This is a genomic window from Sutcliffiella cohnii (assembly GCF_002250055.1).
Taxonomy (GTDB): Bacteria; Bacillota; Bacilli; order Bacillales; family Bacillaceae_I; genus Sutcliffiella; species Sutcliffiella cohnii.
Window position 1 is genome coordinate 4832501 of the sequence record NZ_CP018866.1, and the last position, 57500, is coordinate 4890000.

Genomic DNA, 57500 nt, shown 5'->3' on the forward strand with positions numbered 1-57500 from the left:
CCGTATCGAAATCTTTGCTAATTGTATTCCAATGTGCAGAGCTAAATTCTGGATTTACTTTTGTAACTTCAATATTTGGAAATACTTCTTTTTCAAATTTTACTGCTTTTCCACCAAGTACGATGTGATCTAAAACTGTAAGTGATTCCCCGTTATAAAAATCGGATGCCCAAACACTTTGTAAGTATCCGTGAGCTGTTGCGCTTTTTAAAATATCATTTGTGTAATTTCGGTTATAGGTAATTAGTATTTTTCCGGACCCAATTGTTAATACATTAGTGTTCGTATCACTTGAAGGGAAAACACATACAACCGTATTTCCTTCAGTAGCTAAAAGGTTAGAGGAGTTTAATAATGCGTCTTGTATAGCTTCGTTTGTGCTTTTTGTATTAATCCGTTTAATAACATCTTGTAATGCTATACGGTTTTTTGGAATGTCGTTAATATAAGCATCTGCTAAATGGACGAATTCCCCATCCGCAAAACAAGCATCATAGATTGGATCTACAACTGTAGATTTATAAACATCTAAATGACCGTCATTTGGTACGTCTTTAATCTCTTCAAAATATGAATCATACAATGTATACGCATGAACAACTTCGAAAGTTTGGCCAGTCTCAGCATTTTCAAACTCAAAGTCGGTATCATCCATTTCGTCCACACCAGTGTTCACGTTACCGTTATTTCCGCAAGCTGTTAAAAATAATAGAAAAAATAAGAACAATAAGCCTTTCCATTTCATGTTAATCATTACCCCCTAGTAATAAGATTTTGTAGTTTTGTCTATCAATGATAATTATTTACAGACAAATTTAAATATTCTACAAATTTTACAAAAATCCTCTATGTCTATTAAATTTTGTATGTTAGATATGTGAACATGTTTTCCAACAACCTCATCATTCGTTATAATAGATAAAGCATGATTTACATGAGGAGTTGACATAATGTCTGTCCGAGATGAATTTGATTTTATAAAAAAAGTTCAACCTGCTACACTGCATCACTCAGGATTAATCGGGATAGGAGATGATGCAGCAATCTTTTCAGTCGATGCGCGATTTGAGCAGATTGTTTGTGTAGATACAATGGTAGAAGACAAACACTTTTTACCTACTACGATGAGTCCCTATCATATTGGATATAAAGCATTAGCTGCTAATATTAGCGATATTGCAGCAATGGGCGGAATCCCACAGTATTATTTAGTTTCTATCAGTATTCCTTCTAATTGGAAAGAAAGTGAGTTATTGGAGATATATGATGGACTGAAAAAAGCCGGAGATGAATACAAAATGGATTTGATCGGTGGAGATACGACTTCTACGCATTCTAAATTAGTTATTAGTGTAACGGCAATTGGAAAGGTAGAAGCTGGGCGAAGATTATTACGATCTAATGCTGAAGAAGGAGACGTAGTATTTGTATCGGGTACATTAGGAGATGCTCAGGGAGGATTAGATGTTCTATTGGAAGGAAATAAAGAAGTACAAGGACAAAATTCCTATTTAATACGTAGACATCAAACACCTACACCGAGGGTGACTCTTGGTCGAATCCTATCACAATTTACTCGTGTATCATTAAATGACGTAAGTGACGGACTTGTAAGCGAACTAAAGGAAATTTCAAATGCTAGTAACGTAAATATGGTTATAGATAGTGAGACAATCCCATATAGTCGTGCTCTTTTAGAATATAATAACGAAAAAGCACTAAAGTGGGCATTAACGGGTGGAGAGGATTTTGAACTAGTTGGGACTATAAGCAAAGAAAATTGGAAGCAACTTTCTGCCATTTGTGAAAAAGAAAACATACCATTATCAAATATTGGCTATGTGCAACGTGGTAAGGGTAAAGTGTATATAAGAAATAAAAACGGAGAATTAGAAGAAGTATCGGATTCAGGTTATAATCATTTTTTTAGTTAAGGAGAATGAATGAATGGTACAGGTTGCATTTACAACACATTCAACAGAACAAACAATGGGGTTAGCTCAAAGGTTAGCAGAAAAGTTAGTTGAAGGTGATGTTATATTGTTAGAAGGCGACTTAGGGGCAGGTAAAACGACGTTTACGAAAGGCCTTGCTAAAGGATTACATATTACAAGAAATGTGAACAGCCCTACTTTTACAATTATTAAAGAATATGAAGGAAGATTACCACTATACCATATGGATGTGTATCGGTTAGCAGAAAGTGATGAAGATTTAGGTTTTGATGACTATTTTTATGGGAATGGTGTAACGGTGGTAGAATGGGCACACTTAATAAAAGACTACTTACCAGCAGAAAGGTTAGAAATTAATATATACCATAAAGGTGATGACGAAAGAGAAGTAGTTTTTAAGGGAAATGGAAAACGTTATGAGAAGATTTGTGAGGAGTTAAAGAAATGAACGTACTAGCAATTGATACGTCCACTTACGTGTTGAGTGTAGCGTTAATAAAAGATGGCCTCGTTATAGGGGAACATATGACAAATACGAAAATAAATCATTCATTACGAGCGATGCCAGCAATTGAAAAGGTAATGGAAGAGTGCCAAATGAAGCCTAAAGATTTACATAGAATTGTCGTCGCTCATGGACCAGGTTCCTACACAGGTGTTCGAATTGGTGTTACGATAGCGAAAACGTTAGCCTGGAGTTTAAACATTCCACTTGTAGGGGTATCAAGCTTAAAGCTAATGGCTGCGAACGGACGTTACTTTTCGGGTCTTATTTGCCCGTTAATGGATGCGAGAAGAGGGCAAGTATATACAGGTTTGTATGAATGGGAGAACGAGAACCTAATTGAAAAACTCGAGGACGTTAACATCGATTTACAAAATTGGTTAGATCAATTAGCCGCCTTGAACAGTGAAATATTATTTATCGGAAATGATGTCCAACTTCACAAAGAGGTTATTATAGAAAAATTAGCTAAAAGGGCAATTTTTGCTACTGGTGCACAACTAAATAGCCGCCCTGGAGATTTAGCTATATTAGGTATGAACGAGGAAGTATTAGATTTACATACGTTTGTTCCTAACTATACGAGATTAGCTGAGGCAGAGGCAAAATGGCTAGAAAACAACCAAACTAAATAGGGGAATCTTGATGATGTTAACAGTGGAAATTGTAAAAATGAATGAAGAACATATTAATGGTGTATACGAAGTAGAAAAGAAAAGTTTCCCTTCTCCATGGACAAAAGAAGCATTCCATCATGAAATAATGATTAATCCATATGCCTATTATCTCGTGTTATTAGACAGAGAAAGAATAATCGGTTATTGTGGACTTTGGATTGTAATGGGAGATGCTCAAATAACAAATATTGCAATTGACCCTGATTATCGTGGAAAAAAATTAGGTGATCAACTATTAGTAAAAGCAAAAGAAGTAGCAATAGAAAAGGGTGGTTCTGTCATGTCATTAGAAGTAAGAGTATCCAATTATATTGCACAATCACTATATAAAAAACATGGCTTCCAACCTGGTGGAATTCGTAAAAACTATTATGTAGATAATAATGAAGATGCATTAGTAATGTGGGTGAATTTATGAGTGAAATGAAAAAAGACGAGTATATATTAGGAATTGAAACAAGTTGTGATGAAACGGCAGCATCCATCATTAAAAACGGAAAAGAAATTGTAGCTAATGTCGTTGCTTCACAAATTGAAAGTCATAAACGTTTTGGTGGAGTTGTACCAGAAATTGCGTCAAGACATCATGTGGAGCAAATAACCGTTGTTTTAGAAGAGACGTTAGAGCAATCAGGGGTAACGATGGAAGAAATCGATGCGATTGCAGTAACGGAAGGACCTGGATTAGTAGGAGCATTATTAATTGGTGTTAATGCGGCCAAGGCTATTTCCTTTGCACATAATAAGCCGTTAGTAGGTGTACATCACATTGCAGGTCACATATATGCGAATCAGCTAGTAACCGACCTCCAATTTCCTCTCTTAGCTTTAGTCGTTTCGGGTGGACATACGGAATTAGTATATATGGAAAAGCACGGTTCTTTTAAAGTAATCGGTGAAACGCGAGATGACGCTGTTGGTGAAGCGTATGATAAAGTAGCAAGAACATTAAATTTACCGTATCCGGGCGGCCCTCATATTGACAGACTAGCTCAAGAAGGAGAAGCAAATATTCCACTGCCAAGGGCTTGGCTAGAAGAAGGTAGTTATGATTTTAGTTTTTCAGGCTTAAAATCAGCGGTTATTAACACCCTACATAACGCTTCTCAAAAGGGTGAAAAAATTGAACCTGCTAATTTAGCTGCAAGCTTTCAAGAAAGTGTGATAGAAGTACTAGTAACAAAAACAATAAAAGCAACAAAAGAATATGGTGTAAACCAAGTCGTTTTAGCTGGTGGGGTTGCTGCGAATAAAGGTTTGCGTGCAGCACTCGAGGAAAGTTTTCGTGAATTGAAAGATGTGGAGCTAGTAATTCCGCCATTATCACTATGTACGGATAATGCAGCGATGATCGCAACAGCAGGCAGTGTGTTCTATCAATTAGGAAAACGATCTCCTTTATCTTTAAACGGTAATCCAGGGCTAGATTTAGAAAAGGCATTAGTCTAAAAATGGTTATCCACAGTTGTTACTAAAAACTGTGAGTAAGTATAGATAATCTATGGATAAATAAAAAACATTTGTTAGTAAATAATGTGGATAAGTGTGTTAATGTTTGTGGATAATGTTGATAAGTTTGTGAATACCTTAATAAATAAGAGTAGAATTGTTAATAAGTATGTGGATTGTTTACTTTTTGTGGATAGAAAATATAGAAAGGATGCGAAAATTCGCATCCTTTAGCTGTTCAGTTCTTCCCACTCTTCCATTAAAGTAAGCAGTTTATTGTTAGCTTCTTCGTTCTCTATATTTAATTGGTGTACTTTTTCGTGATTTTGGTAAATTTCAGGTTTGCATAAAAGCTTTTCATTTTCTTCTAGTTGTAACTCCAGTACTTCTATTTCTTCCTCAATTTCTTCAATACGACGTTTTCGCTGTCGCTCTTTTCTTTTTAATTCTTTTTCCTGTTCATAGCTTAATTTTTCTTGAGGTTTTTCTTTCTGTTTTTCAGTAGAAGAGTCTGTGGATAACTTATTAAGTTCTTCTATCTCAAACTTCTTTTGCACGAAGTAATCATAGTCACCTAAAAACTCTACAGCATTCTGAGAAGATAGTTCGATTACTTTTGTGGCAATCCGGTTAATAAAGTAACGGTCATGTGATACGAAAAGTATAGTGCCTGGATAATCCATTAATGCATTTTCCAATACTTGTTTGCTATCAAGGTCTAGATGGTTCGTCGGTTCGTCTAAAATAAGTACGTTTGACTTTTGCAACATCATTTTTGATAATGCAAGACGTGCTTTTTCTCCCCCACTTAAACTGTTAACAGGTTTTAAAACATCATCACCACTAAACAAGAAATTTCCTAAGACAGTTCGAATTTCTTTCTCTACTAAATGAGGATAATCATCCCATAACTCGTCCAGAACCCGTTTGTTGGAATGTAATTCTGCTTGTTGTTGGTCATAATAACTAATAGAAACATTCGCTCCAAATTGAATTTTTCCAATTTGTTTAGGGAGTTTCTCCACAAGCAATTTTAACAATGTAGTTTTCCCAACGCCATTAGGTCCAACTAACGCAACACTATCACCACGATGAAGCGAAAGGTTTATATTTTCGAAGATAGGCTTATTTTCATATGAAAATGTTAAGTTTTCTACTTTTAACACATCATTACCGCTTTGCCTATCGATTTCAAAAGAGAAGGAGGCCGATTTTTCATCGCCTTTCGGTCGCTGCATTAACTGCATTCGATCTAACTGCTTTTGTCTACTTTGTGCCCGTTTCGTTGTAGACGCTCTTGCAATATTACGTTGAACAAAATCTTTAAGCTTGGAAATTTCATCTTGTTGCTTTTCAAACATTTTCATTTCTCGTTCGTATTGTTCTGCTTTTCGTTGTAAGTATTTACTGTAGTTTCCAATGAATTTAGTGGATTCATTTCGAGATATTTCGTAAACGATAGAAACTACTTTGTCTAGGAAATAACGGTCGTGGGAAACGATTAATAGGGCACCAGGATAACTTTGTAAGTAGGATTCTAGCCACGTTAACGTCTCTATATCTAAATGGTTCGTCGGTTCGTCTAAAATAAGTAAATCTGGCTTCGTTAATAGTAACTTACCAAGAGCTAATCTTGTTTTTTGTCCACCACTCAAACTGGTAATTGGTGTGGTATAATCAAAGGTAGCAAAGTTTAGTCCGTGAAGAATGGACCGAATATCTGCTTCGTATTGGAAGCCACCTTGTTGTTTATACGATTCTTGTAGGGAATCATATTCTTTTAATAATTTGGCATACTCTTCATCTGAAGAAAAACGTGTAGGATCTGCCATTTTCTCTTCTAAGTCTCTCATTTGTCTTTCCATTTGTTTGAGATGAGAAAAAACAGAAAGAAATTCTTCCCAAATGGAGCGGCTTGAGTCTAATCCGGTATGCTGTGCAAGGTAACCGATCGTAACATTCTTCGGTTTAATAATTTCACCGCTATCATAAGAGAGTTGATTAGAAATTATTTTTAAAAGTGTTGATTTACCAGCACCGTTTCTACCAACTAGTGCGATTCTGTCTCGTGATTGTACTTCTAGCTTTATATTCGATAAAATAAGTTCAGCACCAAAATATTTATGTAGTTGATTTACTTGTAAAATAATCATTTTTTCACCTCTATATTAAACTTAGTTTATCGCTCTTCTACTAATTGTTCAAGCAAGCGATAGGGTAAAAGAATGAAATCGTTTACGTTCAATGTAATTGGAAAAAATAGAGAGTAAGTAGGATTGTAAATGGGGGAATAGGATGAGTAACGAACAACTAAAAATACCACAAGCAACTGCAAAACGATTACCTTTGTATTATCGATTTTTAAAAAATCTTTATGCATCCGGTAAACAAAGAGTTTCTTCTTCTGAGTTAAGTGAAGCGGTAAAAGTTGATTCAGCGACGATTCGCCGTGATTTTAGCTATTTTGGAGCGTTAGGGAAAAAAGGGTACGGATATAATGTTCAATATTTGTTAACTTTTTTTAGAAAAACGTTAGACCAAGATGAATTAACATATGTTAGTCTAATAGGTGTGGGGAATTTAGGAACCGCTTTCCTTCACTACAATTTTTCAAAAAATAATAACACGAAGATAACTGTTGCTTTTGATGTAGATGAAACGAAGATTGGCACAGAAATTGGAGGTGTTCCCGTACGCAATTTAGATGATTTAGAGATGGAGCTTCCTGACGATGTAACAGTTGCAATATTAACAGTACCAGCTCATGTTGCGCAACCTATTACAGATCGCCTAGTCGCTAAGGGAATTAAGGGAATATTAAACTTTACACCTGCGCGAATAAATGTACCAGACACTGTACGTATTCATCACATCGATTTAGCGGTAGAATTACAATCATTAGTATATTTTCTAAAACACTATCCAACTGAGTAAAATAGTAGTAGAATAAGTATATTTCGAGGAGGTGACAAGAATGCCATTAGGTCCAGGAAGCATTCTATTAATTGTATTTGCAGCACTATTAATATTCGGTCCGAAAAAGTTGCCAGAACTCGGGAAAGCAGCCGGAAATACGCTACGTGAGTTCAAAAAGGCTACTAAAGGTTTAGCCGATGACGATGATGATATAAAAAAAGAAGACAAGAAGTAATGTAAGGATGAACATATATGACAGATAAGGAAATGTCGGTCTATGACCATATAGGAGAACTGCGCAAGCGATTAATTATAGTAGGTTCCCTTTTTATGGCCTCCGTTATTGGTGGGTTCTTTCTTGCAGAGCCGATTATTGTCTATTTACAACATACAGAGCAAGCAAGAGATTTAACGATGAACGCTTTTCGCTTAACAGATCCTATTAAGGTATTTATGCAGTTTGCCTTTTTAATTGCGTTCATTATTACGTTTCCTGTTGCTTTTTATCAGCTTTGGTCCTTTATTAGCCCAGGCTTATATGAGAAAGAACGTAGAGTAACACTTAGCTACATTCCAATTTCTTTAATTTTATTTTTAAGTGGATTAGCATTTTCCTACTTTGTTTTGTTTCCATTTGTAGTTTCTTTTATGATGGGTCTTGCCAATCGCTTAGAAATTAATCAAGTAATTGGCATTAATGAATACTTTCAATTTCTATTTCAATTAACGGTTCCATTTGGAGTTTTATTTCAGCTACCTGTAGTCGTTATGTTTTTAACTAGATTAGGTATAGTGACACCACAATTTTTTGTGAAGTTCCGTAAAATAGCCTATTTTATACTTTTAGTAGTTGCGGCTTTTATCACTCCACCAGAATTGTTGTCACATTTAATGGTAACTGTGCCGTTATTTATTTTATACGAAATTAGTATTATCATTTCTAGAATTGCGTATCGTAAAGCTAAATTAGCCGAAACAAAAATGGAATTAGAAAATATGAATAAAGATTAAAAAAGCAATCCCTCGGGATTGCTTTTTCTAATAGGAAAAATAATATTATTTTTGCTTCTTCATCTCTTTAATTTTTCCGTGTAAAAGGTAGGCCCGGATTGCCACTCCAAAATCAAAAGTTGCAATTAACATAAAAAGAATGGTGTGAAATTGCCAAATCGTTTCACCTTTTGTTACGACGGCAAGGTAGAGAAATAAAATTCCCATAATGGAATAAAATACAACCATTCTTAATGGGGTAATGCGCATAAATTATATCCTCCGTTATCTCTTCTATAAAAACAAGTATATGAAGCTTTGCATTTGCTCTAGTTTTTCAAGTTGACGCTCAATATCTTCACGAAAAATTTGTTGCACTAGAACGACAAAGGAATTCATCGAAACATGAGCGATAATTGGGACAATTATTCGGTTCGTTTTTACATATAGGAATGCAAAAATAGCTCCCATGACAAAGTATATAAGTAGATGTTCAAATTCTTGATGAACAACTGCAAATAATAAAGAACTAACAATTAAGCCTACTGCAAAATTGTACTTCTTATATAGTACGCCGAAAATGATTTTTCGGAAGATAATTTCTTCTAAAATAGGCCCTGCAATAGCTACCGCAAAAATAATTGCCGCAGAAGAACTAATAAACTCCATAATTTGTTGAGTATTCTCACTGCCTGGTTCTATTCCGAATAATTGCTGTTGAACCATCGCTGCTATTCCTTGTCCGAAAAGAGCCACCCAAAAACCTAATATAGACCAAATAATCGTTTGGAAAATGGATGATTGTGGTCCGCGTAGATCTTTTTCCTGGAAATCCTTTCGAAGCAGCCAGAGGATAATAAGTAAGCCGAGTGTGAAGCTGATTGTCGTCCAATAACTAAAAAGTAATGTCATTCGTGCATCATAATCAAGCTCGTTCCCGATTCCTAGTTCAACGAGAAGTGGAATACCAACTAGTGCAGAAAATTGCATAATAATATAGGCGATAATTACTTTCCAATAGGTTGATGTCATCATAATCTCCTCTATCTAATTGTTCCTACGTATTGTACCATATAAACTGTTTTCTAATAAAAAGATATAGTTTATTCTCAGCTGTATTTTATCAATTAATCCATATAATTAAAAACAATGGTTAAATATTAAATGATTGTGAGATAATGGAAAAGGTGTTACGTAATGTTAGATCATTTTTGTACAAAAAGAAGTAAAAAATGTGCAAAAAATATAAACTAAATACTTGCAAAAATATCACTAATTCATTAATATATTAATTGTGTTAGCACTCGAGTGTTTAGAGTGCTAATAAAAAAATACTTACATATAATTTTGAGGAGGTCGTTTCACTTGTTAAAGCCAATCGGTGATCGCATTATTATTGAACTAGTACAGTCAGAAGAAAAAACTGCTAGTGGTATTGTATTACCAGACTCTGCAAAAGAGAAACCGCAAGAAGGTAAAGTAGTAGCTGTTGGTTCAGGTCGTGTACTAGAAAGCGGAGAGCGTGTTGCACTAGAAGTTGCATCAGGCGATAGCGTTATCTTTTCAAAATATGCTGGTACAGAAGTGAAATATGACGGTAAAGAATATTTAATTTTAAAAGAAGCAGATGTTTTAGCTGTTGTTGGTAAATAAGAAAACTATTTCATAAAAAATATGAACTATTCTGAGGAGGTCTAGGTCATGGCAAAAGAAATTAAATTTAGTGAAGAAGCACGTCGCTCTATGCTACGTGGTGTAGATAAATTAGCTGATGCTGTTAAAGTAACATTAGGACCAAAAGGACGTAACGTTGTATTAGAAAAGAAATTTGGTTCTCCACTAATTACAAATGACGGTGTTACAATTGCGAAAGAAATCGAATTAGAAGATGCTTTCGAAAATATGGGTGCAAAATTAGTAGCGGAAGTTGCTAGCAAAACGAACGAAATCGCTGGTGACGGTACAACTACTGCAACAGTACTAGCACAAGCGATGATCCGTGAAGGATTAAAGAACGTAACTGCTGGTGCGAACCCAATGGGTATCCGTAAAGGGATTGAAAAGGCTGTTGCTGTAGCAGTTGAAGAATTAAAAACAATCTCTAAGCCAATTGAAGGTAAAGAGTCTATCGCACAAGTTGCTGCTATCTCTGCTGCTGACGAAGAAGTTGGTCAACTAATCGCAGAAGCAATGGAGCGCGTAGGTAACGACGGAGTTATTACGTTAGAAGAGTCTAAAGGATTCACTACTGAACTAGAAGTAGTAGAAGGTATGCAATTCGACCGTGGATATGCATCTCCATACATGGTAACTGATTCTGACAAAATGGAAGCAGTTTTAGACAATCCATACGTCTTAATTACAGACAAAAAGATTACAAACATTCAAGAAATCTTACCTGTATTAGAGCAAGTAGTACAACAAGGTAAACCATTATTACTAATTGCTGAAGATGTGGAAGGTGAAGCGTTAGCTACATTAGTAGTAAACAAATTACGTGGTACATTCAATGCAGTAGCTGTTAAAGCTCCTGGCTTCGGTGACCGTCGTAAAGCAATGCTTCAAGACATCGCAATTCTTACAGGTGGAGAAGTTATTACAGAAGAATTAGGTTTAGACTTAAAATCTGCTAACATCGGTCAATTAGGACGTGCAGATAAGATTGTTGTAACGAAAGAAAATACAACAGTTGTTAACGGTCATGGAAACACAGACGATATCCAAGCTCGTGTTGGCCAAATCCGTGCTCAATTAGAAGAAACTACTTCTGAGTTCGACCGTGAAAAATTACAAGAGCGCCTAGCTAAATTAGCTGGTGGTGTAGCGGTAATCAAAGTTGGTGCTGCAACAGAAACAGAATTAAAAGAGCGCAAACTTCGTATCGAAGACGCATTAAATTCTACTCGTGCTGCAGTAGAAGAAGGTATCGTAGCTGGTGGTGGTACTGCACTTGTAAACATCTACAACAAAGTTGCTAATATCACAGCTGAAGGCGACGAAGCTACTGGTGTGAAAATTGTATTACGTGCAATCGAAGAGCCAGTTCGTCAAATCGCTCACAACGCAGGTCTAGAAGGATCTGTTATTGTAGAACGCCTAAAGAAAGAAGAAGTTGGAGTTGGTTTCAACGCTGCAACTGGCGAATGGGTTAACATGCTTGAAGTTGGTATCGTAGACCCAACTAAAGTTACTCGTTCTGCACTTCAAAACGCAGCAAGCGTATCTGCTATGTTCTTAACTACTGAAGCAGTAGTTGCAGACATCCCAGAAGAAAACGCTGGCGGCGGCATGCCTGACATGGGCGGCATGGGTGGAATGGGCGGCATGATGTAATAAGCCGCTTCACCCCTTGATTTATAAGGGTTTTATGTAAGATGAGAGTGTAATGCTAACATTTTGCAAACATTGAGGTAAATTAACGGAGGCTTCTCATGAGTTTACAAAAAACTTATAAGAGGCCTCTTTTTAGTTTATAAGAAAGGATAATAAAATTTCTAGATTTAACCCCTCCAACTAATTTTAATCGGTATCTTAAATGTACATTGACAACTAACTTGAAAAGGGAAATACATCTATAAAATTGGTGTTCCTACAAAGCTTTTAAATTAAAAGAATTATTTTAAAGGAGGTAATGATTAGTGGGGCATTATTTTTCAGGTGTTGATAAAGAAGGGAAAGAAATTGTTTATGCCCATTTTCATTCGTCTAATTATTTTGCTATAGATCTATATCATTTGCTTGATGCGAATGACAAAAATGGAGGCGTTAGTGGTATTTTTGATTCAGCCATATACACGCAGGAGCAATTAGAGAAAGCAAAACGAATGTATAAACAAAATCTATCTAACGAGCGCACATTATGTGAATCAGATATATGGGAAGCAAATATTACAATTTATTGAAAGGTGTTTAGACGTTGCAAGAAAAGAAGGAACTGTCAAAGTTCTATTCTGTTAAATTCACTATTAACAAATCTTCTGTAAAATTCTCTTATTACACTTCCCCCTACATTTTAATTTCTTTCCATCATTTTTAAAATTATTCATTTCCAGCCTTTTGCTACCCAATTATAAACTGTGATAAATGTAACAGTCCGCTTCTTATGAGTTGTAGTAAACTTTTAAGAAGCTTTTTATTAATTAACATTTATAAAAGGCAACTTTTTACGATAAGAGGTGAAAAAATGGCTAACGCACAATTTAATCCCAAACTAGTCAATATTTTAAAAGATATTTTACTTCGTTTACATGATGGTAAACCGCAAGAAACCGTGAAAGAGGATTTTGATAAACATCTTAACCAGGTTAGTGCTGTTGAAATATTGTTGATTGTACAGGAATTAAAAAATGGGGGCCATGGCATTACGTCGGATGATGTTGTAAAGCTATTTTCTATTTATAAACAACTATATGGTCTAGCTATTAATGAATGGCATGTTCCTGATTCCAATCACGAGGGTCACCCGGTTCAAATTTTAATAGCTGAAAATAAGGAATTTCAATCCATTTTAGATCAAATGAATGGCCAAATAGAATTACTGGAGAAAAGTTCACAATGGGTACAAGAGGAAGAAGTTATAGAGAAGTTAAAGGAAGACGTGTCTCAATTAGGACAATTGAATAGGCACTATAATCGAAAAGAAAAACTCATTTTCCCTATATTAGAGCGTTATGGGCAAATTACTCCTACAAGAATTATGTGGGAGGGAGATGATCGAATCCGCATCTTATATAAAAATGTAAAAAGAAAGATAGAGAATATACAAGCTATAGAAATAGCATCCGTTAAGCAATCTTATCAAATATTCCAAAGTAAAATGACAGACATGATGTTTGATGAAGAATCTATCCTATTACCAATCGTTCTCAACATTTTTAACGAAGATGATTGGTTAGCTATAGCGAGGGAAGGCGATACATTTGGTTATTGCTTTATAGATCCACAAAAAGAATGGGAACGAAGCGTATCAGTCGAGGATGAATGTAATAAAGAAATAGATAATGCAACAACAAAGCATATAAAAATTGGCGGTGGCTACTTAACAGTACAAGAAGCCAACAGCATCCTGAATAACTTACCAGTAGAAATAACGTTCATTGATAAAAATGGTATTTTTAAATATTTTAATGAAAGAGTAGCGTCATCTGACATGATGTTTGTACGGACACCCATTTCGATTGGTCGTAATGTTGCCAATTGTCATCCTCCTAAAAGTTTAAAAAAGGTAATGAGGCTCGTCCAAGACCTTAAATCAAAGAAACGATCTAGTGAGAGTATGTGGTTTAAAAAAAAGGATCAGTACATTCATATTACGTATAAAGGTGTTTTTGATGAGGATGGAGAATATTTGGGAATATTAGAATACGTTCAAGATATCCGACCTTTTTTCGAGTTGCCACGTGAAGCGAAAAGATAGCTTAGTAGAATGGACGAATAGGTAATATCTAAATTTATTAGAGCAGTAGGAACCTCATTTATAAATGTTAGTTAGCTATTATGCTGTTCATTTCCTTTCGATATACCGAAATCCCCTTCCTACTAGAAGGGGACTTTTTTTCCTCACTTACTACCATCAATCCAGTTTTATTAAGTGGACTGGTAAACAATAGCCTTTTCTAAAAAATATCAAGAAAAAAATGATTAACCAATAGGGACTTCTCCCCTATTGGTCCTTGGGGGAGGGCTTAGGTGATAAAAATATACGGGATAAAAGTAGTACTTAATGAACACGCCTCCTTGAAATTGCATATGAAGGGGTTGTTCTTAATATAGTGATCAAAAACACAATTAAGTAGATATTTAATTATTGAAACATTGGAAATACGTATCGAACTAGAAACCATAAAAAACCAAAAAAGATAATCACATATGCAAAATATTTAATGAAGGTAGAGATTACTCTACTTGTATCCTCCTTTTTCTCGACGTGTCGCTTGTCCACATTTACATCCTTTCTCACAATCATTTCCTCCTTGTCAGTGGTGTTTTTTTTCTTATCACCTATATATCCTTAAAAGGAGCTTTTAAAACATTAGTAAGAATGGCACATAACAATTATCCGCTTCCCTTGTTCTATTTAGAAAGTATCATTTGAGGGAATCGTTCTTCTGTTTGCACAGTACTTTAAGATTAGTTCCTAAAGATAGGTTTCATGTCGATCTTTTGTGGGCATTAAATAAGCACAGACAGACAAACATCGGCAAAAAATGATGAAGAAAGGCGTGAGCGGTTATGTTATGGACGGTATTAATTATAGTTTTTGTATTATGGTTACTTGGATTCTCGTTTGAAGTTGGAGGAGGTCTAATCCACTTACTTCTAGTTGTTGCATTAATCGTCTTTATAATTCAACTTTTAACAGGCAGAAGAGTCTAAATGTAGCAAGCGTTCCGTTTTAGGAGCCTTGCTTTATTCAGGATTATTTCTTGGAGTTATAATAAGAAAGGCTCCAAGGAATCCACACATATATATAATATAAATATTAAGGGCAGAAATAGAATTAATATCAGCTAGTATTTTCCTTAAATTACTACCATCAATCTAGTTTTATTATGTTGACTTGCTAGTTTCCTGGTAAACAATAGCCTCTTCTAAAAAATTTAATACTTCTTTATGAATAGGATATAAGCCTAATTTAGCGGATGTTTCTTCCGATTTTCTCGCTTCCCAAAACTTTTCTATTAATTCAGGGTGATCTCCAAAAGATTCTTTCGTTAAAATATCTACATCAACTACAATTAATTGCCCCTCCGCAGAACTAGGGAGTATACCATTTTGTAAACAGAGTTCCACGCGTTTAACAATATTTATCCATTTAATGATGAGTGGATCTTCCATTTTTGGTAGATTCCCAGATAATATTGTTTGTTCCTCTGTACTAAATAGGTCATTCCATAACTTCTGTTTTCTATCCTTATTGTTATTACCTTCTTCCGGAAGTAGTGGTAAGAGATGGTCCCATTTCAGTTGGCCTTCTAACTTTAAAATGTTTAATAGTGTTGTTGTATGGTAGAGGGATTGAGTTAAGCGTTCTATGTTCATTTCCAGTTGCTCTTTATGTACAGTTAGAATCTTTTCAATCGTAATGGAATGGATGATTTTCTTTATATCTTTTAGAGACATCGATGTTGTCTTTAGTAATACAATTTTTTCTAAAAGTAACATGTCCTCCTCAGAATAGTACCGTTTTCCATTATCCTTCTTTATCGTCGGTACAACTAATCCAATTTGATCGTAATAACGTAATGTACGCAAAGAAATATTGAGCTTTTTGGAAACTTCACCAGTTGAAAACAGTGTCATTTTATAGTATCCCTCCTAAAAAAGTGTTTGCAGGTGACGTAACGTAACCAATTATACTAAATCTAACATAACATATTTAGGAGGGAAAAAATGATGACGAACACAATGAAATGGTCTTGGAAAGAAGTTTTTATACTACTTATCCTTATCCTTATTCTTGTACCGTTTTTCATTGAATACTTATTGCATGACTTTTTATATACCCTTTTTCAGGAAAGCTTATACTCAGGTACGCTGACGGGGCTTATCATGGCCATCGTATTTACAGTAGCCTTATATTTCGTTGCTTTAAAACCACATGATCTTTCATGGGATGCAGTTGGAGTTAACCGTTTTCCAACTAGATACTGGAAATGGATTGCAGTTTGGACGATTAGTTTAATAGTTGTCAGTTTTTATTGTTAATGGAACTTTTACATTTCACTTGGGAGAATCACAAAACGGAGTCCATACAGAGGAATATAAATTGGTTTACTTTTACTATTGGCTTTGTATCTGCTGCAATCATTTCTCCAATATATGAGGAGATTTTTTATAGAGGATTTTTGTATAAATGGTTTCGAGGGAAATGGGGAGTAGCTGCTGGAATGTTTATTAGTTCTTTTATTTTCATGATTGTACATATCCCTACGTACAATACGCTGCCGATAAATTTTGTATCAGGTCTCGTGTTTGCGTGGACATACGAAAAAACAGGGTCAGTTTTACCGGCTATTATTATACATGGAATATTTAATGGCACAGCCGTCATTTTAACAGTACTTTCATAAAGTATGACTTTTGTATTAACCTTGTATTCTTCCTGACAACGAGTGTGATAATTTAATATCAAATTTAAAGGAACTCACTTACATGAGTTCCTTACAAATTATTATTTTTCACCAAACGCTTCCGGAATCATTTTAAACCCTTCAATTATTGTATCTTCTTCTACTTCCAGCATTAAGTATAGCTTTCCATCGACTTGTACTTGTTTTACGTAACGTAGATCTTGTGGGCTAATCGAGATATTTGCTATTTTTGTATTAATCTTAATGGACTTTGAATTGAATTTTGGTAAGACGCTACTAGCTTTTATTTCATAACTCTCATCATCAATTAATTTCTTGAAAGCTGTTTCCACTTTTTCTACATTTACATCTTCCACTCCACTAACCTTTAAAACACGTTCTACATCCTTTGTGTCTAATTTCGGTTGTTCTTCCTCTTCGTTTTCAACAATCATACGATTAATTTCTTCATACACATTGGAGAGAGTAGAAGTATTAATTTTGTCCCCAGTTACTTCTTTCACTATTTCTTCAAAGACGATTTTATCGTCTTTGGCTGTCATCGTTTCTTCGCCATTTAGCACTTCTTCAATAAATTGGTGGTCTGGTTCATGAACCTTTCCTGCTGAATATAGCACATGGTTAACATCTGCAGCATTTTCTGTGAAACAAGGAAATAAAAATCCACCAATTGGCGAGTTTAAGTTAATAATAGGGTCTACTACAAAATTGTATTTGAACTCTTTTTCTACATAGTCAAAGAGTAGTTCTTTCTTTGGCTCTTGTGTATTGTTTATACTGCACAAAATAAATGGGTGGGAATAAACTGCATCGCGAGAGTTTTCCTCTGTTTCCTCATTCGTACGTTTCATTGGCTTTCGATATTCCCCACGAATGAAAGTAACAACAATATCCTTCTCATATTGTCTGTTTAGAAGCATTTTACCGACAATTGGAAGCATTTGCTCTTTCCATGTTTCTACCTCAACGCTTAGCAACCCTTGATGCAGGATAAGCTGACTGTTATTTTCGACATCGCGTCTAAATTTTAGTTCAAATAACTTTTCGTCTAAATTACCACCTAGCATCTTTTTAAAGTTATTCATAAACAGTTCTTGTTGGTCCGGATCTAACATTTCAAAAGGTTGACTTTGGTGATGATAAATGTCGCTCGATTCTTTCATTATGTAGACATTAAAGATATCTTTAATGTTTAGTAAATCATTATCAGCTTTAAATTGTTTTCGAAAGTTTGCTACGTCTTTTTTGTTCATGATTATACCTACACTCCCTAAGTCTCCCAGACTACATATTTACTTCCATTACAAAATATCCTTTATTCTATCATACCTTGTACAAGAAAATTCAAGTTAAACTTTGTGGTTAATAAAACGAGTGAACCAACTCTATTTTCGATATTCTATTTGTACATTTTTCGGAGAGCGATTAAACTCCTTTCTAAACAATAGGTTTTCTATTTTTATTTGTAGAAATAATAGGAATGTACATACTTAAACGTGTATAGTTGATATTAGATAAATATTTTTAAGAAAAATGAATCTTTTTGGCTATGGAAACAGTATATATAATATCGGAAACAAATAGGGAGGAATGAAAATGAGTATTTTAGCACGTTTTAAAGACATTATGGCTAGCAATATTAACGCACTGTTAGATAAGGCAGAAAACCCTGAAAAGATGATTGATCAATATTTAAGAAACTTAAACCGAGATTTAGGAAAAGTAAAAGCGGAAACAGCATCAGTTATGGCGGAAGAACAACGCTCTAAAAGACTACTTGATGAGTGTATTGCAGATGCAGAGAAAATGGAAAGATACGCAATTAAAGCATTAGAAGCTGGAAATGAAGACGATGCGAGAAAGTTCCTCGAAAGAAAAACAGAAATCGCCTCTAAGCAAGCGGGGCTACAAAGTGCCTATGACTTAGCGGCATCTAACGCAACGCAAATGAGACAAATGCATGATAAATTAATGAACGATATTAAAGAGTTAGAATCCCGTCGTAGTATGTTAAAAGCAAAATGGTCTGTAGCTAAAACACAAGAACGTATGAACAAAATTGGTGCATCTGTGACAGACACGAACAATACAGCATCTGCCTTTGGACGTATGGAAGATAAAATTAATCGTGCATTAGATGAGGCAAATGCAGTGGCCGAGCTAAATGCAGCACCAAAGGATGACTTAAAAGATTTAGCTGCCAAATACGATACACAAGTAGGGGTAGAGGACGAGTTAGCGGCCTTAAAAGAAAAATTGAAGAATAGATAGGAACGGTTTTCGAACTTAGAGCTGTAGCAAGTCGCTGCAGCTTTTATACAGTTCATTTACTTATCCGTACGCATTTGAATTTTAAATGGAGTAGAGGTGAATAAAGTTGGTTATCCATTATAAATGTCCGAACTGTGGCGATGATATGGTATTTAATAGTGAAACAGGAACATTATCTTGTGGTGCGTGTGGGAGACAAGATAATATTGAAGATTTTTCGGAAGAGAACATAATTACAACATTTGAAGAGGATGAAGCGAAAGAGTATCATTGTGAAAACTGTGGAGCTGTTCTAATTACCGAAGCAGAAACAGCTGCAACAACTTGTAGCTTTTGTGGAGCAGGTGTAGTACTAGCAGACCGTGTATCCGGGACGTTAGCGCCAGCTATGGTTATTCCATTTTCAATAAGTAAAGAACAGGCAGGGGCAGCTTTTAAAAAATGGTGTAGAAACGGTTTGCTCACACCAAAAGATTTTATGACTGCAAATCGTATAAAAAATATAACTGGGATGTACGTTCCGTTTTGGATTTATGATTTAAATAGTAAAGTACAAGTGTCGGCTGTCGGCACAAAGGTGCGCACATATACGAAAGGTGAATATATTTATACAGAAACGAAATTTTATGATGTGTATCGTGATATTAATTTAGACTATTTAAAAATACCAGTAGATGCATCAACTAAAATGAATGATGAATTGATGGACAAACTCGAACCGTTTCCGTACGATCAATTAAAAGAATTTAAAACACCATATTTAGCTGGTTATATAGCAGAAAAATATAACTATGATGATAAAGAGCTTTTACCGCGAGCTAAAGATAAAATAGATGGATATATAGAGTCTTATATTAAATCTTCTGTTTCAGGATATGCGACTGTAAATTATAAAAGAAAAGATATAAACGTTAAAAAAGTGCACAGTTCGTATGTTTTATTACCTGTTTGGATGGTTTATTACGATTACAACAAGACGGAACATATATTTGCGATGAACGGACAAACGGGAAAAGTCGTTGGAAAGCCTCCAATTAGTAAAGGGAAAGTTGCAGGCTGGTTTGGTGGAGTCGCAGCCGGAACGTTTGTTAGTCTGAAAGTCGTCTCTATGTTGATGGGAGGCGGATTTTGGTGAGTAAGAAAAAAACACTTTATACTGGAATGGCAATCATAATAATTTATCTAATTAGTTTACTGGGTATTACTCACTCAGCCTATGCGATAGAACGAAAAGTATATGATTACGCCGAGCTGTTAACAGAACAGGAGATAGATTCATTAGAAGCTCTAGCTAATGAACTAGGTGCAGAGCGGGAAACGGACTTCATTATTGTGACGACTAATGAGTCAGGAATCGATGTTATGGAATACACGCAAGACTTTTACGATGAAATCGCTCCAGGGTATGACAAGCCACATGGTAACACGGCAATCTTAACAATAGATATGCAAGGAAGAGAAATCTATTTAGCTGGATTTTATAAGGCTGAAACATATTTAGATGATGCTAGATTGGATCAAATCCGTGACCAAATTACACCTACTTTATCAAGTGGAAACTTTTATCAGGCGGCTCAAGATTTTATTGTTTTATCCCATGAGTTTATGGGGCAGGAGCCTGAACAGCATTCAGAAAATGGGTATGAAAATCATAATTCTGCTCCTAGTCCTAATACGTATTACGATTCAAATTATTCAAATGGAGATAATATACTTTTCAACACATGGTTTCAAATCATTGTTTCTTTAATTGTCGGTGGTGTTGTTGTTTGTATTATGGCATTTAACATGGGTGGCCGAGTAACCGTTAATGCTCGTACTTATATGGATGCTAACACATCAAGAGTACTTCACCGTAAAGATCAATACATTCGAACAACTGTTACGAAAAGAAGAAAACCTCAGCAGAAAAGTGGGGGAGGCGGTGGTGGAGGTGGCATCACTCGTGGTGGACACTCCCATAGCGGTAGTAGAGGTGGCTTTTAAAAAATGATCGCAACATAAGAATAGAAAGAAAGGATTGGTAGTATGGTTTTCTTTAGAAATCAATTTGCAAACGTTGTGGAATGGGAAGAGTTTCGCGACGATATGATTTTTTGGAAATGGAGCAATCGAGAAATTAAAAAAGGAAGTAAGCTTATTATCCGTCCGGGTCAAGATGCAATCTTTTTGAACAATGGGAGAATTGAAGGGATTTTTAAAGATGAAGGGGATTACAATATTGAGTCAGAAATTATCCCGTTCCTTTCCACTTTAAAAGGATTTAAATTTGGCTTTAATAGCGGAATGAGGGTAGAAGTTCTATTCGTAAATACGAAAGAATTTACCGTAAAATGGGGAACACGTAATGCCATTAACATCCCTACGCTCGGAATGCCAGGTGGAATGCCAATTAGAGCAAACGGCACATTCCAATTCAAAGTAAATGACTATGTGGCTCTTATTGATAAAATAGCAGGCGTGAAAAATAAATATTTAGTAGAAGATGTAAAGATTCGGATTACTGCAATCCTTGACCAGCTTCTAATGAAATGGATTACTCGAGAAGGTAAAGATATGTTTAATCTTCAGGCTAATTCGTTTGAAATAGGTAAAGGAATTAAAGAAGATTTAGATATGCAAATTATTAATGACGGCTTAACGGTTACCGGATTTAATATTATGAGCTTTAATTATCCGAAAGAAATTCAAGATATGATCAATAAAAATGCCTCTTACGGAATGGTAGGAGATATGAAAAAGTATCAGCAAGTTTCCATGATAGATGGAATGTCGTCTGGGAAAATGAGTGGTGGTAGCAATGCAGCTTCCGATATGGCTGGAATGATGATGGGGATGAATATTGCAAAAGAGATGATGAAAAACATGGATGATCAAGATTCCGATAAAAAAGCGGCACCACAAGCTTCAAAACAATTATCCACGCCCCAAAATGACGAGGATACGAGTATCGCCCCGAAATTTTGCCCAAACTGTGGCCAAAAAAATACTGGTTCCAAGTTTTGTCCAAATTGCGGTAATAAACTAGGATAAATAGCTGTTTGATAAGCTTATAAAAAAGGAACTGTCCAATATGTCTCAAAACAGTGGAGAAACCATATCGTTTTTCTACTGTTTTTTTGTGTTGATTTTATTAATCCAGATAAAGGTTAACGAACAAAAAAAGTCCTAAAAGTCAGTTTCTACTGACCTTTAGGACAGCCCCTTTTTTAATGATTAACTACTTCCGTATGCTTTGTAGTATTAACTAACGATAAACGCCCGTCTGTTATGTTGTACACTTTATCGCAATAATCAATTAGTCTTGTGTCGTGTGTAACGACGATTGTTGTTTTTCCGTTATCTTTCGTCGCTTTTTTTAACATTTCCATTACTTCAAAAGCGCGATCAGAATCTAAAGAAGCGGTAGGTTCGTCTGCAAGTATAATACTAGGATCCGTGTACATCGCTTTTGCTATAGCAACTCGTTGGCGTTGACCTCCAGATAAGTCAGCAGGAAAGCTTTTTAATAGCTCGTGAATCCCTAATGATTCGTAAAGTTGCTCTAACCTTTCAGTAGAAAGGTTATTTTTTTTCACTTTGTCTAGCAGTTGCATTTGTTGTTCCACGTTTAAAAACGGAACTAAGTTGGACGACTGTAACACAAAGCCAATTTCTTCTAATCGTAGAGTGGCACGTTTTTTTTCTTTCAAACTACTTAAGTTTTTCCCGTTAACAATAACATCGCCGTTGCTAGGAGTTTGAAGTCCGCCAGCAATTGTTAAGAACGTACTTTTTCCTGAACCTGACGGGCCGATAATCGCAATAAGCTCTCCGCTTTTCGCTTTGAAATTAGTTGTTTTTAATGCTTCTATCTTGGATGGTCCTGATTGAAAAAACTTATTTACATTTTTTAATTCGAGTAACACCTCCATCATTTACCCTCCTATTGCTTTTAATGGATCAATTTTTACGATTGTTTGTACAGAGAATAGTGCGCCTAACACCGATACAAAAACGAGAATAGTACCGTAAATGAGCATATCAACGTAATTAAACGCTACTGGTACTGCGGCAGGTAGAAAGAAGCCGGTTGTAATCGTTAGGATGAACCCAATGACAACACCTGCTAATGCTAATAAAAATGTTTGCGCAATAACAGACACTGCTAAATATTTGCTTGAAATTCCTTGAGCCTTCATCACTCCAAAGATACTAATCTTTTGAATTGTTAACACGTAAAGAAAAATGGCTAAAATAACGGCGGAAATAATAAATAGAAAATAAATCATAAATGTTAATGTTAAGCTTTGTTCCGAGTACCCAGGCATATTTTCAATAAACGTTTTCGTCGGAATGACTTGTAGAGAGTTGTCAACCGTAACTGCCTCTATATTTTCTGTACGAATAACAAAGGCGTTAATTTTGTTTGAGTCCTCATCCATAGAAGTACCGAATCGGACGTATTGAAACGTGTCCAAACCTCCGTAAAGAACAGGAGCCGCGTTAAACTTAGCCTTATCAGTAAAACCTGTAATGATTAATGTTGCATCAACAGAAGAGAGTTGAAGAGTATCTCCTATGTTAAACCCTTCATTTTTTAAAGATTCATCAGCAATAACTTCCCCTGTCTCGCTAAAAGCTTCCCCTTCTGTAACTTCCGGCATAATAAATTCATTATCACGTATACCGAATATAGATACGTTTGCTTTATTTACTCCGGATGTAGCAATTGAGTTTAATTGACCGAGTACAGCAACCTCACTTACTCCATTTCCGTCGTAATCCTCTATTAGTAAACTCGATTGAGGTAAGTTAATATCGGATTCCTCAGTCAAAATAATACCATCTGCATTCCACTTATCCACTGCCTCTTTATTAATATTTTCAAGACCATTAGCCAACCCTGATAAAAAGAATACTAAATAAGAAACGAGTGTTAAAACTCCTACAATTAAGATGAAGCGTAGTTTATTGTTTTTTATTTCATTCCACGCTAAAAACATGTATTGTTATCCCCCTGACGGCTGAATTTGTATAACTATTGTATAGTTAATATATAATTAATATGTGGAATAAGCAACAAATAAGTTCCACCTTAAACAATAAAAAGCTCTAGTCAGTGAGACTAGAGCTTCTTATTGTTACTTAATTAATTCAGGAAGATTATTTAACCATTCTTTATCTGTAGGAGCGATGTCCCAACGAGGGCTATCGGCTTTACTTTTCTTAACTCCTAACCCACCTACGATAAATTTCAAGTTAGGGTTTTTAATTTGTAAGGTGTTAATATAAGACTGAATTAAAGGTTCGTCTTCTATACGAGATGTTGATAAGGCAACAATTTCGATTCCCTTTTCATTGATTAATTCCCCTAAACCTTCAAGTGGTGTATCTGCCCCTATATAGTAAACTGGGTAATGCTTTTCTCTCAAAAATAACGTAAATAAAATTAACCCTAGTTGGTGTTGCTCTCCGGAAGGGCAAATCGCCATTACTTTCGGCAAGCTTGGTGACGTTTCAAAAATGGAGAAGAACTTTAATGATCGTTGCATCACAATATTGCTAATCATATGCTCTTTTGCGACATGTAATTCGCCTCTTTCCCATGCAGTTCCAACCTTATACATTAACGGTACAATAATGGAGAAAAACACAGTTTTGTATGGGAATTGGGTGAAATATAGATCTAAAAGAAAATTACATTTGTCGGCATTTAAGTCTAAAACAGCTTCATATAATTCTTGAACTTGAGCTTCAAAGCCTTCTCGACGTAACGGTGTCTCAATTGGTACTACTTCACTTTGCTCTTTTTTTGCTTTAAGGAGCTTAACTGCCTGACTTACATTAAGTCCATTATCATGAACTTGCTTTTTTAACCATTTTAAATCGTTAAGGTTTTCTTCTGTGTAGACTCTATGCCCAGAATCTGTACGTTCCGGGGTAATAGCCTCGTAACGTGTTTCCCAAGCGCGAATCGTAACCGTTGGCATATCTAATATTTTTGATACAGCTTTAATATTGTACATAAGCTAACCCTTCTTTTACAGATGCTATAAATTATTTGTATTTTTACTATATCTTGTTTATGGAAAGAAAACAACCGAAGAGAAGGAGTCAGGAGTAGGTAGCTTTAACAGAAAATCTGACGGTATTCGATAAGAAAAGTAAGCCAATCTCCTCTAGTCCCTTAGCACATTGTTACTAGATAGTACGTTAACATTATTCTTGAATAATAATTCGAATGTCGCTACTAACTACATTCTTTTATTAAATAATTAGTCCAGAGTATCTATTTACCGTAAATATTAATTAGGTTTAAAAATGTCTGAATTCAAGGTTTTGCCACTGCTTATAAAATGGAAAAACAATTCTTTATACCTATATTTTTTTACAAATGTAACAAATTGTAACGATGTTGTAACAATTAACGGGTACTTTATAATGTTCTATTATTATTGTTAAATTATTTGTTTAATATAAGAAAACGTTATCAGTTCATAAGTCTTGCGTATTGAAGGGGTCGAATAGTTATAAAGCCCTACCTAAAATTTGACAAGATTCGACAATTCGTTGACGCAATTTACAACGAGTGGTAATTAATATAAGAACCATATTTTGAAAAATAATTGGAAATGAAAGGTTGATAAGCATTCCTTTAGCTTCGACTTTTCAATTTATTACGAAATACATTATCCAAAAAGTAAAGGCAGGGAGAGAAATGCTGGAATCGAAGCGTAGAGCAATAATATTTTTTACACTTTCATTTTTATTAGCTATTGCAGCGGGGTTTTTATTTTTGCAAAAGGTGAGCGCAATTAACTCCGAATTAGGGGGGATGACGGAGATATACATCGCAGCAGAAGATATTCCATCAAGATCAGTTATTCAACCACAACAGTTAACGACAACCGAGATACCTAATCGATTCGTCAATGAATCTCATATTACTAGTTTACAAGATATAGCAAATCGTGTATCAGTCGTACCACTTTCTTCTGGAGATATTATCACGAAAAATATGATGAAGCCATTCTCTTCGTTAAGAGAAGAAAACAATCGATTAGTGACAATCGTTCAATCTGAACGCATTCGCTTTGATGAGAGGTTAGAAGCACTGGATCGAATCGATATTATTGTTTCGCATAAGTTTGATGGAAACAATAAAACGACTATTTTCATGAAAGATGTGTTAGTCGCAGCAGAGCTTACGTCTGATGGAGAGTTTGTCGGTGTAGCGGTAGAAGTACAAGTAGAAGATGCACCAGAATTAATACATATGCAAAATTACGCAGATAGTATTCGTGTGTTAAAAGCGAATGTTGGTAAAGGGGAAGTGGAGGAACAGTCAGAAAAAGAGATCGTAATTGAGTCTCCACCTGAGGAAGAAGAAATAGAAGAAAAAGAAAAGGAAGAAGATAAGGCTGAAGAAAAAGAGGAAGATAAAGAATCTAATGAAGAAGATTCAAGTGTAGATAAAGAGGAAAACTCCTAATTCAAAAGGTGATGGAGGAAAAAAGTAATGAATGAAAAGATGAACATCTTACTAGTAAGTGAAGATGAGCTAATGATAAATCAACTATCTAATGTCTTTGCAGATGAGGCAGATTTGGAGTCTGTTACATTCAGGGAATTACGAACAGAATTTGATCGTTTAGAACCAGATTTAGTTTTTATTGTTCAAACAGAAGATGAAGGTGCTTGTGTTGATGCAATTGAGTATTGTATCGGGGAAAACCCAGCCTCTGTTGTTGTGTTTATCGCAACATATCAAGACTTTAACTTGTTAAGAACTGTAACGAGAGCTGGTGCGATGGATTTTTTTATCTTCCCTGACGAATGGACATTATTTAATGGTAGGGTCGATAGTATCCTTCACATGGTAAGAGAAAGAAAAAAGCAACTAATCGAAACATCGGCAACGAACCAATCTTTTAAGCGGGGAAGAGGGCAAATCTTTTCCTTTTATAGCGGAAAAGGTGGAAGTGGAAGAACGTTAATTTCTACTACATTCGCGCAAACATTAAAGTTTGAATCTACTGCGCAAGTGTTGCTTCTAGACTTAAATCTTCAATACGGAGGAGTGGAAACGTTTCTATCGATTGATTCGAACCGCTCTGTCGCACATTTAATACCGGTAATAGAAGAGTTAAACGAAGGGCATATAAGAAATGTAACGGAGAGGGAGCCTTACTCAAAGCTCGAAATTTTACTAAGTCCAAGAGATGCTGAAACTGCAGAATCGTTTACAGATGCATTTTTCTCTAAATTATTAAGAACTTGTAGAAGAAGTTACGATTTCGTCATCGTTGATTTGCCTACAGCGATGAATGAACATACGTACACAGCTTTAGAGGAGAGTGACAAAATCTTTTACGTGCTTAATTTAGATACGCCAGCTATTAGTATGTTAAAACAAGTAGAAAACTTGTTTACCAGATTGGGCATTGATATGAATGAGCGTATGCAAATCATATTAAATGAAGTAGGTAGGGACAACGAGATAAACCCTAGAGATATTAAAGAAATTATTAAGTATCCAATTCAAGCTCAATTAAGGCGCGACATTAAAGGGGTGCAAATGCACATTAATAAAAGTGAACCACTTCGTAAGGAAATGAATGAAAAAAAGATTATTCCATTTGCAAAAGATATTCGAAAATGGGTGCTTGGAATGATCGAGTAGAGGTGTTGAACAATGTCCTTATTTGACAGAAAGACACGGGGAGCTACTAAAAAGGTAAGAAACAATACTAATTATGAGAACCCTTATATTAATGAACTAGTCGAACATTACAAAACTAGGATACTTAGAGAAGCAAATTTAGAATTATTAACGAATCTTTCACAAGTAGAAATGCGAATACGAATTGAACAGCTAGTAACGCAGTTTATGAGTGAAGAGAAGGTAATTATTCCAAGACATGATAAAGAGCTCATGTTAACGAGAATTATTGATGAATCGGTTGGATATGGGCCACTCGAACCACTTTTACAGGATGATAGTATTACAGAAATTATCATTAATGGCCCGAAAGAGATTTTTGTAGAAAAGAAAGGTCAATTACAGTTAACAGATATAACATTTCGGGATGATAATCATGTTCGGCATGTTATCGATAGAATCGTAGCACCAATTGGAAGAAGAATTGATGAAAGCTCCCCAATGGTTGATGCTCGATTGCCAGACGGAAGTCGTGTTAATGCAGTAATTCCACCAATAAGTTTAAACGGACCACTTATATCGATACGTAAGTTTAGGAACGATCCTTTTACTATTCAAGACTTACTACAATTTCAATCTTTAAATAAAGAAATGGCGCAATTTTTAGATGCGATAGTAAGAGCGAAACTTAGTGTACTAATTTCTGGAGGTACAGGTAGCGGTAAAACTACGTTGTTGAATGTATTAGGAAGCTCTATTCCAGAAGGAGAACGGGTAATTACAATTGAGGATTCAGCAGAATTACGATTAAACAAACCGAATGTTATCGGTCTGGAGGCCCGTCCCGCAAACGTGGAAGGAAAAGGAGAAATAACGATTCGTCACTTAGTAAGAAACTCCTTACGGATGAGACCTGATCGAATTATCGTCGGAGAAGTTCGTGGAGCAGAGGCGTTTGATATGTTGCAAGCGATGAACACCGGTCATGAAGGATCATTAACAACCGTGCATGCGAACTCCCCATTTGATGCTCTTAGAAGAGTAGAAGGAATGGTAGTAATGGCAGGGATGGATTTGCCAACGCATATCATTAGGGAATATATTCTCGGTGCAATTGACTTTATCGTACAAGGAGAACGATTAACAGATGGTACAAGGAAATTAACTTCTGTATCAGAAGTTGTCAGATCTGATGATGGAACGATGGACATACAAGAAATTTTTAAGTTTTACCGAACAGGCATGACAGAGGATGGAAAAGTAGCGGGATACTTTGCTCCAACTGGAAAAATACCACATTGCTTAAGTAGATTGCAGAGCTTTGGAATTGCGTTAGATGATAGCATATTTGAACCATTGGAGGTGAGAGGACGTTGATTTGGGAAGCTGCATTATTTGGGTTATCGGTGTTGCTGTTTATATGGGGAGCATATTTGTTCCTCGGTTATCGAAAAGAGAAAAAAGAAGTTAAAAAGAAGTATACAGAATGGTTTCAAGAGGAAGGAACGAGAAGTAGCTTTATTTCTGCATTAGGGGACCGCTTTGATCAAACAGAAACTGGGACGCAATTAAGAGATAAATTATTAAGATCTAATGTTTCTCTATTACCTTCAGAATTTATGGCGATATTACTTTTAATCGGTTTTGCATCAGGAATTTTTATGTATAGTGTTTTCTCTTTAGGTTTTCTCGTTAGTTTAGCGGTCTCTAGCATCATTGTTACTGGAAGCTATTGGATGTTCTTTACAGTTAGAAAAAATAAATATGTAGATCGAATGAGTGACCAACTCTCAGATGTTTGTAGACTTATGGCAAATAGTACGAGAGCAGGATTAACCGTTAATCAAGCGATTGAAGTAGTGGCGAGTGAAACTCCTAACCCTGCTGGAAATGAATTTAAAAAGATGGCCCAAAATTTAAGATTAGGGGTAGACATGGAGAGGGCGCTCATTCAATTAGAAAGAAATGTACCAACGAAAGAATTCAAATTATTTATTGCGACTATTTTAATTCAAAGAAAATCTGGTGGAAACCTTTCGGCTGTGTTAGATGAAATGTCGAAAACGTTAGACGAGCGGAAAATTATAAGGCAAACAATTAAAACGATGACAGCTGAACAAAGGTTCGTTTCTTACATTCTGCCGGCATTGCCAATCCTCATGATTTTAATGATGAATATGGTAATGGAAGGATTTATTGAGCCGTTATTTACGATTCCTGGGGCTATTTTGTTTGTTTTATTTGCGATCGGAATGTTAATAGCATTCCTTTTAGTAAGATCAGTCACAAATATAAGGGTGTAGAGCAATGGATTCTTTCATTTTAATTAGCGTTATTTTAATCTGGTTATTTATTTTAATAGGAATCGTAAATATATATAAGTATTCAATAGAAAAGAGAGAATTAAAGGAATATATCGAAGAAGTTACTACCGAAGCTTTTTATTTTGGTAAAGAGAAAAAAACGTCAAGGGTGAGCAAAGTTATTGCAAGGCTTTCCAAGTATGCAGACGATTTTTCGAATTTAGGGGAAAGAATAAACTTTTTTAGTGAAACACAAGATTTAGAGGAAACGTTAAAAAAAGCAGGATACCCGCACCAATTAACTGTTGCTAGATTACAAGGTTTAAAAATTGTTTTTGTTATTATCGGTTTTTTAATGGGGGCATCGTCCGTCATTTTAGGCTTACCTTTTTCTAATATTGCATTTGTTACCTTTCCGTTTATCGGTTTTTTCTTACCGATTATTTGGATAAAGCAAAAGGCGAAAGAACGTCAATTAAAGCTAAGGCAAGACTTACCGGACTTTTTAGATACAGTAACGATTAGTTTACAAGCCGGAGCAGGGCTAGATCAAGCGATTAAAGAAACAATTAAGCATTTCCAAGGCCCTATTAGAGAAGAGTTTTCTAGGCTAATGAGTGAAATTGAACTAGGAATGCCGCGAGAGCAAGCATATAGCAATATGTTAAAGCGCAATGACAATCCAGAATTTCAAAACTTTATTAAAGCACTAGTACAAGGAACAAGATTAGGGGTACCGGTATCGACGACGTTTCATATACAAGCAGAGGAAATTAGAAAAATAAGTATTGAGCAAGTAAAAGAAAAGGCAGCGAAAGCTTCGCCGAAAGTAACGTTAATTACATCCTTTATCATTGCACCGACCGTAATGATGTTAATTTTAGGGTTAGTTGTGTTGAATTTAGTTTATGGCGATAACAGCATTTTAGATGCTCTGTAACGTAACAGATAATTGAAAGGGGTGATATGGGAAACCATAGAACAACTTTTTCAAGCATACGTAACTTTGTTAGGGATGGAAAAATGTTAAATAATAGGAGGAAAACAAAATGAAAAACATGTTTATGACAATGATGGTAAAGATGCAAGGTGTATTCCAAGAAGGGAAAGAAGTTGTAAAAAATGAACGCGGTGCTCAAACAATTGAATGGGTAGCATTAGCGGTAGTTATTCTTTTCTTAATGGCTGCGGTAGCGACAGCGATGAGTGGGCAAGGAGGCAATCTTGCGCAGTCTATTGTAAGTAAAATATCGGAGTTAATTAATAAAGTAGGTCAGTAATAAGCTAAAAGGAGGACGTTATGAAATATCTTTCCATTATTCTTCTTGCCGTTTTCATCATTGTTGGGTGTTCGAATGAACAGGCAGAAACCAACGATAACGATACTCCAATACAAGAAGAACCAATAAAAGAAGTAGTTCAGGATTCAATAGAAGAAGACCAAGAAGTAGAAGAAACTGTCGATGAAAATGAAGAGAGTCAAATTACATGGGAAGAAATTAGGGCGACTCCAGCTTTCCCTTCCTCTATAGAGGATTTAGTCCATTATCCAGTCGGTTTGTTTCCTTCTACTGCTGAAGATTTTGATTTAGAAGGACTAAAAGAACATGTTCTTCAGATGCCGAAGCTAGAGGAAAATGCAACTGAAAAGGATTTGTATGATTTTGCAAAATATATTTATAGTCTTCTTCAAGGATCAAAAGAGGACCCGAGACCAATTGTGCAATCAATTGCTATGTTAAACAGCGATAATCCAGACAAAATAGCATCTCCTGACATTCAAAAGGAACAATATAACGTTTTAATCGCGTTAGATGCTAGTGGAAGTATGGGACATTACTTAGGAAACGAGACAAGAATGGAAATTGCAAAGGCAGCAATTAAAGAATTCGCAGCTAGTTTACCAGAAGATGCGAATGTTGGATTAAGAGTATATGGACATGAAGGAACGGGTTCCAATAGTGATAAAGAGCTTTCCTGTAGCGCTAACGAGCTTCTGTACGGTTTTACACCTTATAACGAATCGGAGTTAAATTCAGTACTAGACCCGATTCATCCAGCAGGATGGACACCGTTAGCGAATGCTTTAGAACTAGCTGGTAAGGATTTAGAAGCGTTTGCGGAAGAAAATAGCCGCAACATCATATACTTCGTCAGTGACGGGATAGAAACATGTGGTGGGGACGCTGTTAAAGTAGGAGAACAATTAAAAAACTTAAATGTTGAAACAGTTGTCAATATTATTGGTTTTGCAGTTGAAAAAGATGAGAGTGCTAGTTTGAAGACAGTTGCAGATGCTGCTGGGGGAACCTATTCGGATGCTCGCAATCAGCAACAATTAAAGTCTGAGTTTGACCGTGCTTTACGAGAAGCATATGAATGGCAAAGTTGGAAAGTTAAAAGTCAGGGCGAAACACTTTACGAGAAAAATAGAAATGATATCGATATACGCTCTTGGAGAAATAGACTTTATTTGACTACCCCAGGTACGGTTAATAGATTTAATGAAAGCTTATGGCACTTAAAAAATCATAGTTACATAAGCGAAGAGCAACGAATTCGTTTAGATGAAATCATAAAAGATGTTATTGCTAATGAAGTAACGATGATGGATGAATATATGGAGTTTTTATTATCCGTTAATGAGGAAGATTTCGCGCAAAAATGGGAAGAGATAGAAAACATCTATAATTCAAACACAAACTAAGAAAACGGGTTGGTTTACCCCAACCTGTTTTTCTCTCAACTGTTTAATTGGGCTACAACTTTCCTAATTACACTCCTTGTAATCGAGTTAAACGGTTGATTTTACACTAAAAAGTAATGGGGTAATGAGCATGAGTCTACTTAAACAAGCAATTTCAATTTATATAGAAAACTTCGAAAGGATACTATTATTAGCTTTTACGATCCTTTTGCCGTTTTTATTGTTTCATGGAGCGATTTCGAACTATGTTTTTTATTTAGTGGCAGATACACCTGCACAATTCTATGGCGATTTTAGCAATTTATATTTAATGATGATTTTTTATTTGTTTGTACAAATACCGTTTATCCAGCTAACGAAAAGTGACCAAGAAGGGGAAGAGGCAGTAGTAAAGAAGTCGTACATATCCTTTCTGAAGTATAGCTCCAGTGTGTTTTTGTTCGGAGTAGTGTTTATTACCTCGGTATTGTTAGGGATGGTACTCTTCGTAATTCCAGGCATTATTATTTTATTGTTTTTCTACTTTACACCTTATGTAGCAGTTTATAATGAACGTTCTGTATGGAAATCTATGAAAACAGCTTTCCAAGTTGCAAAGAAAAACATGATGAAATTAATAAGCTTATTGCTTGTTATTGCATTAATAGAAGGAGTCTTAAGTAGTCTTTTGATGCAAGTAGTATCTTTGTTTTCTTTAAATTATTTCGTCATTTTATTTCCACAACTACTATTGAATATGATGTTGCTGCCTTTATTCGTCATCTTTACTAGTCTATGTTATGACAAATGGGCAAAAGACTTATATAGTACGAGGATACAAAACAGTAATGCCTTTGTGGGAATAGAAAGTAAATAAAAATAGTAAAGGCAATCAGGAGGAAAAACCGATGTCTTTTATAAAAAAAATTTCAAAAAAAGAAGATGGCTCTGCGACAATTGAGTTTTTAGCAATTGTACCATTAATGCTGCTAATTATGATGATTTTTTGGCAAATGCTTGTTAGTGGCTATGGGGTCATTGTAGCACAATCAGCTGCAAACGAAGCTGCAAAAGCATATGCATTGTCAGGTAATGAAGTGGACGCAAAGGATGCAGCAAAGCAAATATTAGGGACGTCAGGTAACGTGAAGTATGTTAGTGCAAGTATTCCTTCACACGGTGCTTCGAAAAATTTTACCGTTACTGTTGATACGAAAATAGACTTAGTGTTTATTCCGAAAAAAATTATGAACCCGCCACCTTCTATTACCTTTTCTCGGTCAGTAAAAGGAAGGGTGTTAGATTAAATGAAGAAAATTTTGAAAGAGGAACGTGGAAACACCATGCTCTTAACATTAGGGATGGTGTTTGTGATGGCTCTAATGTTAGTTGTTATTCTTAATTTTGCAAATGTGTTTGTTGTAAAAGAAGTTGCCTCTTCTAACGCTGAACAAGCAAGTTTAGTTGGAGCCTCCTTAGTTGTCGAAAAACTAAAGGAAGAAATCGAGAATTACGAAGATTCACTATTAGGTTTAATAGAAGAAGTTGTTGATGAAACGATAACTGAAAAAATTGAAAATCGAAAAAATGAAATTAAATACGAAACAAACTGGCTAGCGCATGAGCTAGAACTAAAAGCAATGAACGATGTGTTAGAAAAAGAGTTAAGAGACGGCAATATTGTGCTAAGAGGATATATTATAACGGCTCTAAACCGAGCAACGAATGAAATTCCTCACTTAGTACAATCGAATATCGTAGCAAACAAAGGGGAAGTAGGGGGAACAAGAATCCGTTTTAATTCGGATTATCGGTTAGAAGTAGAAACATACGTAGAATTCTCGATGATAAAGATGGAAAATTTCGTGAGTGATGATAAACAGAAAGTAAAACAATCGGGAGAAAGTCCAAGTTTTTCATTTTTAAAGGAACTGCCTTTTTATAGTTGGAGTTATACGTTTCCGTAGATAAGATAAGTAAATTTTTTCGAAGCAAAGGGGGATAAAAAATGAAACAATTAAAACGGATATTCTTTTTACTGGCCGCGATGGTTGTCTTTTTCATGTCTAATTCTGTACCTCTAGTAGCGCTTGCCAACAGTTGGACACCTGCACCGTTAACACCAGGGAATTGGGAAGTAGATCCGTGGAAGGTAGACGATTGGACTCCGCCGACGTTAAATACACCTGAGTTGAACACACCTGAATTAAATACACCTCAGTTGAGTAATCCTGAATGGCAAATACCGTTATGGAATACACAAGAGTGGAGTTTACCGCCTTGGGCAGTGGGACCTTTAAATCCAGATAATATTACACCGCCAGAATGGAACCCTTCTGACCAGTCCTCTTTAAACGAATGGGGAGTTCATCCGCTAACTGTTCAAGTGTGGGAAGCGGAAATGGGGACACCGACAAACCCTTATCCGGTACTTCAATTTCAATGGTGGTTAGAGAATCAATTAACAGATCCTAGCTTAAGTCATTTAAACTTAGGAGAGCATACAACAAACCAAACATTAGGAGAAAATTCATTAACTTCTCCGCAAGTAACAGATGGTAGAAGTTCCCCGCTAGATTCTTTAACAGGATATGACCCTTATGGGCAACAGTTTACTACTTATGATGGACTAAAGTTTACGTTAAATGATACAGCATTAGGGCTAGTCTCCTTTACGACGGGTATGTTAGAAGCTGAAATGAACGGTGTATCGCCTGGAAGAGGATTTGTTACTTCAGGAGGACTTCATAGTATATTAGTTAATTCCGTCAAAACAGTAGGTTCTGGTACAGGTAATCCTTGGGTACAAGGCACTGGAGATGTGCTAGATGGAGCGTTAAAGACTGCTCAATCTGTTGAAGGATTAAATAACGTTAGAACAGCACTTTCCGTCATTAACCAATCATGGCAAGGTTCAGCTAGTTTAGGTGATTCGAAGTTTAAAACGTTGTTTAGCAATACTTCAGGTGGAGCTGTTAGTACCTTATCCAAGTTTAATATCGCAACAGGTGTAATTGGAGCTGGTTTCTCTGGGTATGAATCATATCAAAACATAAAAGCATGGAATAATGAAACGGATTTCACAAAGAAAACAGATTTGGCTGGAAAAAGTGCAACAAGTATCGGTAATACGCTACTTTCCGGTGGTGCGGCCCTAGCATCCGTCCCTATCCCGGGTCTACAAGTAGTTGGAGGGGCACTCATTGTAACTGGTGGAGCATTAGCGATCGGAGGAATGGCACTTCAATGGGCGAATAAAACAGAAACGGGAAGAAAGATTATTGCAGGTACAGTGAATACGGCAAAGAAAATTGGTAGAGGGATAAAGAAGCTGTTTGGAAAGTAAAGTCACATTAAAAAGAGGTACGAATTAATGAAGGTTGATTTTAGTAAGTTTGATAAAAGGTTATTCGAAAAATATATGCATCGTAACGAAACAGTAGACTTTTATCATTACGGTTACAAATTTCATCATGATGACAGTACTATTTATTATTTAGCATTATTGAAAGAAAAAAAAGTAACACAAGGTGGATTAGTATTTACGCATAATAGCGAAGTGGTTCAGGACCGAGAGTTAGCGATTGAAGTTGCTAAAGATATGTTGCTCTACAACAAAGCTATTTTAGATGGAAACGATGCAATAACAGATATGAAATCTAGACCTTATCAAAAATTAAAACCACTGATTACCAGTCTACAATGGATTCGTGAGGAAGCGACCGATATAGATGTAAAGCAATCTTTCTCTAATGTAATCCATGCGTTTGAAAAAATTATAGAATCGCGTGACTTTGCCAACTCTATTTATGACGAAATGAAGGTAATTGATGATCATGTGAATAAAAAGACTGGTTTTGTAACAAATGAAATGGTTAACGAAATGAGAAGTTTAGTATTAAAGTTTAATCAAAAGATGTACGATGAAGCAAAAACACAGCTTCAATTTTGGGATGATCATGAAGTTGTTTTACGTGAAATAGATAAAAGGAAATTTCCAATGTCAAAATGGCTGGAAATTAGAAATTTAAAAAAGCAGCTCGCGTTGAAGCATACTGGTAGAGGCAAACAAATGTTGTTAGAAAGTTTAGAAGTGATGGAAAAGAACTATGACAATAACGTAATAACAGAAACACGTGGTACGTTAACCTTAGAGGAATACACGGCATTAATTCAAGAAAATGAAAGATTAGATATGGAAGAGAACGGAATAACGAAGGTTAGAAACTAAGTCTTCCAAACTATTATAGTCATTAGCTAGCTTGTTGAGAACGTTCTATGTACTTTTCTCTACAAGCTTTTTTTAGGGATATATTGTATGGGGATGGAGGAAGATATATGAGAAAAATAAGTATATTATTCCTTGCGATGTTTTTCGTTGCTTGGAATGCTTTTTTACCTGTTGCTAACGCGTGGAATCCAGGAGTATGGAAACCTGCTGAATGGAAATTAGAAGACCTTCAACAGCATGAATGGAAAGTAGACCCGCTAGAAATCCAAGAGTGGTTGCCAGAAAATTTAACGGAGCAAACAATAGTTTTATATGAGCTAACCCAATATGAGTGGTTTACGCAAAGCCCGGAATTAATGCAATGGGTGATGGAAGATCTCGAAAATCGGGAATGGATCATAGAAAACTATGATGTTGTACTAGATGAATTATCGCAATTGTCAGATTGGACTGTAGATGAAATAACAGTGATGGAGTGGCAACTTACAGAACTAAGGGACTTTTCATCGACTGTACAAGATGCGCTACAGCAAGATATTAATGAACTAGAAGGGAACAATTCTGCTAACTCTCCACCGTCTACTGAAACAGAAGCTTCGAGCCCTTCGCTAACGGACCCATCTGCCTCGCCTGAAGATGCGATTTCGAACAGTGGCCCTAATAAGTATGACATCATAAAATTCACTTCAAAAATGGTAGGCGACACAGTCAATTTTGCTGATAAATTAGCAAGACAAAACGATGCGTCGGCTTCTGATTTGTATAAATATAAAAATAATATCTTTTATTCAGGCATTAAAACGTTCACGAAAGGAAATGAAGCACTCGAAGGGGTATTTGCTGGTGTTGATACCGTAAGAACAGGGAAAAAGTTATATGAGGAGATTAATAAACTAAGGTCCTTAGGAAAAACTAGGGAAGCCGTTAGTCAGGCGGGCTCTATATCTTCAGCATCTCAATTAGTTAATACTCCTGCAACGAAGACGTTTACTCCTGCTAATGCGATCGTTTCAACGGCTCTTTTACCTTTTTCGATAATAGATACCGTTAACAATGTTCAAAAAATCCAATCAACAAGTGGAGTAGATCGGACAGATGCAATTATGTCAACCATCGGAAGTGTTGGTGATGTTATAACGGGACTGGCAGCTCCAGTAGCGATGATTCCTGGGTTACAAGGTGTAGCTGCTGGAATGGTAGTGGTCGGGACAGCGGCTAGTTTGATTAGTCTAGGTTATAAAACGTTTAGAAAAAGAAAAGAAATTGTGAAAGGTGCTAAAAACTTAGCGAAAAAAATTGGAGGATTTTTCGGTTTTGGAAAATAACGCTGAGAAAGGATTTATTAAATGACTGTAAAATTTACGAATGATTTATCAAGCGTAATACAAAAACATAAAAAAATGCTAGAAAAGTCTGAGTTGTATACGTACTATTTTTTTTACAATAGTAAAAAATATTATCAGTGTATATACTTACGCTTTAAAAAAACTACAGGTGTTGTCATTTTGGACGAAACAGGAGCGGTAGTACCAAAATCTACTGCTGTAAAAGTAGCTTACTATATAAATAGCTATAATAACTTTATTTTAGATGTTACGAGAGTAATAATACCGGAAATGCGAAAGTCTTATAAACCGATAGAAGAAAAATATGAGTTGCTAATGAAGATTACAAGCAAAACAGAGGATTCGGCCTTTCATAAATATTTTTCTATACTGGATGAAATATTGTGTCGGAGGAGAAGGTTGCCTGAGATAGTAGAAGAGTTTACTAAATTACATGATGAGGTGCTACGTACCAATCATTTAGACTTGGAAATATACCATCGTGCGCTGAATATCGGTGAGGAATTCAATGAAATTGTATTTTCAACTGCGATGCGGCTAACAGAAGCAGTTCCAATTACTAAAAAAATAAAAGAAGATAGGAAATTGTATCAGCAGGAAGATTTCTATCCTGAAGTAAAGCGGCTAGTAGCTGGTATTAATGACTTTTTATCGCCATCCTCATTAAAAGAGTTAGAAAAATCCGTACGGTTATTAGGCGAGGATGAAGTTGGAAATCACCAAATTATTTCAGCTGATGAAAAAGGTATGGAGTTAGCGAAGGAGCTTGTTGAACGAAATGGGAAAAAGGATTTTGAACGAAAAGTTATTCCCATCATTAGGAACGGAGATTAAGGGAGAAAAGGGGAAATAGTGTGATTGCAAATAGTTTAATGTTCTATGGGAAACATTTTGATCGCCTATTAGTAATATCTTTCATCATTCTTTTGCCGTTATTGTTACTTCAAACGATAATTGTAAACTACATTTATAGTATTTCTACCTTTAACGGAATTACATTATATGGCGATTTGGCAAATGCCGTTTTTACTTTGTTAATTGTTGTCATGGCACAAGGCCCATTTATTAAATATGTATTACTAGAAGAGAACGGAGAAGAACGAAAATTAAAACGATCCCTCGTCTTTTTTGCGGATCAAGCTTTTACTTTTTTCCTGTTCGGAACACTATTAACGTGGATGGTTGTAGTGGGAAGTTTGTTTCTTTTAATACCGGGCATTATTTTATTGGTATTTTATTATTTAACCCCATACTTTATTGCTTCTGAGGAATGGAAGATTGGGAGGGCGATGAAAAAATCAGCTAATTTGGCTAAAAAGAAATTTTTCTCGCTATTAGGTATTTTACTATTAATTGGATTGCTCGATTGGGGTTTAGGAGTAATAACTATATATTTATCCTCTCTATTTATTGATATTTATTTCGGTGTGTTAATTGCGAAATTAATAGTATCGGTGGCTATTTACCCTTTCGGAATTATTTTATTATCTTTAAATTTTTTGAAATGGAAAGAAGAGTGGAAGGAAGAAGGAGGATTAGGGGATGTCGACATTCGAGCTGTCTAAACGTGAGAGGAAATGGAGAAGGTTTTATTTATTCGTTATGATTATGATTTATGGATTAGTAATTCCGCTTGCGCTATCTCTGTTTTTTGTTGGTGAAAGTTTTCCGTTTATCCCGATCTTTGTTGGGATTGCTTTGCCGTTTATGAGAAACAATCATCTAAAACAAATACGTCAACAGGTATAATGGAAGGTAAAAATCGAGGTGATAGAACTTCGGTTTTTTTTATGCCTTTCTCGGTAACTCTTTTATTCTATGAAACGTCTAACCTTATGGAGAAAAGCTACTAGAATGTGCTTGGAATAATTTCACAAAGGAAGGAATACATTTCTTTGTTATACTTTTCATATGGCATGTGTAAAAAGCAGTAATTCTTTCACTCTTAAATTATGACAAATTTCTCATTTATTAAAAGGGTTTTATTGGTATTTGTAGAATATAGAGAAAGTTAGAGTTTTTTATAATTCGGTTAAATATTGTTAAGGGTAACCAATGTCTGGCTATTGTATGTATAAGGAGATTTATAATATTTGATTTAAATAGATGCTGGAGGGATAAATTGTCATGGGGACAAAACAGGCGCAAGTTCAACGTATTTTAGATAATATTGGGAAAGTAATGATTGGAAAAAAACATGTGGCAGAATTAAGTGTGGTGTCTCTATTAGCTGGTGGACACGTTTTGTTAGAAGATGTACCTGGTGTCGGGAAAACGATGATGGTTCGGTCATTAGCTAAGTCGGTAGGGGCAGATTTTAAGCGTATTCAGTTTACTCCAGATTTACTACCTTCTGATGTGACAGGTAGCTCCATATATAACCCGAAGGAATTAAAATTTGAATTCCGCCCAGGTCCACTTATGGGAAATATTATTTTAGCAGATGAAATTAATCGTACCTCTCCTAAAACACAATCAGCGCTCTTAGAAGGAATGGAAGAGGGGAGTGTAACAGTTGATGGGACAACGTTATCGCTCGGCACACCATTTTTCGTTATGGCAACGCAAAATCCAATTGAATATGAAGGTACCTATCCGTTACCAGAAGCACAGTTAGATCGATTTCTTTTAAAAATGAATATGGGTTATCCAACTCCACAAGAGGAAGTGGAAATTTTAATTAATATTGAACATCGCCAACCGATTTTGGAATTAGAGCCAGTCGTTACGTTAGATGAGTTAAGACAAATGCAACAGGAAGTAAGAAGTGTGCATGTTGACCTAACTGTTAAAGAGTATATTGTCGATATGGTCCATCGTACTCGAATGCATCAATCTGTTTACTTAGGAGCAAGCCCGCGTGCGTCCGTTGCTCTAATGAAAGCTTCGCAAAGCTATGCATATGTTCAAGGTAGGGATTTTGTCATTCCAGATGACGTGCAATATTTAGCTCGCTATGTGTTACCACACCGCATCATTTTAAAATCAGAAGCGAAATTTGAAGGTGTTACAACGGACAATGTAGTTGAAAAAGTAATAGACCGTACACCGATTCCTGTTCAAAGGTCTATGAGCTAACGATGAAAGCATATTTTCGTAAATTTAAGCGTACTTCGAAGCTAGTCGCTTTTCTGTTTTTATTAGTGGTAACGTTTATGTATGCGATGTTTCAAGGTGGATTTGTTAGTTGGTTTTTATTTTTTAGTTTTCTCCCTTTTTCAATTTACGGTCTACTTATACTCTTTTATCCTTTAAATGATTTTAAAGTGACGCGAACATTGAATCAAGAACAATACCGATCGGGCGACCGGCTAATTGGGACAGTAACGGTTACTCGAAAGTTTCCGTTTCCACTAGGATACCTCGTTATGGAGGAAGTGTTACCATCGGACCTATTATTTTGCGTGCAAACGAAAAAAGTAAAAATATTACTATTTCCGTGGTTTAAAAAGACGATAACTTTTCAATACGCATTAGATAGAATGCCACGTGGAGAGCATACATTGTCAACGATTCGCCTTAAGACTGGTGATTTTTTAGGACTTTTGGAAAAAGAAAAAGTATTCCATTTAGAAAATCATTTTCTCGTATATCCGCACTATGTAGATTTAATTTATCGTAAGCGAGAGAGCAAATTTGACCAAGGTAGTACAACTTCCAATGTAAAACTTGTTCGTGATACATCTATGACGGTAGGAGTTCGTGAATATCAGCCAGGGGATCGTTTTTCTTGGATTGATTGGAAAGCAACAGCTAAAAAGAATGACATTATGACAAAGGAATTTGAGCAACAGCAAAGTCATGATGTTCTAATCTATTTAGATCGTTCGCAAGCTTCCTCTTTTGAAAGTGCTGTTAGTTATACGGCAGCATTGACGAAAGCTATACTAAGATTCGGTTCTCAAGTTGGACTTGTCTCGATTGGTAAAGACCGCTCCATTTTTCCGTTACGCGGAGGGGAAGAGCAATTCGCACAAATTTATTTTCATCTTGCTCGTGTACAACCGAACAGTAAAATTAGCTTTGCGAAGACGATGGAAATGGAAATGGGAAAAGCTCAACCGAATGTAACGTTTTTATTTGTTACTGGAAAATTAACAAAAGGAATGGTTGATTCGATTGGGAAATTAACGTATCGCCAAATGAATATGCAAGTGTATGTTACGAAAGATGAAGGACAAAGAGTTTCAAAAGAAGAAAGCGTCTATATCGAACAACTACAAAAACGAGATGTATATGTAAAGGTTGTGAAACAAGGCGAACTTAAATCCTTATATAGTGAGGTGAGTTAAATGGCCAAAACAACTCCTTTCCAACGTAATTTGTATGCTTTTATGATGCACTTATTCGGCTTTCTCCTTTTATTAGAATGGGTGCGACCGTTATCGGAAGTGACGGATACGTCAAATGCTTACGTATTTGTTGTATTTTTAGCTGTTGCCTTTACGATTTCTTATCTACAAATTATGCCTTTAATTGGTTTTGTTATACAGACAGGGTTTATGTTTTACTTTCTTCATATCCTGTATATGAAGGAAAAGTTTTTATCCAAAGATTGGTTTTCTACTTTTTGGGCAGACCTCAAATATAATGTGAATGTTATCTTTGCTGCTGATTGGACGGCGATGAGTGGTTTCTTTCGTTCCTTACTATTGTTTATATTACTATGGCTCATTAGCTACCTATTAATTTATTGGATATTGTATCGAAAGAAAATGTTTTTATTTGTCGCTCTTTCCATTACGTACGTGGCGATCCTAGATACTTTTACGACCTACAATGGGAATGGAGCGATAATTCGTTTAATTGTAATCGGATTAATATTGGTTGGTTTTGTTCATATAGAGAGAGTTCGTGAACAAGAAGGAATTTTTAAGAATAATAAAATGATTATGGCCTGGGGGATTCCGTTTATCATTATGGTAGTCGGAGCCGCTACGATTGGCTACTTATCACCAAAGGCTGCGCCACAATGGCCGGACCCGGTCCCTTTTTTCACAGGAACAGGAGAAGGTTTCGGGCCGGGTAATGGTCAAGTTCGGAAACTTGGTTATGGAGATAATGATAGTAGATTAGGTGGCCCGTTTATCGGGGACCCTTCTGTCGTCTTTACCGCCGAAGTGGAAAAACGTCATTATTGGCGAGTGGAAACGAAGGATGTATACACTGGTAAAGGATGGGAAGTGTCTGACGGTGAATCAAATGAACTCATAAATGGCCAAAATACAGAAGTAAATTGGTTAGCTGATAATGTCGAAACAGAATCATTACAAGCAACAATTGACATGGAACTAACGTATCCTCATATTAATTATCCTATAGGTTTACAAAGCGTCATTCCATTATGGCGTGAAGAAGAGAGTGAGGAAGTAACGTTTGAGGTTAATTCGGTAACAGAAAAAATTTCAACAGATGTCTCGTTGCAATCCTATTCCTTACAATATGACTACCCGCGTTATTATATCGAAAGATTACATCGTGCAGAGCCGGGTGCTGGTTTAGAGAGTGATGAAGGATTTGTTGAAATGTATACTCAGTTACCATCTTCTTTACCAGACCGTGTTAAAGATTTGGCAGAAGAAATAACGTCTTCATTTGAAACGCGTTATGATAAAGCAAAAGCGGTAGAAAGATATTTTGCGAGAAATGGTTTTGAATATGAAACTACTAATGTTGCTGTACCGACCGGTAATCAAGATTATGTTGATCAATTTTTATTCGAAACACAGTTAGGATATTGTGATAACTTTTCCACATCGATGGTCGTTATGTTAAGGTCTGTCGGTATTCCGGCTCGTTGGGTGAAAGGTTATACACATGGAGATTTGCTAGAGCTGACAAACGATGGAACTAGAATGTATGAAGTCTCGAATAATAACGCCCATTCTTGGGTAGAAGTCTACTTTCCGGAAGTTGGTTGGGTGACGTTTGAACCGACAAGTGGTTTTGATAATCCTTATAACTTTGTTTATGAAAGTACACTGCAAAATGAAGAATCAGAAAATGGTGAAGATCTTATACCTGAAAATAATGAGACACCAGAACAAGAAAATCCACGTAATGCTGAAGATATGTTAGAAGAGGGTGGCTCTGAACAAACTGACAACGGAAGTGGAGGGACTGCCTTCCAATTCGGTATTAATCTTTCGTGGAAAACACTACTTTTCATTTTTGTAGGAATAGCATTTTATGCAGGGTTATTATTTTTCACTAGGAATAAATGGTTGCCATATTATTTTATTTTCTTATATAAAAGAAGCAAAGACGATAAAGCATTCATGAAAGCTTATAAAGTCTTGTTGCAGATTTTAAATAAAAATGGAGTTGCTCGAAAAGATGGTCAAACTTTACGTGAATACGCCAAGTTTGTAGATAACTACTTATTCACAGATGCGATGCAAACACTAACAGAACGTTATGAACGTGTTATCTATCGAGGTGACTCTTCAAGTGAAGAATGGGAGCATTCAAAAGAATTGTGGGAAAATTTAATTAAAAAAGCATCATCTTGACCATATGTAAACAGACTGATAGAATAAGGACAAATTAATATGAATACGTATATGACTTCATATATCCTCGATAATATGGTTCGAGAGTCTCTACCGGATTGCCGTTAACAATCTGACTATGAAGGCAGTGTCTTACTATTAGACTAGAATTCTGCCTTCTTTTTATTTTGCAGAAATCTAGTCTTTTTTTATTGTTTTAAGAAAAAATGTTTACAATAATGAGTGTTTGTGGAATTTTTATATCAATTGTAAGCATCTTTTCTAAACAAATGGTGAGGCTAACTGTATATAGGCTGCGTATTCTTTTATCTAGCAGAAGAGGTGAATAGGATGGAAGGCGTTCAAGAAATGATTGTTGTGCTTGATTTTGGTAGTCAATATAATCAGCTAATTACTCGTCGTATCCGTGAATTCGGTGTTTATAGTGAGTTGCATCCACATACAATTACAGCTGAAGAGATTCAAAAAATGAATCCGAAAGGGATTATATTCTCTGGTGGCCCTAACAGTGTATATGGTGAAGGGGCTTTAAGTTGTGATGAGAAGATTTTTGATTTAGGTATTCCTGTGTTAGGTATATGTTATGGAATGCAGTTAATGACAAAACACTTCGGTGGAAAAGTAGACAAAGCTAATCATCGTGAATACGGTAAAGCAAAAGTAACGGTAACTAATAAGTCCTCTTTATATGAAAATCTTCCTGAAGAGCAAGTTGTATGGATGAGTCATGGTGACTTAGTAGTAGAAACACCAGCAGGTTTTGTGACGGATGTTACAACACCAACTTGCCCTATTGCAGGAATGAGTGATGAAGCTCGCAAATTATACGGAGTGCAATTCCATCCAGAAGTACGTCATTCTGTACACGGTAACGAATTGTTAAATAATTTTGTATTTGAAGTTTGTGGATGCTCTGACAGTTGGTCGATGGAAAACTTTATTGAAATCGAGATGGAGAAAATTCGCCAACAAGTAGGGGATAAGAAAGTTCTTTGTGCACTAAGTGGTGGCGTGGATTCCTCTGTAGTAGCGGTATTAATTCATAGAGCAATCGGTGACCAATTAACTTGTATCTTTGTTGACCACGGTCTATTACGTAAAAATGAAGCTGAAGGCGTAATGAAGACATTTAGTGAAGGTTTCAATATGAATGTCATTAAGGTCGATGCAAAGGATCGCTTTATGGATAAATTAAAAGGTGTATCAGATCCAGAGCAGAAACGTAAAATTATCGGTAATGAGTTCATTTACGTATTTGATGATGAAGCGGCTAAGTTAGAAGGAATTGATTACTTAGCTCAAGGTACTCTTTATACAGATATAATTGAAAGTGGTACAGCGACAGCACAAACAATCAAGTCTCATCATAACGTTGGTGGCTTGCCAGAAGATATGCAATTTGAATTAATAGAACCATTAAATACATTATTTAAAGATGAAGTACGTGCTTTAGGAACAGAATTAGGTATCCCTGATGAAATTGTATGGCGTCAACCGTTCCCAGGTCCAGGTCTTGGTATTCGTGTATTGGGTGAGATTACGGAAGATAAGTTAGAAATTGTTCGCGAATCTGATTATATTTTACGCGAAGAAATTATAAAAGCTGGTCTGGATCGTGATATTTGGCAATACTTTACGGTATTACCTGACATCCGTAGTGTAGGAGTAATGGGTGACCAACGTACGTATGATTATACAATTGGTCTTCGTGCAGTAACATCTATTGACGGCATGACTTCTGATTGGGCTCGTATCCCTTGGGATGTGTTGGAAACTATCTCGACAAGAATAGTTAACGAAGTAAACCACATCAATCGTGTAGTATACGATATTACGAGTAAGCCACCAGCAACAATTGAATGGGAATAATAACTATAAACGAACAATACGAACATTTTTAATTAAAATGTTCGTATTTTTTATTGACATAAATTTTATCTGGGAGTAATATAAGTATGTACTAATTAATAGTTTTTCATATGTCGTATAATCTCGGGGATATGGCCCGAAAGTTTCTACCAGGCTACCGTTAATAGCTTGACTACGAGATATGGTTAAATATAAATTGCCTCGTTTCTTAATTATAAGAAGAGAGTTTATATTTTTCTATATTCTCGCAAAGTTAAGCGCTCCTGGTAACCGGAGTGCTTTTTTTATTTTTAAAAACGAGGAGGAATAATTCTATGTTAAAACGTTACTTCGAATTTGAGAAATTCGGTACAAATTATAAAACAGAGTCAGTAGCTGGTATAACTACCTTTTTAGCAATGGCTTATATTCTAGTTGTTAATCCGATGTTCCTAACAGAGGCAGGAATGGATTACGGTGCTGTATTCACAGCTACAGCTCTTGCGGCTGCTATCGGTACGCTTATTATGGGGCTTTATGCAAAATATCCAATTGCACTAGCACCGGGTATGGGATTAAATGCATTTTTTGCTTTCTCGGTAGTTATAGGAATGGGAATCCCGTGGGAAACAGCGTTAGCGGGTGTGTTAGTATCCGGTTTAATCTTTATTGCAATTACAGCTGTAGGAATTCGAGAGAAGATAATTAATGCAATTCCTGCAGAATTAAAATATGCTGTTGGGGCGGGTATCGGACTATTTATTACGTTCATAGGGTTACAAAATGCAGGTTTAATTGTTGCGGATCCTGGTACGGTAATTGGTTTAGGTAATTTAAGAGATGGTAATGTATTACTCGCGGTATTTGGTCTAGTAATTACAGTAATTTTAATGGTAAGAGGTCTTAAAGGTGGTATTTTCATCGGGATGGTTATTACAGCCATCGTCGGAATGTTCGTCGGTTTAATTGATCGTCCAGAGGCAGTTGTAGGTTCAATTCCGAGTATGGAAACAACATTCGGTGCGGCTATTAGTAACTTAGGTGGAATATTCACCGTTCAAATGTTAGTAGTTATTTTAACTTTCTTGTTTGTTGACTTTTTTGATACAGCGGGTACTTTAGTAGGGGTTGCGAACCAAGCAGGCTTTTTGAAAGACGGAAAATTACCACGCGCAAACAAAGCTTTATTATCTGACTCGGCAGCTACTGTAGTAGGATCTATTTTAGGTACATCAACAACTACTTCTTATGTAGAGTCCACTTCGGGTGTTGCAGCTGGTGGAAGAACTGGTTTTGCTTCGGTTGTCACTGCGGGACTATTCCTGCTAGCGTTATTCTTCTCGCCGTTACTTTCTGTAGTTACAGCTCCAGTTACGGCGCCTGCGCTAATTATCGTTGGGGTATTAATGGTTTCTGCTTTAGGTAAGATTGACTGGGGTAAATTCGAAATAGCTGTACCAGCTTTTTTAACAATTATTATGATGCCGTTAACTTATAGTATTGCTACAGGTATTGCGATCGGATTCATTTTCTATCCTATTACAATGCTTGTTAAAGGAAGAGGGAAAGAAATACATCCAATAATGTATGGTTTATTTATTATCTTTATTCTATACTTTGTTTTCTTGGCAGAATAAATTCGAGTTCTTTCTATAATAATAAATACAGTGGTGGGATTCTCTAGTAGAGTCCCGCTTTTTTATTTATTAGGGATTGTATGTGGGGTTTAACAACGGGCCCTAGTTGGATTTTTAGTAGATTCCTTATTATATTGAAGAGGGAATCGAACGCCGTAAAATTATATTAAAAAAGTAATTGACGTTATTTGTATGCCGTGTTATGATAAGTATCCGCCTGATTGAAGTGCTAATCAGTGCTTAAGCAATTAAAAATTACCTACAAATTTACCAGTTGAAATTAATAAGGTAACGTTGTAAGATAGTAATCTACCAAATGACAATGACTACTTCGAGAAAATTATTTTGAAAAAGTTATTGACTTAGAAGTTTTGATTTGGTAAGATAATAAAGTCGCTCTTGAGCGACACGTTAAAATGTTCTTTGAAAACTAAACAAAACAATAGCGTGCAAGTCGGTTTTTAAAAATCGACAAAACAATAAATTGACGATAAGTCAGCAAACATTTTGAGCAATCAAATACTCTACGGAGAGTTTGATCCTGGCTCAGGACGAACGCTGGCGGCGTGCCTAATACATGCAAGTCGAGCGAACTTCTTTAGAGCTTGCTTTAAAGAAGTTAGCGGCGGACGGGTGAGTAACACGTGGGCAACCTGCCTGTAAGACTGGGATAACTTCGGGAAACCGGAGCTAATACCGGATAATATATAGTACCTCCTGGTACTATATTGAAAGATGGTTTCGGCTATCACTTACAGATGGGCCCGCGGCGCATTAGCTAGTTGGTGAGGTAACGGCTCACCAAGGCAACGATGCGTAGCCGACCTGAGAGGGTGATCGGCCACACTGGGACTGAGACACGGCCCAGACTCCTACGGGAGGCAGCAGTAGGGAATCTTCCACAATGGACGAAAGTCTGATGGAGCAACGCCGCGTGAGCGATGAAGACCTTCGGGTCGTAAAGCTCTGTTGTTAGGGAAGAACAAGTGCGAGAGTAACTGCTCGCACCTTGACGGTACCTAACCAGAAAGCCACGGCTAACTACGTGCCAGCAGCCGCGGTAATACGTAGGTGGCAAGCGTTGTCCGGAATTATTGGGCGTAAAGCGCGCGCAGGCGGTTTCTTAAGTCTGATGTGAAAGCCCACGGCTCAACCGTGGAGGGTCATTGGAAACTGGGAGACTTGAGTGCAGAAGAGGAGAGTGGAATTCCACGTGTAGCGGTGAAATGCGTAGAGATGTGGAGGAACACCAGTGGCGAAGGCGACTCTCTGGTCTGTAACTGACGCTGAGGCGCGAAAGCGTGGGGAGCAAACAGGATTAGATACCCTGGTAGTCCACGCCGTAAACGATGAGTGCTAAGTGTTAGAGGGTTTCCGCCCTTTAGTGCTGCAGCTAACGCATTAAGCACTCCGCCTGGGGAGTACGGTCGCAAGACTGAAACTCAAAGGAATTGACGGGGGCCCGCACAAGCGGTGGAGCATGTGGTTTAATTCGAAGCAACGCGAAGAACCTTACCAGGTCTTGACATCCTCTGCCACCTCTAGAGATAGAGCGTTCCCCTTCGGGGGACAGAGTGACAGGTGGTGCATGGTTGTCGTCAGCTCGTGTCGTGAGATGTTGGGTTAAGTCCCGCAACGAGCGCAACCCTTGTTCTTAGTTGCCAGCATTTAGTTGGGCACTCTAAGGAGACTGCCGGTGACAAACCGGAGGAAGGTGGGGATGACGTCAAATCATCATGCCCCTTATGACCTGGGCTACACACGTGCTACAATGGACGGTACAAAGGGCAGCAAAACCGCGAGGTCGAGCCAATCCCATAAAACCGTTCTCAGTTCGGATTGTAGGCTGCAACTCGCCTACATGAAGCCGGAATCGCTAGTAATCGCGGATCAGCATGCCGCGGTGAATACGTTCCCGGGCCTTGTACACACCGCCCGTCACACCACGAGAGTTTGTAACACCCGAAGTCGGTGGGGTAACCTTTTGGAGCCAGCCGCCTAAGGTGGGACAGATGATTGGGGTGAAGTCGTAACAAGGTAGCCGTATCGGAAGGTGCGGCTGGATCACCTCCTTTCTAAGGAAAATCACGCTCATTGTTTTGTTTAGTTTTGAGAGATCATTCTCTCTATTAATATTGCGCTTGCGTCTGCAAGTGAAATCCACGATGATGGATTCCTTAAGCAGCAAGAGTAGCATGAAGGTTAAGCTACGAAGCTAATCACGATGTGATTGAAGTCAGTAGCCATGTTCTTTGAAAACTAGATAATATAAGTAATCAAGATACATTCACAAGTATCGTTCATCTTAGTAATTTTCTAATGATAACAATTCGCTGTTATCGAAAACCGCTAATTTAATTAGCACATGGTTAAGTTATTAAGGGCGCACGGTGGATGCCTTGGCACTAGGAGCCGATGAAGGACGGGACTAACACCGATATGCTTTGGGGAGCTGTAAGTAAGCTTTGATCCAGAGATTTCCGAATGGGGAAACCCACTGCTCGTAATGGAGTAGTATCCTTACCTGAATACATAGGGTATGGAAGGCAGACCCGGGGAACTGAAACATCTAAGTACCCGGAGGAAGAGAAAGCAAACGCGATTTCCTGAGTAGCGGCGAGCGAAACGGAATTAGCCCAAACCAAGAGGCTTGCCTCTTGGGGTTGTAGGACACTCTATACGGAGTTACAAAAGAACGGGGTAAACGAAGCGACCTGGAAAGGTCTGTCATAGAAGGTAAAAACCCTGTAGTTGAAACCTCGTTCTCTCTTGAGTGGATCCTGAGTACGGCGGGACACGAGAAATCCCGTCGGAAGCTGGGAGGACCATCTCCCAAGGCTAAATACTCCCTAGTGACCGATAGTGAACCAGTACCGTGAGGGAAAGGTGAAAAGCACCCCGGAAGGGGAGTGAAAAGATCCTGAAACCGTGTGCCTACAAGTAGTTAGAGCCCGTTAATGGGTGATAGCGTGCCTTTTGTAGAATGAACCGGCGAGTTACGATTACGTGCAAGGTTAAGTTGATGAGACGGAGCCGTAGCGAAAGCGAGTCTGAATAGGGCGTCATAGTACGTGGTCGTAGACCCGAAACCAGGTGATCTACCCATGTCCAGGGTGAAGTTCAGGTAACACTGAATGGAGGCCCGAACCCACGCACGTTGAAAAGTGCGGGGATGAGGTGTGGGTAGCGGAGAAATTCCAATCGAACCTGGAGATAGCTGGTTCTCTCCGAAATAGCTTTAGGGCTAGCCTTGAGTAAAGAGTCTTGGAGGTAGAGCACTGATTGGACTAGGGGTCCTCATCGGATTACCGAATTCAGTCAAACTCCGAATGCCAAAGACTTGTTTCTCAGGAGTCAGACTGCGAGTGATAAGATCCGTAGTCAAGAGGGAAACAGCCCAGACCGCCAGCTAAGGTCCCAAAGTATACGTTAAGTGGAAAAGGATGTGGAGTTGCTTAGACAACCAGGATGTTGGCTTAGAAGCAGCCACCATTTAAAGAGTGCGTAATAGCTCACTGGTCGAGTGACTCTGCGCCGAAAATGTACCGGGGCTAAACGTATCACCGAAGCTGCGGACTGTTCTTACGAACAGTGGTAGGAGAGCGTTCTAAGGGCGTTGAAGCTAGACCGTAAGGACTGGTGGAGCGCTTAGAAGTGAGAATGCCGGTATGAGTAGCGAAAGAAGGGTGAGAATCCCTTCCACCGAATGCCTAAGGTTTCCTGAGGAAGGCTCGTCCGCTCAGGGTTAGTCGGGACCTAAGCCGAGGCCGAAAGGCGTAGGCGATGGATAACAGGTTGATATTCCTGTACCACCTCATTCCGTTTGAGCGATGGAGGGACGCAGGAGGATAGGGTAAGCGCACTGTTGGATATGTGCGTCCAAGCAGTTAGGCTGGATAAGTAGGCAAATCCGCTTATCCTAAAGGCTGAACTGTGATGGCGAGGGAAATATAGTACCGAAGTTCCTGATTCCACACTGCCAAGAAAAGCTTCTAGCGAGGAATATGGTGCCCGTACCGCAAACCGACACAGGTAGGCGAGGAGAGAATCCTAAGGTGAGCGAGAGAACTCTGGTTAAGGAACTCGGCAAAATGACCCCGTAACTTCGGGAGAAGGGGTGCTCTGTTAGGGTGTTAAAGCCCGAGAGAGCCGCAGTGAATAGGCCCAGGCGACTGTTTAGCAAAAACACAGGTCTCTGCGAAGCCGTAAGGCGAAGTATAGGGGCTGACGCCTGCCCGGTGCTGGAAGGTTAAGGGGAAAGGTTAGCGCTTTGGCGCGAAGCTTTGAACCGAAGCCCCAGTAAACGGCGGCCGTAACTATAACGGTCCTAAGGTAGCGAAATTCCTTGTCGGGTAAGTTCCGACCCGCACGAAAGGCGTAACGATCTGGGCACTGTCTCAACCAGAGACTCGGTGAAATTATAGTACCTGTGAAGATGCAGGTTACCCGCGACAGGACGGAAAGACCCCGTGGAGCTTTACTGTAGCCTGATATTGAATTTTGGTACAGCTTGTACAGGATAGGTAGGAGCCTGAGAAGCCGGAGCGCTAGCTTCGGTGGAGGCGTCGGTGGGATACTACCCTGGCTGTATTGAAATTCTAACCCGCGAGCCTTATCGGCTCGGGAGACAGTGTCAGGTGGGCAGTTTGACTGGGGCGGTCGCCTCCTAAAGAGTAACGGAGGCGCCCAAAGGTTCCCTCAGAATGGTTGGAAATCATTCGTAGAGTGTAAAGGCACAAGGGAGCTTGACTGCGAGACCTACAAGTCGAGCAGGGACGAAAGTCGGGCTTAGTGATCCGGTGGTTCCGCATGGAAGGGCCATCGCTCAACGGATAAAAGCTACCCCGGGGATAACAGGCTTATCTCCCCCAAGAGTCCACATCGACGGGGAGGTTTGGCACCTCGATGTCGGCTCATCGCATCCTGGGGCTGTAGTCGGTCCCAAGGGTTGGGCTGTTCGCCCATTAAAGCGGTACGCGAGCTGGGTTCAGAACGTCGTGAGACAGTTCGGTCCCTATCCGTCGTGGGCGTAGGAAATTTGAGAGGAGCTGTCCTTAGTACGAGAGGACCGGGATGGACGCACCGCTGGTGTACCAGTTGTCTTGCCAAAGGCATAGCTGGGTAGCTACGTGCGGACGGGATAAGTGCTGAAAGCATCTAAGCATGAAGCCCCCCTCAAGATGAGATTTCCTTTAGCGCAAGCTAGTAAGATCCCTGAAAGATGATCAGGTTGATAGGTTCGAGGTGGAAGCGTGGCGACACGTGTAGCTGACGAATACTAATCGATCGAGGACTTAACCAATTTTAATGAACGATACGAATGATCTTGATGAAAATATATTATCTAGTTTTGAAAGAACAATTCTTTCAACTAAATATGTCTGGTGATGAAGGCGAAGAGGTCACACCCGTTCCCATACCGAACACGGAAGTTAAGCTCTTCAGCGCCGATGGTAGTTGGGGGCTGTCCCCCTGTGAGAGTAGGACGTCGCCAGGCAGGGAATAGATTTTTGGATCTATTCCTTTTTTATCCCAATACGTTACCAGATTTTAACACTTGAACCGTAAGGTTTAATAGGGTAAGATAAGAATCTATCGTTTCTATGTTAAAACTAGTGAATGACTTTTATAAAAAAAGTTGTTGACTTCCGAGATGGGAAATGATATATTAGTATAGTTGCTTTTGAGCGACGCGTTAAAATGTTCTTTGAAAACTAAACAAAACAATAGCGTGCAAGTCGGTTTTTAAAATCGACAAAACAATAAATTGACGATAAGTCAGCAACATTTTGAGCAATCAAATACTCTACGGAGAGTTTGATCCTGGCTCAGGACGAACGCTGGCGGCGTGCCTAATACATGCAAGTCGAGCGAACTTCTTTAGAGCTTGCTTTAAAGAAGTTAGCGGCGGACGGGTGAGTAACACGTGGGCAACCTGCCTGTAAGACTGGGATAACTTCGGGAAACCGGAGCTAATACCGGATAATATATAGTACCTCCTGGTACTATATTGAAAGTTGGTTTCGGCTAACACTTACAGATGGGCCCGCGGCGCATTAGCTAGTTGGTGAGGTAACGGCTCACCAAGGCAACGATGCGTAGCCGACCTGAGAGGGTGATCGGCCACACTGGGACTGAGACACGGCCCAGACTCCTACGGGAGGCAGCAGTAGGGAATCTTCCACAATGGACGAAAGTCTGATGGAGCAACGCCGCGTGAGCGATGAAGGCCTTCGGGTCGTAAAGCTCTGTTGTTAGGGAAGAACAAGTGCGAGAGTAACTGCTCGCACCTTGACGGTACCTAACCAGAAAGCCACGGCTAACTACGTGCCAGCAGCCGCGGTAATACGTAGGTGGCAAGCGTTGTCCGGAATTATTGGGCGTAAAGCGCGCGCAGGCGGTTTCTTAAGTCTGATGTGAAAGCCCACGGCTCAACCGTGGAGGGTCATTGGAAACTGGGAGACTTGAGTGCAGAAGAGGAGAGTGGAATTCCACGTGTAGCGGTGAAATGCGTAGAGATGTGGAGGAACACCAGTGGCGAAGGCGACTCTCTGGTCTGTAACTGACGCTGAGGCGCGAAAGCGTGGGGAGCAAACAGGATTAGATACCCTGGTAGTCCACGCCGTAAACGATGAGTGCTAAGTGTTAGAGGGTTTCCGCCCTTTAGTGCTGCAGCTAACGCATTAAGCACTCCGCCTGGGGAGTACGGTCGCAAGACTGAAACTCAAAGGAATTGACGGGGGCCCGCACAAGCGGTGGAGCATGTGGTTTAATTCGAAGCAACGCGAAGAACCTTACCAGGTCTTGACATCCTCTGCCACCTCTAGAGATAGAGCGTTCCCCTTCGGGGGACAGAGTGACAGGTGGTGCATGGTTGTCGTCAGCTCGTGTCGTGAGATGTTGGGTTAAGTCCCGCAACGAGCGCAACCCTTGTTCTTAGTTGCCAGCATTTAGTTGGGCACTCTAAGGAGACTGCCGGTGACAAACCGGAGGAAGGTGGGGATGACGTCAAATCATCATGCCCCTTATGACCTGGGCTACACACGTGCTACAATGGACGGTACAAAGGGCAGCAAAACCGCGAGGTCGAGCCAATCCCATAAAACCGTTCTCAGTTCGGATTGTAGGCTGCAACTCGCCTACATGAAGCCGGAATCGCTAGTAATCGCGGATCAGCATGCCGCGGTGAATACGTTCCCGGGCCTTGTACACACCGCCCGTCACACCACGAGAGTTTGTAACACCCGAAGTCGGTGGGGTAACCTTTTGGAGCCAGCCGCCTAAGGTGGGACAGATGATTGGGGTGAAGTCGTAACAAGGTAGCCGTATCGGAAGGTGCGGCTGGATCACCTCCTTTCTAAGGAAAATCACGCTCATTGTTTTGTTTAGTTTTGAGAGAGCATTCTCTCTATTAAATATGTTCTTTGAAAACTAGATAATATAAGTAATCAAGATACATTCACAAGTATCGTTCATCTTAGTAATTTTCTAATGATAACAATTCGCTGTTATCGAAAAACCGCTAATTTAATTAGCACATGGTTAAGTTATTAAGGGCGCACGGTGGATGCCTTGGCACTAGGAGCCGATGAAGGACGGGACTAACACCGATATGCTTTGGGGAGCTGTAAGTAAGCTTTGATCCAGAGATTTCCGAATGGGGAAACCCACTGCTCGTAATGGAGTAGTATCCTTACCTGAATACATAGGGTATGGAAGGCAGACCCGGGGAACTGAAACATCTAAGTACCCGGAGGAAGAGAAAGCAAACGCGATTTCCTGAGTAGCGGCGAGCGAAACGGAATTAGCCCAAACCAAGAGGCTTGCCTCTTGGGGTTGTAGGACACTCTATACGGAGTTACAAAAGAACGGGGTAAACGAAGCGACCTGGAAAGGTCTGTCATAGAAGGTAAAAACCCTGTAGTTGAAACCTCGTTCTCTCTTGAGTGGATCCTGAGTACGGCGGGACACGAGAAATCCCGTCGGAAGCTGGGAGGACCATCTCCCAAGGCTAAATACTCCCTAGTGACCGATAGTGAACCAGTACCGTGAGGGAAAGGTGAAAAGCACCCCGGAAGGGGAGTGAAAAGATCCTGAAACCGTGTGCCTACAAGTAGTTAGAGCCCGTTAATGGGTGATAGCGTGCCTTTTGTAGAATGAACCGGCGAGTTACGATTACGTGCAAGGTTAAGTTGATGAGACGGAGCCGTAGCGAAAGCGAGTCTGAATAGGGCGTCATAGTACGTGGTCGTAGACCCGAAACCAGGTGATCTACCCATGTCCAGGGTGAAGTTCAGGTAACACTGAATGGAGGCCCGAACCCACGCACGTTGAAAAGTGCGGGGATGAGGTGTGGGTAGCGGAGAAATTCCAATCGAACCTGGAGATAGCTGGTTCTCTCCGAAATAGCTTTAGGGCTAGCCTTGAGTAAAGAGTCTTGGAGGTAGAGCACTGATTGGACTAGGGGTCCTCATCGGATTACCGAATTCAGTCAAACTCCGAATGCCAAAGACTTGTTTCTCAGGAGTCAGACTGCGAGTGATAAGATCCGTAGTCAAGAGGGAAACAGCCCAGACCGCCAGCTAAGGTCCCAAAGTATACGTTAAGTGGAAAAGGATGTGGAGTTGCTTAGACAACCAGGATGTTGGCTTAGAAGCAGCCACCATTTAAAGAGTGCGTAATAGCTCACTGGTCGAGTGACTCTGCGCCGAAAATGTACCGGGGCTAAACGTATCACCGAAGCTGCGGACTGTTCTTACGAACAGTGGTAGGAGAGCGTTCTAAGGGCGTTGAAGCTAGACCGTAAGGACTGGTGGAGCGCTTAGAAGTGAGAATGCCGGTATGAGTAGCGAAAGAAGGGTGAGAATCCCTTCCACCGAATGCCTAAGGTTTCCTGAGGAAGGCTCGTCCGCTCAGGGTTAGTCGGGACCTAAGCCGAGGCCGAAAGGCGTAGGCGATGGATAACAGGTTGATATTCCTGTACCACCTCATTCCGTTTGAGCGATGGAGGGACGCAGGAGGATAGGGTAAGCGCACTGTTGGATATGTGCGTCCAAGCAGTTAGGCTGGATAAGTAGGCAAATCCGCTTATCCTAAAGGCTGAGCTGTGATGGCGAGGGAAATATAGTACCGAAGTTCCTGATTCCACACTGCCAAGAAAAGCTTCTAGCGAGGAATATGGTGCCCGTACCGCAAACCGACACAGGTAGGCGAGGAGAGAATCCTAAGGTGAGCGAGAGAACTCTGGTTAAGGAACTCGGCAAAATGACCCCGTAACTTCGGGAGAAGGGGTGCTCTGTTAGGGTGTTAAAGCCCGAGAGAGCCGCAGTGAATAGGCCCAGGCGACTGTTTAGCAAAAACACAGGTCTCTGCGAAGCCGTAAGGCGAAGTATAGGGGCTGACGCCTGCCCGGTGCTGGAAGGTTAAGGGGAAAGGTT

The 57500-nt window shown here is 38.1% G+C and carries 49 protein-coding genes, 5 rRNA genes, 1 pseudogene and 2 riboswitches (2 of these 57 running past the window's edge); of the genes and pseudogenes, 45 read left to right on the forward strand and 10 right to left on the reverse strand.

Annotation, left to right across the window (positions count from 1 at the left end):
• Window positions 1–745 carry the 5' portion of a DUF2268 domain-containing putative Zn-dependent protease gene (locus BC6307_RS24320; RefSeq protein WP_066415754.1) on the reverse strand. The gene continues 182 nt to the left of window position 1, outside the view, so 745 of the gene's 927 nt are visible here — the first part of the coding sequence; the start codon lies at window positions 743–745; the stop codon falls past the left edge of the window.
• Between the two features lie 205 nt (window positions 746–950).
• On the opposite strand from BC6307_RS24320, the gene thiL reads away from it, so the two are divergent.
• From thiL to tsaD, 5 genes and pseudogenes are all read left to right on the forward strand, one after another.
• On the forward strand, window positions 951–1934 hold the full coding sequence (gene thiL, locus BC6307_RS24325) for a thiamine-phosphate kinase (protein ID WP_066415751.1): 984 nt from the start codon (window positions 951–953) through the stop codon (window positions 1932–1934).
• Window positions 1935–1947: 13 nt separating this feature from the next.
• Window positions 1948–2419 (forward strand): annotated as a pseudogene (gene tsaE / locus BC6307_RS24330) (tRNA (adenosine(37)-N6)-threonylcarbamoyltransferase complex ATPase subunit type 1 TsaE).
• A complete protein-coding gene (tsaB, locus tag BC6307_RS24335) occupies window positions 2400–3095 on the forward strand; it encodes a tRNA (adenosine(37)-N6)-threonylcarbamoyltransferase complex dimerization subunit type 1 TsaB (protein ID WP_066415747.1) in 696 nt (231 codons plus the stop codon). Before tsaE ends, tsaB begins: the two are co-directional and overlap by 20 nt.
• Window positions 3096–3105: 10 nt before the next feature.
• Window positions 3106–3555: a ribosomal protein S18-alanine N-acetyltransferase gene (gene rimI, locus BC6307_RS24340; RefSeq protein ID WP_066415744.1), complete on the forward strand. Its 450-nt coding sequence runs from the start codon at window positions 3106–3108 to the stop codon at window positions 3553–3555.
• A gap of 5 nt (window positions 3556–3560) precedes the next feature.
• Window positions 3561–4586, forward strand: a complete 1026-nt coding sequence (gene tsaD, locus BC6307_RS24345) for a tRNA (adenosine(37)-N6)-threonylcarbamoyltransferase complex transferase subunit TsaD (protein WP_213083731.1) — start codon at window positions 3561–3563, stop codon at window positions 4584–4586.
• Between the two features lie 230 nt (window positions 4587–4816).
• On the opposite strand, the gene BC6307_RS24350 is transcribed toward tsaD, so the two are convergent.
• Entirely contained in the window at window positions 4817–6739 is a 1923-nt protein-coding gene (locus tag BC6307_RS24350; RefSeq protein ID WP_066415740.1) for an ABC-F family ATP-binding cassette domain-containing protein, read from the reverse strand.
• Between the two features lie 142 nt (window positions 6740–6881).
• Between BC6307_RS24350 and BC6307_RS24355 the strand changes: the two genes are divergently transcribed.
• Genes BC6307_RS24355 through tatC form a run of 3 tightly spaced genes read left to right on the forward strand, consistent with a single transcriptional unit; the run spans window position 6882 to window position 8513 of the window.
• Window positions 6882–7520 (forward strand): redox-sensing transcriptional repressor Rex, encoded by a 639-nt coding sequence (locus BC6307_RS24355; RefSeq protein WP_066415738.1) that lies wholly within the window; start codon window positions 6882–6884, stop codon window positions 7518–7520.
• Window positions 7521–7560: 40 nt separating this feature from the next.
• Window positions 7561–7737: a twin-arginine translocase TatA/TatE family subunit gene (locus tag BC6307_RS24360; protein WP_066415735.1), complete on the forward strand. Its 177-nt coding sequence runs from the start codon at window positions 7561–7563 to the stop codon at window positions 7735–7737.
• A 17-nt stretch (window positions 7738–7754) separates the two neighbouring features.
• Window positions 7755–8513, forward strand: a complete 759-nt coding sequence (tatC, locus tag BC6307_RS24365; protein ID WP_066415732.1) for a twin-arginine translocase subunit TatC — start codon at window positions 7755–7757, stop codon at window positions 8511–8513.
• A gap of 45 nt (window positions 8514–8558) precedes the next feature.
• Here the strand turns inward: tatC and BC6307_RS24370 are convergent, their stop codons facing one another.
• Together BC6307_RS24370 and BC6307_RS24375 are read right to left on the reverse strand one after the other, a co-directional pair.
• Complete coding sequence (locus BC6307_RS24370) at window positions 8559–8762, reverse strand: YdiK family protein (protein WP_066415730.1); 204 nt, start codon at window positions 8760–8762, stop codon at window positions 8559–8561.
• A gap of 24 nt (window positions 8763–8786) precedes the next feature.
• A complete protein-coding gene (locus BC6307_RS24375; protein ID WP_333482920.1) occupies window positions 8787–9527 on the reverse strand; it encodes a CPBP family intramembrane glutamic endopeptidase in 741 nt (246 codons plus the stop codon).
• Window positions 9528–9857: 330 nt separating this feature from the next.
• Here BC6307_RS24375 and groES point away from each other — a divergent pair, with 330 nt between their 5' ends.
• From groES to BC6307_RS24395, 4 genes are all read left to right on the forward strand, one after another.
• Window positions 9858–10145 carry a co-chaperone GroES gene (groES, locus tag BC6307_RS24380; protein WP_066415718.1) on the forward strand — a complete coding sequence of 96 codons (288 nt, stop codon included), beginning with the start codon at window positions 9858–9860 and terminating at the stop codon, window positions 10143–10145.
• 48 nt (window positions 10146–10193) lie between these two features.
• Complete coding sequence (gene groL / locus BC6307_RS24385; RefSeq protein ID WP_066415716.1) at window positions 10194–11825, forward strand: chaperonin GroEL; 1632 nt, start codon at window positions 10194–10196, stop codon at window positions 11823–11825.
• A gap of 305 nt (window positions 11826–12130) precedes the next feature.
• Window positions 12131–12394: a hypothetical protein gene (locus BC6307_RS24390; protein WP_066415714.1), complete on the forward strand. Its 264-nt coding sequence runs from the start codon at window positions 12131–12133 to the stop codon at window positions 12392–12394.
• A 281-nt stretch (window positions 12395–12675) separates the two neighbouring features.
• The gene (locus BC6307_RS24395; protein WP_066415712.1) at window positions 12676–13908 is read left to right on the forward strand and encodes a DUF438 domain-containing protein; all 1233 of its coding nucleotides are present in this window, start codon (window positions 12676–12678) and stop codon (window positions 13906–13908) included.
• Between the two features lie 387 nt (window positions 13909–14295).
• Here BC6307_RS24395 and BC6307_RS25160 read toward each other — a convergent pair whose 3' ends face one another.
• Window positions 14296–14451, reverse strand: coding sequence for a hypothetical protein (locus tag BC6307_RS25160; RefSeq protein ID WP_169714862.1), 156 nt, complete (start codon window positions 14449–14451; stop codon window positions 14296–14298).
• A 272-nt stretch (window positions 14452–14723) separates the two neighbouring features.
• On the opposite strand from BC6307_RS25160, the gene BC6307_RS24965 reads away from it, so the two are divergent.
• Window positions 14724–14867, forward strand: a complete 144-nt coding sequence (locus BC6307_RS24965) for a lmo0937 family membrane protein (protein WP_157076643.1) — start codon at window positions 14724–14726, stop codon at window positions 14865–14867.
• Window positions 14868–15041: 174 nt separating this feature from the next.
• Here the strand turns inward: BC6307_RS24965 and BC6307_RS24400 are convergent, their stop codons facing one another.
• Window positions 15042–15794 (reverse strand): MerR family transcriptional regulator, encoded by a 753-nt coding sequence (locus BC6307_RS24400; protein WP_066415709.1) that lies wholly within the window; start codon window positions 15792–15794, stop codon window positions 15042–15044.
• A gap of 90 nt (window positions 15795–15884) precedes the next feature.
• Here BC6307_RS24400 and BC6307_RS25660 point away from each other — a divergent pair, with 90 nt between their 5' ends.
• Window positions 15885–16199, forward strand: coding sequence for a hypothetical protein (locus BC6307_RS25660; protein ID WP_342351648.1), 315 nt, complete (start codon window positions 15885–15887; stop codon window positions 16197–16199).
• Complete coding sequence (locus tag BC6307_RS25665) at window positions 16199–16564, forward strand: CPBP family intramembrane glutamic endopeptidase (RefSeq protein WP_342351649.1); 366 nt, start codon at window positions 16199–16201, stop codon at window positions 16562–16564. The genes BC6307_RS25660 and BC6307_RS25665 overlap by 1 nt, the downstream gene beginning before the upstream one ends.
• A gap of 101 nt (window positions 16565–16665) precedes the next feature.
• Here the strand turns inward: BC6307_RS25665 and BC6307_RS24410 are convergent, their stop codons facing one another.
• Complete coding sequence (locus BC6307_RS24410) at window positions 16666–17838, reverse strand: DUF4317 domain-containing protein (RefSeq protein WP_066415706.1); 1173 nt, start codon at window positions 17836–17838, stop codon at window positions 16666–16668.
• Window positions 17839–18181: 343 nt separating this feature from the next.
• On the opposite strand from BC6307_RS24410, the gene BC6307_RS24415 reads away from it, so the two are divergent.
• The 4 genes from BC6307_RS24415 (at window position 18182) to BC6307_RS24430 (ending at window position 21889) form a co-directional block, all read left to right on the forward strand.
• On the forward strand, window positions 18182–18856 hold the full coding sequence (locus BC6307_RS24415; RefSeq protein WP_066415703.1) for a PspA/IM30 family protein: 675 nt from the start codon (window positions 18182–18184) through the stop codon (window positions 18854–18856).
• Window positions 18857–18962: 106 nt separating this feature from the next.
• Complete coding sequence (locus tag BC6307_RS24420) at window positions 18963–19991, forward strand: TFIIB-type zinc ribbon-containing protein (protein WP_066415701.1); 1029 nt, start codon at window positions 18963–18965, stop codon at window positions 19989–19991.
• A gap of 26 nt (window positions 19992–20017) precedes the next feature.
• Entirely contained in the window at window positions 20018–20842 is an 825-nt protein-coding gene (locus tag BC6307_RS24425; protein WP_066415760.1) for a TPM domain-containing protein, read from the forward strand.
• Window positions 20843–20884: 42 nt separating this feature from the next.
• The gene (locus tag BC6307_RS24430; protein WP_066415699.1) at window positions 20885–21889 is read left to right on the forward strand and encodes an SPFH domain-containing protein; all 1005 of its coding nucleotides are present in this window, start codon (window positions 20885–20887) and stop codon (window positions 21887–21889) included.
• A 176-nt stretch (window positions 21890–22065) separates the two neighbouring features.
• On the opposite strand, the gene BC6307_RS24435 is transcribed toward BC6307_RS24430, so the two are convergent.
• The 3 genes from BC6307_RS24435 to BC6307_RS24445 form a co-directional block, all read right to left on the reverse strand.
• On the reverse strand, window positions 22066–22773 hold the full coding sequence (locus BC6307_RS24435; RefSeq protein WP_211290346.1) for an ABC transporter ATP-binding protein: 708 nt from the start codon (window positions 22771–22773) through the stop codon (window positions 22066–22068).
• Window positions 22774–23841 (reverse strand): ABC transporter permease, encoded by a 1068-nt coding sequence (locus BC6307_RS24440; protein WP_066415688.1) that lies wholly within the window; start codon window positions 23839–23841, stop codon window positions 22774–22776.
• 138 nt (window positions 23842–23979) lie between these two features.
• Window positions 23980–24864 carry a MerR family transcriptional regulator gene (locus tag BC6307_RS24445; RefSeq protein WP_066415686.1) on the reverse strand — a complete coding sequence of 295 codons (885 nt, stop codon included), beginning with the start codon at window positions 24862–24864 and terminating at the stop codon, window positions 23980–23982.
• Window positions 24865–25478: 614 nt separating this feature from the next.
• On the opposite strand from BC6307_RS24445, the gene cpaB reads away from it, so the two are divergent.
• From cpaB to BC6307_RS24575, 26 genes are all read left to right on the forward strand, one after another.
• Window positions 25479–26330: a Flp pilus assembly protein CpaB gene (gene cpaB / locus BC6307_RS24450; RefSeq protein ID WP_235858112.1), complete on the forward strand. Its 852-nt coding sequence runs from the start codon at window positions 25479–25481 to the stop codon at window positions 26328–26330.
• A gap of 27 nt (window positions 26331–26357) precedes the next feature.
• Window positions 26358–27521 carry a CpaE/TadZ family protein gene (locus tag BC6307_RS24455; protein ID WP_066415672.1) on the forward strand — a complete coding sequence of 388 codons (1164 nt, stop codon included), beginning with the start codon at window positions 26358–26360 and terminating at the stop codon, window positions 27519–27521.
• A gap of 12 nt (window positions 27522–27533) precedes the next feature.
• Complete coding sequence (locus BC6307_RS24460; protein WP_066415669.1) at window positions 27534–28877, forward strand: TadA family conjugal transfer-associated ATPase; 1344 nt, start codon at window positions 27534–27536, stop codon at window positions 28875–28877.
• Window positions 28874–29803, forward strand: coding sequence for a type II secretion system F family protein (locus BC6307_RS24465; RefSeq protein WP_235858110.1), 930 nt, complete (start codon window positions 28874–28876; stop codon window positions 29801–29803). Before BC6307_RS24460 ends, BC6307_RS24465 begins: the two co-directional genes overlap by 4 nt.
• A gap of 4 nt (window positions 29804–29807) precedes the next feature.
• Window positions 29808–30743, forward strand: coding sequence for a type II secretion system F family protein (locus BC6307_RS24470; protein WP_066415667.1), 936 nt, complete (start codon window positions 29808–29810; stop codon window positions 30741–30743).
• Window positions 30744–30852: 109 nt separating this feature from the next.
• Window positions 30853–31083 carry a hypothetical protein gene (locus BC6307_RS24475; RefSeq protein WP_066415664.1) on the forward strand — a complete coding sequence of 77 codons (231 nt, stop codon included), beginning with the start codon at window positions 30853–30855 and terminating at the stop codon, window positions 31081–31083.
• Window positions 31084–31103: 20 nt separating this feature from the next.
• Window positions 31104–32510, forward strand: coding sequence for a vWA domain-containing protein (locus BC6307_RS24480; RefSeq protein ID WP_066415661.1), 1407 nt, complete (start codon window positions 31104–31106; stop codon window positions 32508–32510).
• Between the two features lie 130 nt (window positions 32511–32640).
• Window positions 32641–33366, forward strand: coding sequence for a YciC family protein (locus BC6307_RS24485; RefSeq protein WP_066415659.1), 726 nt, complete (start codon window positions 32641–32643; stop codon window positions 33364–33366).
• A 31-nt stretch (window positions 33367–33397) separates the two neighbouring features.
• On the forward strand, window positions 33398–33796 hold the full coding sequence (locus tag BC6307_RS24490) for a TadE/TadG family type IV pilus assembly protein (RefSeq protein WP_066415656.1): 399 nt from the start codon (window positions 33398–33400) through the stop codon (window positions 33794–33796).
• On the forward strand, window positions 33797–34456 hold the full coding sequence (locus BC6307_RS24495) for a pilus assembly protein TadG-related protein (RefSeq protein ID WP_066415654.1): 660 nt from the start codon (window positions 33797–33799) through the stop codon (window positions 34454–34456).
• Window positions 34457–34497: 41 nt separating this feature from the next.
• Window positions 34498–35835 carry a hypothetical protein gene (locus BC6307_RS24500; protein ID WP_066415652.1) on the forward strand — a complete coding sequence of 446 codons (1338 nt, stop codon included), beginning with the start codon at window positions 34498–34500 and terminating at the stop codon, window positions 35833–35835.
• Between the two features lie 27 nt (window positions 35836–35862).
• Window positions 35863–36720, forward strand: a complete 858-nt coding sequence (locus BC6307_RS24505; RefSeq protein WP_066415649.1) for a hypothetical protein — start codon at window positions 35863–35865, stop codon at window positions 36718–36720.
• A 107-nt stretch (window positions 36721–36827) separates the two neighbouring features.
• Window positions 36828–38045 (forward strand): hypothetical protein, encoded by a 1218-nt coding sequence (locus tag BC6307_RS24510; protein ID WP_066415647.1) that lies wholly within the window; start codon window positions 36828–36830, stop codon window positions 38043–38045.
• Window positions 38046–38066: 21 nt separating this feature from the next.
• Complete coding sequence (locus tag BC6307_RS24515; RefSeq protein ID WP_066415645.1) at window positions 38067–38900, forward strand: hypothetical protein; 834 nt, start codon at window positions 38067–38069, stop codon at window positions 38898–38900.
• A gap of 20 nt (window positions 38901–38920) precedes the next feature.
• The gene (locus BC6307_RS24520; protein WP_066415643.1) at window positions 38921–39631 is read left to right on the forward strand and encodes a hypothetical protein; all 711 of its coding nucleotides are present in this window, start codon (window positions 38921–38923) and stop codon (window positions 39629–39631) included.
• Window positions 39609–39815: a hypothetical protein gene (locus BC6307_RS24525; protein ID WP_066415640.1), complete on the forward strand. Its 207-nt coding sequence runs from the start codon at window positions 39609–39611 to the stop codon at window positions 39813–39815. The genes BC6307_RS24520 and BC6307_RS24525 overlap by 23 nt, the downstream gene beginning before the upstream one ends.
• Before the next feature lie 378 nt (window positions 39816–40193).
• Window positions 40194–41144 carry an AAA family ATPase gene (locus tag BC6307_RS24530; protein WP_066415637.1) on the forward strand — a complete coding sequence of 317 codons (951 nt, stop codon included), beginning with the start codon at window positions 40194–40196 and terminating at the stop codon, window positions 41142–41144.
• 2 nt (window positions 41145–41146) lie between these two features.
• Window positions 41147–42358 (forward strand): DUF58 domain-containing protein, encoded by a 1212-nt coding sequence (locus BC6307_RS24535; protein WP_066415636.1) that lies wholly within the window; start codon window positions 41147–41149, stop codon window positions 42356–42358.
• Window positions 42359–44578 (forward strand): transglutaminase TgpA family protein, encoded by a 2220-nt coding sequence (locus BC6307_RS24540; protein ID WP_066415634.1) that lies wholly within the window; start codon window positions 42359–42361, stop codon window positions 44576–44578. It begins immediately after the preceding gene.
• Between the two features lie 37 nt (window positions 44579–44615).
• Window positions 44616–44717: riboswitch (purine riboswitch) on the forward strand.
• A 191-nt stretch (window positions 44718–44908) separates the two neighbouring features.
• Entirely contained in the window at window positions 44909–46447 is a 1539-nt protein-coding gene (guaA, locus tag BC6307_RS24545) for a glutamine-hydrolyzing GMP synthase (protein WP_066415632.1), read from the forward strand.
• Window positions 46448–46540: 93 nt separating this feature from the next.
• Window positions 46541–46642: riboswitch (purine riboswitch) on the forward strand.
• 119 nt (window positions 46643–46761) lie between these two features.
• The gene (locus BC6307_RS24550; RefSeq protein WP_066415631.1) at window positions 46762–48063 is read left to right on the forward strand and encodes an NCS2 family permease; all 1302 of its coding nucleotides are present in this window, start codon (window positions 46762–46764) and stop codon (window positions 48061–48063) included.
• Between the two features lie 523 nt (window positions 48064–48586).
• Window positions 48587–50138, forward strand: a 16S ribosomal RNA gene (locus tag BC6307_RS24555).
• Between the two features lie 292 nt (window positions 50139–50430).
• Window positions 50431–53365, forward strand: a 23S ribosomal RNA gene (locus tag BC6307_RS24560).
• Window positions 53366–53443: 78 nt separating this feature from the next.
• Window positions 53444–53560, forward strand: a 5S ribosomal RNA gene (gene rrf / locus BC6307_RS24565).
• Between the two features lie 308 nt (window positions 53561–53868).
• A 16S ribosomal RNA gene (locus BC6307_RS24570) occupies window positions 53869–55420 on the forward strand.
• 183 nt (window positions 55421–55603) lie between these two features.
• A 23S ribosomal RNA gene (locus BC6307_RS24575) occupies window positions 55604–57500 on the forward strand (it continues 1038 nt past the right edge of the window).
• The 16S, 23S and 5S rRNA genes sit together here, the layout of an rRNA operon.

What these genes read in the sequence shown, in the direction of transcription:
- thiL (WP_066415751.1), top strand. Translation starts at nt 951, where the DNA reads ATGTCTGTCCGAGATGAATTTGATTTTATAAAAAAAGTTCAACCTGCT.
- tsaB (WP_066415747.1), top strand. Translation starts at nt 2,400, where the DNA reads ATGAACGTACTAGCAATTGATACGTCCACTTACGTGTTGAGTGTAGCG.
- rimI (WP_066415744.1), top strand. Translation starts at nt 3,106, where the DNA reads ATGATGTTAACAGTGGAAATTGTAAAAATGAATGAAGAACATATTAAT.
- tsaD (WP_213083731.1), top strand. Translation starts at nt 3,561, where the DNA reads ATGAAAAAAGACGAGTATATATTAGGAATTGAAACAAGTTGTGATGAA.
- BC6307_RS24350 (WP_066415740.1), bottom strand. Translation starts at nt 6,739, where the DNA reads ATGATTATTTTACAAGTAAATCAACTACATAAATATTTTGGTGCTGAA.
- BC6307_RS24355 (WP_066415738.1), top strand. Translation starts at nt 6,882, where the DNA reads ATGAGTAACGAACAACTAAAAATACCACAAGCAACTGCAAAACGATTA.
- BC6307_RS24360 (WP_066415735.1), top strand. Translation starts at nt 7,561, where the DNA reads ATGCCATTAGGTCCAGGAAGCATTCTATTAATTGTATTTGCAGCACTA.
- tatC (WP_066415732.1), top strand. Translation starts at nt 7,755, where the DNA reads ATGACAGATAAGGAAATGTCGGTCTATGACCATATAGGAGAACTGCGC.
- BC6307_RS24370 (WP_066415730.1), bottom strand. Translation starts at nt 8,762, where the DNA reads ATGCGCATTACCCCATTAAGAATGGTTGTATTTTATTCCATTATGGGA.
- BC6307_RS24375 (WP_333482920.1), bottom strand. Translation starts at nt 9,527, where the DNA reads ATGATGACATCAACCTATTGGAAAGTAATTATCGCCTATATTATTATG.
- groL (WP_066415716.1), top strand. Translation starts at nt 10,194, where the DNA reads ATGGCAAAAGAAATTAAATTTAGTGAAGAAGCACGTCGCTCTATGCTA.
- BC6307_RS24395 (WP_066415712.1), top strand. Translation starts at nt 12,676, where the DNA reads ATGGCTAACGCACAATTTAATCCCAAACTAGTCAATATTTTAAAAGAT.
- BC6307_RS24965 (WP_157076643.1), top strand. Translation starts at nt 14,724, where the DNA reads ATGTTATGGACGGTATTAATTATAGTTTTTGTATTATGGTTACTTGGA.
- BC6307_RS24400 (WP_066415709.1), bottom strand. Translation starts at nt 15,794, where the DNA reads ATGACACTGTTTTCAACTGGTGAAGTTTCCAAAAAGCTCAATATTTCT.
- BC6307_RS25660 (WP_342351648.1), top strand. Translation starts at nt 15,885, where the DNA reads ATGATGACGAACACAATGAAATGGTCTTGGAAAGAAGTTTTTATACTA.
- BC6307_RS25665 (WP_342351649.1), top strand. Translation starts at nt 16,199, where the DNA reads ATGGAACTTTTACATTTCACTTGGGAGAATCACAAAACGGAGTCCATA.
- BC6307_RS24410 (WP_066415706.1), bottom strand. Translation starts at nt 17,838, where the DNA reads ATGAACAAAAAAGACGTAGCAAACTTTCGAAAACAATTTAAAGCTGAT.
- BC6307_RS24415 (WP_066415703.1), top strand. Translation starts at nt 18,182, where the DNA reads ATGAGTATTTTAGCACGTTTTAAAGACATTATGGCTAGCAATATTAAC.
- BC6307_RS24425 (WP_066415760.1), top strand. Translation starts at nt 20,018, where the DNA reads ATGGCAATCATAATAATTTATCTAATTAGTTTACTGGGTATTACTCAC.
- BC6307_RS24430 (WP_066415699.1), top strand. Translation starts at nt 20,885, where the DNA reads ATGGTTTTCTTTAGAAATCAATTTGCAAACGTTGTGGAATGGGAAGAG.
- BC6307_RS24435 (WP_211290346.1), bottom strand. Translation starts at nt 22,773, where the DNA reads ATGATGGAGGTGTTACTCGAATTAAAAAATGTAAATAAGTTTTTTCAA.
- BC6307_RS24440 (WP_066415688.1), bottom strand. Translation starts at nt 23,841, where the DNA reads ATGTTTTTAGCGTGGAATGAAATAAAAAACAATAAACTACGCTTCATC.
- BC6307_RS24445 (WP_066415686.1), bottom strand. Translation starts at nt 24,864, where the DNA reads ATGTACAATATTAAAGCTGTATCAAAAATATTAGATATGCCAACGGTT.
- BC6307_RS24455 (WP_066415672.1), top strand. Translation starts at nt 26,358, where the DNA reads ATGAATGAAAAGATGAACATCTTACTAGTAAGTGAAGATGAGCTAATG.
- BC6307_RS24460 (WP_066415669.1), top strand. Translation starts at nt 27,534, where the DNA reads ATGTCCTTATTTGACAGAAAGACACGGGGAGCTACTAAAAAGGTAAGA.
- BC6307_RS24470 (WP_066415667.1), top strand. Translation starts at nt 29,808, where the DNA reads ATGGATTCTTTCATTTTAATTAGCGTTATTTTAATCTGGTTATTTATT.
- BC6307_RS24475 (WP_066415664.1), top strand. Translation starts at nt 30,853, where the DNA reads ATGAAAAACATGTTTATGACAATGATGGTAAAGATGCAAGGTGTATTC.
- BC6307_RS24480 (WP_066415661.1), top strand. Translation starts at nt 31,104, where the DNA reads ATGAAATATCTTTCCATTATTCTTCTTGCCGTTTTCATCATTGTTGGG.
- BC6307_RS24485 (WP_066415659.1), top strand. Translation starts at nt 32,641, where the DNA reads ATGAGTCTACTTAAACAAGCAATTTCAATTTATATAGAAAACTTCGAA.
- BC6307_RS24490 (WP_066415656.1), top strand. Translation starts at nt 33,398, where the DNA reads ATGTCTTTTATAAAAAAAATTTCAAAAAAAGAAGATGGCTCTGCGACA.
- BC6307_RS24495 (WP_066415654.1), top strand. Translation starts at nt 33,797, where the DNA reads ATGAAGAAAATTTTGAAAGAGGAACGTGGAAACACCATGCTCTTAACA.
- BC6307_RS24500 (WP_066415652.1), top strand. Translation starts at nt 34,498, where the DNA reads ATGAAACAATTAAAACGGATATTCTTTTTACTGGCCGCGATGGTTGTC.
- BC6307_RS24505 (WP_066415649.1), top strand. Translation starts at nt 35,863, where the DNA reads ATGAAGGTTGATTTTAGTAAGTTTGATAAAAGGTTATTCGAAAAATAT.
- BC6307_RS24510 (WP_066415647.1), top strand. Translation starts at nt 36,828, where the DNA reads ATGAGAAAAATAAGTATATTATTCCTTGCGATGTTTTTCGTTGCTTGG.
- BC6307_RS24515 (WP_066415645.1), top strand. Translation starts at nt 38,067, where the DNA reads ATGACTGTAAAATTTACGAATGATTTATCAAGCGTAATACAAAAACAT.
- BC6307_RS24525 (WP_066415640.1), top strand. Translation starts at nt 39,609, where the DNA reads ATGTCGACATTCGAGCTGTCTAAACGTGAGAGGAAATGGAGAAGGTTT.
- BC6307_RS24530 (WP_066415637.1), top strand. Translation starts at nt 40,194, where the DNA reads ATGGGGACAAAACAGGCGCAAGTTCAACGTATTTTAGATAATATTGGG.
- BC6307_RS24535 (WP_066415636.1), top strand. Translation starts at nt 41,147, where the DNA reads ATGAAAGCATATTTTCGTAAATTTAAGCGTACTTCGAAGCTAGTCGCT.
- BC6307_RS24540 (WP_066415634.1), top strand. Translation starts at nt 42,359, where the DNA reads ATGGCCAAAACAACTCCTTTCCAACGTAATTTGTATGCTTTTATGATG.
- guaA (WP_066415632.1), top strand. Translation starts at nt 44,909, where the DNA reads ATGGAAGGCGTTCAAGAAATGATTGTTGTGCTTGATTTTGGTAGTCAA.
- BC6307_RS24550 (WP_066415631.1), top strand. Translation starts at nt 46,762, where the DNA reads ATGTTAAAACGTTACTTCGAATTTGAGAAATTCGGTACAAATTATAAA.